Annotated in this window: 47 protein-coding genes (2 of these 47 only partly in view); 14 read left to right on the top strand and 33 right to left on the bottom strand. The window is 73.2% G+C overall.

The features are described 5' to 3' along the window. Positions 1–145, top strand: partial view of an alpha/beta fold hydrolase gene (locus ACZ52J_RS29870; RefSeq protein ID WP_465623162.1) — the end only. The gene continues 1,169 nt to the left of window position 1, outside the view; only the last 145 of its 1,314 coding nucleotides appear in the window; the start codon falls outside the window, past its left edge; it ends in the stop codon at positions 143–145. A 36-nt stretch (positions 146–181) separates the two neighbouring features. On the opposite strand, the gene ACZ52J_RS29875 is transcribed toward ACZ52J_RS29870, so the two are convergent. Next, entirely contained in the window at positions 182–1,699 is a 1,518-nt protein-coding gene (locus ACZ52J_RS29875; protein ID WP_465623164.1) for a DUF4192 domain-containing protein, read from the bottom strand. A 227-nt stretch (positions 1,700–1,926) separates the two neighbouring features. Between ACZ52J_RS29875 and ACZ52J_RS29880 the strand changes: the two genes are divergently transcribed. Together ACZ52J_RS29880 and ACZ52J_RS29885 are read left to right on the top strand one after the other, a co-directional pair. Then, the gene (locus ACZ52J_RS29880; protein ID WP_465623166.1) at positions 1,927–4,122 is read left to right on the top strand and encodes a RecQ family ATP-dependent DNA helicase; all 2,196 of its coding nucleotides are present in this window, start codon (positions 1,927–1,929) and stop codon (positions 4,120–4,122) included. Positions 4,123–4,500: 378 nt separating this feature from the next. Further along, entirely contained in the window at positions 4,501–5,205 is a 705-nt protein-coding gene (locus ACZ52J_RS29885; protein ID WP_396289679.1) for a hypothetical protein, read from the top strand. A 277-nt stretch (positions 5,206–5,482) separates the two neighbouring features. Here the strand turns inward: ACZ52J_RS29885 and ACZ52J_RS29890 are convergent, their stop codons facing one another. The 3 genes from ACZ52J_RS29890 to ACZ52J_RS29900 form a co-directional block, all read right to left on the bottom strand. Further along, positions 5,483–6,163, bottom strand: coding sequence for a hypothetical protein (locus ACZ52J_RS29890; RefSeq protein WP_465623168.1), 681 nt, complete (start codon positions 6,161–6,163; stop codon positions 5,483–5,485). A gap of 100 nt (positions 6,164–6,263) precedes the next feature. Next, entirely contained in the window at positions 6,264–6,962 is a 699-nt protein-coding gene (locus ACZ52J_RS29895) for a ribonuclease HII (RefSeq protein WP_465623170.1), read from the bottom strand. 130 nt (positions 6,963–7,092) lie between these two features. Beyond that, a complete protein-coding gene (locus ACZ52J_RS29900) occupies positions 7,093–7,908 on the bottom strand; it encodes a TetR/AcrR family transcriptional regulator (protein WP_465623171.1) in 816 nt (271 codons plus the stop codon). 171 nt (positions 7,909–8,079) lie between these two features. Between ACZ52J_RS29900 and ACZ52J_RS29905 the strand changes: the two genes are divergently transcribed. Continuing rightward, a complete protein-coding gene (locus tag ACZ52J_RS29905) occupies positions 8,080–9,630 on the top strand; it encodes an MFS transporter (protein WP_360505953.1) in 1,551 nt (516 codons plus the stop codon). A gap of 167 nt (positions 9,631–9,797) precedes the next feature. On the opposite strand, the gene ACZ52J_RS29910 is transcribed toward ACZ52J_RS29905, so the two are convergent. The 15 genes from ACZ52J_RS29910 to nrdR all read right to left on the bottom strand — a co-directional run bounded on the left by ACZ52J_RS29910 (position 9,798) and on the right by nrdR (position 27,474). Next, entirely contained in the window at positions 9,798–11,561 is a 1,764-nt protein-coding gene (locus ACZ52J_RS29910) for a DUF4153 domain-containing protein (RefSeq protein WP_465623173.1), read from the bottom strand. A 256-nt stretch (positions 11,562–11,817) separates the two neighbouring features. Beyond that, complete coding sequence (locus ACZ52J_RS29915) at positions 11,818–12,825, bottom strand: carbohydrate ABC transporter permease (protein WP_465623247.1); 1,008 nt, start codon at positions 12,823–12,825, stop codon at positions 11,818–11,820. 5 nt (positions 12,826–12,830) lie between these two features. Next, on the bottom strand, positions 12,831–13,892 hold the full coding sequence (locus ACZ52J_RS29920) for a carbohydrate ABC transporter permease (protein ID WP_360505947.1): 1,062 nt from the start codon (positions 13,890–13,892) through the stop codon (positions 12,831–12,833). A 195-nt stretch (positions 13,893–14,087) separates the two neighbouring features. Beyond that, positions 14,088–15,479 (bottom strand): ABC transporter substrate-binding protein, encoded by a 1,392-nt coding sequence (locus ACZ52J_RS29925; protein WP_465623175.1) that lies wholly within the window; start codon positions 15,477–15,479, stop codon positions 14,088–14,090. A gap of 268 nt (positions 15,480–15,747) precedes the next feature. Then, a complete protein-coding gene (locus ACZ52J_RS29930; protein WP_360505232.1) occupies positions 15,748–16,962 on the bottom strand; it encodes a cytochrome P450 family protein in 1,215 nt (404 codons plus the stop codon). A 129-nt stretch (positions 16,963–17,091) separates the two neighbouring features. Continuing rightward, positions 17,092–18,336, bottom strand: a complete 1,245-nt coding sequence (locus tag ACZ52J_RS29935) for a cytochrome P450 (RefSeq protein ID WP_465623177.1) — start codon at positions 18,334–18,336, stop codon at positions 17,092–17,094. After that, a complete protein-coding gene (locus ACZ52J_RS29940; RefSeq protein ID WP_465623179.1) occupies positions 18,333–19,091 on the bottom strand; it encodes a GTP-binding protein in 759 nt (252 codons plus the stop codon). Before ACZ52J_RS29940 ends, ACZ52J_RS29935 begins: the two co-directional genes overlap by 4 nt. Beyond that, the gene (locus ACZ52J_RS29945; protein WP_360505226.1) at positions 19,072–19,440 is read right to left on the bottom strand and encodes a DUF742 domain-containing protein; all 369 of its coding nucleotides are present in this window, start codon (positions 19,438–19,440) and stop codon (positions 19,072–19,074) included. Before ACZ52J_RS29945 ends, ACZ52J_RS29940 begins: the two co-directional genes overlap by 20 nt. Beyond that, positions 19,437–19,889, bottom strand: coding sequence for a roadblock/LC7 domain-containing protein (locus ACZ52J_RS29950; RefSeq protein ID WP_360505225.1), 453 nt, complete (start codon positions 19,887–19,889; stop codon positions 19,437–19,439). Before ACZ52J_RS29950 ends, ACZ52J_RS29945 begins: the two co-directional genes overlap by 4 nt. Continuing rightward, positions 19,889–21,658 (bottom strand): sensor histidine kinase, encoded by a 1,770-nt coding sequence (locus ACZ52J_RS29955; protein ID WP_465623181.1) that lies wholly within the window; start codon positions 21,656–21,658, stop codon positions 19,889–19,891. Before ACZ52J_RS29955 ends, ACZ52J_RS29950 begins: the two co-directional genes overlap by 1 nt. A gap of 374 nt (positions 21,659–22,032) precedes the next feature. Beyond that, positions 22,033–22,608 (bottom strand): Clp protease N-terminal domain-containing protein, encoded by a 576-nt coding sequence (locus tag ACZ52J_RS29960; protein WP_465623183.1) that lies wholly within the window; start codon positions 22,606–22,608, stop codon positions 22,033–22,035. Positions 22,609–22,611: 3 nt separating this feature from the next. After that, on the bottom strand, positions 22,612–22,860 hold the full coding sequence (locus ACZ52J_RS29965) for an RNA polymerase subunit sigma-70 (protein WP_465623185.1): 249 nt from the start codon (positions 22,858–22,860) through the stop codon (positions 22,612–22,614). 58 nt (positions 22,861–22,918) lie between these two features. Next, on the bottom strand, positions 22,919–23,686 hold the full coding sequence (locus ACZ52J_RS29970) for an SDR family oxidoreductase (protein WP_465623186.1): 768 nt from the start codon (positions 23,684–23,686) through the stop codon (positions 22,919–22,921). Between the two features lie 206 nt (positions 23,687–23,892). Beyond that, on the bottom strand, positions 23,893–26,763 hold the full coding sequence (locus ACZ52J_RS29975; protein ID WP_465623188.1) for a vitamin B12-dependent ribonucleotide reductase: 2,871 nt from the start codon (positions 26,761–26,763) through the stop codon (positions 23,893–23,895). 210 nt (positions 26,764–26,973) lie between these two features. Continuing rightward, positions 26,974–27,474, bottom strand: coding sequence for a transcriptional regulator NrdR (gene nrdR / locus ACZ52J_RS29980; RefSeq protein WP_360505213.1), 501 nt, complete (start codon positions 27,472–27,474; stop codon positions 26,974–26,976). A 439-nt stretch (positions 27,475–27,913) separates the two neighbouring features. Here nrdR and lexA point away from each other — a divergent pair, with 439 nt between their 5' ends. Continuing rightward, entirely contained in the window at positions 27,914–28,699 is a 786-nt protein-coding gene (gene lexA, locus ACZ52J_RS29985) for a transcriptional repressor LexA (protein ID WP_465623249.1), read from the top strand. A 161-nt stretch (positions 28,700–28,860) separates the two neighbouring features. Here the strand turns inward: lexA and ACZ52J_RS29990 are convergent, their stop codons facing one another. From ACZ52J_RS29990 to ACZ52J_RS30010, 5 genes are all read right to left on the bottom strand, one after another. Next, positions 28,861–30,975 (bottom strand): ATP-dependent DNA helicase, encoded by a 2,115-nt coding sequence (locus tag ACZ52J_RS29990; protein ID WP_465623191.1) that lies wholly within the window; start codon positions 30,973–30,975, stop codon positions 28,861–28,863. Between the two features lie 12 nt (positions 30,976–30,987). Then, positions 30,988–32,811, bottom strand: a complete 1,824-nt coding sequence (locus ACZ52J_RS29995) for an IucA/IucC family protein (protein WP_465623193.1) — start codon at positions 32,809–32,811, stop codon at positions 30,988–30,990. Next, positions 32,789–34,195, bottom strand: a complete 1,407-nt coding sequence (locus ACZ52J_RS30000; protein ID WP_465623194.1) for a lysine N(6)-hydroxylase/L-ornithine N(5)-oxygenase family protein — start codon at positions 34,193–34,195, stop codon at positions 32,789–32,791. The genes ACZ52J_RS29995 and ACZ52J_RS30000 overlap by 23 nt, the downstream gene beginning before the upstream one ends. 91 nt (positions 34,196–34,286) lie before the next feature. Further along, positions 34,287–34,976 carry a GNAT family N-acetyltransferase gene (locus ACZ52J_RS30005; protein ID WP_465623250.1) on the bottom strand — a complete coding sequence of 230 codons (690 nt, stop codon included), beginning with the start codon at positions 34,974–34,976 and terminating at the stop codon, positions 34,287–34,289. Next, entirely contained in the window at positions 34,868–36,856 is a 1,989-nt protein-coding gene (locus ACZ52J_RS30010) for an IucA/IucC family protein (RefSeq protein ID WP_465623196.1), read from the bottom strand. The genes ACZ52J_RS30005 and ACZ52J_RS30010 overlap by 109 nt, the downstream gene beginning before the upstream one ends. A 474-nt stretch (positions 36,857–37,330) precedes the next feature. On the opposite strand from ACZ52J_RS30010, the gene ACZ52J_RS30015 reads away from it, so the two are divergent. Next, positions 37,331–38,533, top strand: a complete 1,203-nt coding sequence (locus tag ACZ52J_RS30015) for a trypsin-like serine peptidase (protein WP_465623197.1) — start codon at positions 37,331–37,333, stop codon at positions 38,531–38,533. Between the two features lie 54 nt (positions 38,534–38,587). Next, on the top strand, positions 38,588–39,706 hold the full coding sequence (locus ACZ52J_RS30020) for a trypsin-like serine peptidase (RefSeq protein WP_465623199.1): 1,119 nt from the start codon (positions 38,588–38,590) through the stop codon (positions 39,704–39,706). 117 nt (positions 39,707–39,823) lie between these two features. On the opposite strand, the gene hflX is transcribed toward ACZ52J_RS30020, so the two are convergent. The 5 genes from hflX to miaA form a co-directional block, all read right to left on the bottom strand. After that, positions 39,824–41,326, bottom strand: coding sequence for a GTPase HflX (gene hflX / locus ACZ52J_RS30025; RefSeq protein ID WP_360505198.1), 1,503 nt, complete (start codon positions 41,324–41,326; stop codon positions 39,824–39,826). 268 nt (positions 41,327–41,594) lie between these two features. Continuing rightward, a complete protein-coding gene (locus ACZ52J_RS30030) occupies positions 41,595–43,775 on the bottom strand; it encodes a RelA/SpoT family protein (protein WP_465623201.1) in 2,181 nt (726 codons plus the stop codon). A 192-nt stretch (positions 43,776–43,967) separates the two neighbouring features. Beyond that, positions 43,968–44,879, bottom strand: a complete 912-nt coding sequence (dapF, locus tag ACZ52J_RS30035) for a diaminopimelate epimerase (RefSeq protein WP_465623202.1) — start codon at positions 44,877–44,879, stop codon at positions 43,968–43,970. Between the two features lie 76 nt (positions 44,880–44,955). Then, the gene (locus tag ACZ52J_RS30040; protein WP_360505194.1) at positions 44,956–45,468 is read right to left on the bottom strand and encodes a hypothetical protein; all 513 of its coding nucleotides are present in this window, start codon (positions 45,466–45,468) and stop codon (positions 44,956–44,958) included. A 228-nt stretch (positions 45,469–45,696) separates the two neighbouring features. Next, positions 45,697–46,641: a tRNA (adenosine(37)-N6)-dimethylallyltransferase MiaA gene (gene miaA, locus ACZ52J_RS30045; RefSeq protein WP_465623204.1), complete on the bottom strand. Its 945-nt coding sequence runs from the start codon at positions 46,639–46,641 to the stop codon at positions 45,697–45,699. A 210-nt stretch (positions 46,642–46,851) separates the two neighbouring features. On the opposite strand from miaA, the gene ACZ52J_RS30050 reads away from it, so the two are divergent. After that, positions 46,852–47,187: an antitoxin gene (locus ACZ52J_RS30050; protein ID WP_465623206.1), complete on the top strand. Its 336-nt coding sequence runs from the start codon at positions 46,852–46,854 to the stop codon at positions 47,185–47,187. Between the two features lie 16 nt (positions 47,188–47,203). Here the strand turns inward: ACZ52J_RS30050 and ACZ52J_RS30055 are convergent, their stop codons facing one another. Together ACZ52J_RS30055 and miaB are read right to left on the bottom strand one after the other, a co-directional pair. Then, entirely contained in the window at positions 47,204–47,902 is a 699-nt protein-coding gene (locus ACZ52J_RS30055) for a class III extradiol dioxygenase subunit B-like domain-containing protein (protein WP_465623207.1), read from the bottom strand. A gap of 87 nt (positions 47,903–47,989) precedes the next feature. Further along, a complete protein-coding gene (gene miaB / locus ACZ52J_RS30060; protein ID WP_465623209.1) occupies positions 47,990–49,489 on the bottom strand; it encodes a tRNA (N6-isopentenyl adenosine(37)-C2)-methylthiotransferase MiaB in 1,500 nt (499 codons plus the stop codon). 95 nt (positions 49,490–49,584) lie between these two features. Here miaB and ACZ52J_RS30065 point away from each other — a divergent pair, with 95 nt between their 5' ends. Continuing rightward, complete coding sequence (locus ACZ52J_RS30065; protein WP_465623211.1) at positions 49,585–50,604, top strand: TAXI family TRAP transporter solute-binding subunit; 1,020 nt, start codon at positions 49,585–49,587, stop codon at positions 50,602–50,604. A gap of 86 nt (positions 50,605–50,690) precedes the next feature. On the opposite strand, the gene ACZ52J_RS30070 is transcribed toward ACZ52J_RS30065, so the two are convergent. Continuing rightward, positions 50,691–52,127 (bottom strand): sensor histidine kinase, encoded by a 1,437-nt coding sequence (locus ACZ52J_RS30070; RefSeq protein WP_465623212.1) that lies wholly within the window; start codon positions 52,125–52,127, stop codon positions 50,691–50,693. Between the two features lie 6 nt (positions 52,128–52,133). Beyond that, entirely contained in the window at positions 52,134–52,892 is a 759-nt protein-coding gene (locus ACZ52J_RS30075; protein ID WP_360505180.1) for a response regulator transcription factor, read from the bottom strand. A gap of 436 nt (positions 52,893–53,328) precedes the next feature. Here ACZ52J_RS30075 and ACZ52J_RS30080 point away from each other — a divergent pair, with 436 nt between their 5' ends. The 5 genes from ACZ52J_RS30080 to ACZ52J_RS30100 all read left to right on the top strand — a co-directional run. Further along, complete coding sequence (locus ACZ52J_RS30080) at positions 53,329–54,057, top strand: amino acid ABC transporter ATP-binding protein (RefSeq protein WP_465623252.1); 729 nt, start codon at positions 53,329–53,331, stop codon at positions 54,055–54,057. A gap of 130 nt (positions 54,058–54,187) precedes the next feature. Next, positions 54,188–55,087 (top strand): glutamate ABC transporter substrate-binding protein, encoded by a 900-nt coding sequence (locus ACZ52J_RS30085; RefSeq protein ID WP_465623215.1) that lies wholly within the window; start codon positions 54,188–54,190, stop codon positions 55,085–55,087. Between the two features lie 47 nt (positions 55,088–55,134). After that, positions 55,135–55,785, top strand: a complete 651-nt coding sequence (locus tag ACZ52J_RS30090; protein WP_360505174.1) for an amino acid ABC transporter permease — start codon at positions 55,135–55,137, stop codon at positions 55,783–55,785. After that, positions 55,782–56,630: an amino acid ABC transporter permease gene (locus ACZ52J_RS30095; protein ID WP_360505172.1), complete on the top strand. Its 849-nt coding sequence runs from the start codon at positions 55,782–55,784 to the stop codon at positions 56,628–56,630. Before ACZ52J_RS30090 ends, ACZ52J_RS30095 begins: the two co-directional genes overlap by 4 nt. 122 nt (positions 56,631–56,752) lie before the next feature. Continuing rightward, positions 56,753–57,224, top strand: the 5' portion of a protein-coding gene (locus tag ACZ52J_RS30100) for an FAD-dependent monooxygenase (protein ID WP_465623217.1). Its footprint extends 1,280 nt past the window's final position; only the first 472 of its 1,752 coding nucleotides appear in the window; it begins with the start codon at positions 56,753–56,755; its stop codon lies beyond the right edge, outside the window.

A 57,224-nucleotide genomic window follows, 5' to 3' on the forward strand; every position in this document is an offset into this window, starting at 1 on the left:
GGACACCGCCGACTCGCTGGAGACCGCTCGCGCGGTGCGCGGCCTGCGGACCTGGATCACCAACGAGTGGGAGCACGACGGCCTGCGGGCGAGCGGCGGCAAGGTGCTGGACCGCCTGATCAAGATGGCGCACGGCGAGGCGTAGCGGCCGGCAGACCGGTACGGGGCGGGGGCGGGCGGCTCAGTGGGCACGGCGGCCTCCTCTCGCCGCCCGCCGGACCCCGCGGCACCGGTGCAGGCCGCTCCCGGCGCGGGTGCCGGCGGGCGCGCACTCCGCCGCACGGCCGAGCCGCAGGCGCCGGACGGGCCGCTCCCCGGCCGGCCGGGCGCACCCGGGCGCCGCAGCCCGTCCGGGCGCGGACAGCAGGCCCACCGGCCCGGGGGTGCTCCCGTCCGGCGCCGGTGCCGGTGCTGGTGCCGGTGCCGGTGCCGGTGCCGTGGACGCGCCCTTCCGGCGGCCGCCCCGGCGACGTCGGCGGGCGCGGGAGGCCGGGCCGGGCCGCTCACCGGGGGCCTCGCCCGCCGGAGCCTCGGGTGCCGAGGCCTCGGGTGCCGGTCCCGTGCCGTCGGCGGGCGGCGGCCGGTCGTCAGCCGGGGCCGACGCGGGCGCGTGCTGCTCGCGCCGCCGACGCTGGGCCTCGACGGCGGCCAGCAGTGCCCCGGGCGTCATGCCGTCGTTGAGCGACTCGTAGAGCAGTTCGGCCAGCAGGTAGTCCGGGGCGAGCCGCAGGACGTGCCCGAGTACGACCCGGGCCGTCGCCGTGTCCCCGGCGACCCAGGAAGCCCAGGCCAGCAGGGTCAGCGGAGCCACCGCGCAGCTCTCGTACGGCGGCACGGCGCGCCGGGCGAGGAAGCGCCAGAGCCGCTCGGCGGGGGCCAGCTCGGCGGGCCGGGCGTACTCGACGCCTCGGTCCCGGACGATCCGGTCGCGCAGGGCGAACAGCAGGCGGGCCGTCCGGTCCGGGTCGAGCTCCCGGGCCCCGGCCGCGAACTCGGCGACGGCCTGGTCGAGCAGCCCGATGCCCTGCTCACGGGAGAACGAGCCGACGGCCGCCTCGGCCCGGACGAGCGCCTCGCGGTGGACGTCGTCCTCCGGCGGGCCGATCGGGACCAGCCCGCCGATGATCGCCTTCCGGCTGCCGCGCGGCACCAGGCCGGCGACCGTCGCGGCGGCGGCCGCCGGGCCAGGACCGGGACCGCGCCGCACCGGGTTGCCCGCCTGATCGCAGCACTCGGTGCCGCGGCAGAGGAAGGACCACCAGCGGCCGTCCGAGACGCACAGCGACTCCTTGACCACGACGCCCCGACGCCCGAAGGCCGCCCGGAGGTCGTCCGCCAGCGGCCGCAGGCCGTCCACCACCGGCGGGGCGTGCGGCGCGCCGGGATCCTGGCAGAGGTAGAGGAGCACCTGGAGCGGCCGGGTGCCGTGCCGCTCTGAGAGGGCGACCAGCAGGGCGGCCGCCTCCTCCGCGGCGGCCGGCCACTGCGCGGGCGAGTCCGGCAGATCCGCCCGGATCACCCCGGCCTGGTGCAGGTCGGGGCCCTGGAGACCGACCGCGACGATGCTGTCGTCGGGGTAGAACCCCAGGAAGTAGGGCAGCAGCTCGGCCATGTCGGCCGGACCGCGCATGACGACCGGCCGGTGCTCGGAGGCCGGGCCGAGGGACAGAATGACGTGTTCGTTGTTCATCGCGTTCATGGCCGCAAGAGTGGACGCAATCCGCGGACGACGCCGAAACCGTCTTCTTTCTGTGGATAACTCCGCCTCCAAATTTCCCTTAACTCATTCGGAGCAAGCGACACTCCCTCCGCAGGGTGGATTTTGTCCGCCGTTCAGCGGATCAGCGGATGAAATACATCCCGCCTCCCCCTCCCGCCCACCCCGGCATTCGCCGCTTGTCGGCGGTACGGGGTTACATGGACGCCATGCAGCAGCCCGAGACCCACATCACCGCCACCGCCGACCGCGCCGAGGTCCGGGCGCGGGCCGAAGCCGTCCTGCGCGAGCTCGCCGGCCCCGGCGCCGCCCTGCGCGAGGACCAGTGGACGGCCATCGAGGCCCTCGTGGTCGACCACCGCCGCGCCCTGGTCGTCCAGCGCACCGGCTGGGGGAAGTCCGCGGTCTACTTCATCGCCACCGCCCTGCTCCGGGCCCGCGGTGCCGGGCCGACGGTGATCGTCTCGCCGCTGCTCGCCCTGATGCGCAACCAGGTCGAGTCGGCGGCCCGGGCCGGAATCCACGCCCGCACCATCAACTCGGCCAACACCGACGAGTGGGACGAGGTCCAGGCCGAGGTCGCCGCCGGGAAGGTCGATGTCCTGCTGGTCAGCCCCGAGCGGCTGAACAACCCGGACTTCCGCGACCAGGTGCTGCCCAAGCTCGCCGCCTCCACCGGCCTGCTGGTGGTCGACGAGGCCCACTGCATCTCGGACTGGGGGCACGACTTCCGCCCCGACTACCGCCGGCTGCGCACCATGCTCGCGGAGCTGCCGCCCGGTGTCCCGGTGCTGGCCACCACCGCCACCGCCAACGCCCGGGTCACCGCGGACGTCGCCGAGCAGCTCGGCACCGGCACCACCGACGAGCACGCCCTGGTGCTGCGCGGGCCGCTCGACCGGGAGAGCCTCACCCTGGGCGTGCTGGCCCTGCCCGACCCGGCGCACCGGCTCGCCTGGCTGGCCGACCACCTCGACCGGCTGCCCGGCTCGGGCATCGTCTACACCCTGACGGTGGCCGCGGCCGAGGAGGTCACGGCCTTCCTGCGCGAGCGCGGCTTCCCGGTGGCCTCCTACTCCGGCCGCACCGAGGACGCCGAGCGCCGCACCGCCGAGGCCGACCTGCTGGCCAACCGGGTCAAGGCGCTGGTCGCCACCTCCGCTCTCGGCATGGGCTTCGACAAGCCCGACCTCGGTTTCGTCGTGCACCTCGGCTCGCCCGGCTCGCCGATCGCCTACTACCAGCAGGTCGGCCGGGCCGGGCGCGGCGTGGACCGGGCCGAGGTGCTGCTGCTGCCCGGGCGCGAGGACGAGGCGATCTGGCGCTACTTCGCCTCGCTGGCCTTCCCGCCGGAGGAGCAGGTGCGGCGCACCATCGACGCGCTGGCCGAGGCCGGCCGCCCACTCTCCACGGCCGCCCTGGAGCCCCGGGTGGACCTGCGCCGGGCCCGGCTGGAGACCATGCTCAAGGTGCTCGACGTGGACGGCGCCGTCCGCCGGGTCAAGGGCGGTTGGACGGCCACCGGGCAGAGCTGGGCGTACGACACCGCCCGCTACGCCAAGGTCGCCGCCTCCCGGGAGGCGGAACAGCGGGCGATGCGCGAGTATGCGGCGGGCACCGGCTGCCGCATGGAGTTCCTGCGCCGGCAGCTGGACGACGAGCAGGCCGTGCCGTGCGGGCGGTGCGACAACTGCGCGGGGCCGCTGCACACCCCGGACGTCTCCGCCGAGACGCTGGCCGCCGCCCGGGCCGCGCTCGGCCGCCCGGGCGTGAGCTTCGAGCCGCGCCGACTCTGGCCGACCGGGATGGACGCGCTCGGGGTGTCGCTCAAGGGGCGGATCCCGGCGGGCGAGCAGGCCGAGACCGGCCGGGCGCTTGGCCGGCTGTCCGACATCGGCTGGGGCAACCGGCTGCGCAGCCTGCTCGCCGAGCAGGCGCCGGACGTGCCGGTGCCCGGCGAGGCGGTGGACGCGCTGGTGGCGGTCCTCGCCGACTGGGCCCGCGGTCCGGGCGGCTGGGCCGGGCCGGCGACGGCGGAGGGCGCACGGCTGGAGCGGCCGGTCGGCGTGGTGACCATGGCCTCCTCGACCCGCCCCCAGCTGGTCGGCAGCCTCGGCGCGCGGATCGCCGAGATCGGACGGCTGCCGCTGCTCGGCCGGATCGAGTACGCCGGCGGGCTGCCGCCGCACGGGGCCCGCAGCAACAGCGCCCAACGGCTGCACTCGCTGGCCGGGGCGCTGGTCCTGCCGCCGGAGGTGGAGCAGGCGGTGGCGGCGGCCGCCGGGCCGGTGCTGCTGGTGGACGACCTCGTCGACTCGGGCTGGACGGTCACCGTGGCCGCCCGGCTGCTGCGCCGGGCCGGGGCGGGCGCGGTGCTGCCGCTGGTACTGGCCGTGCAGGGGTGACGGGGCGGCAGAAGGCCGTCGAGGGAACAACGGCCTTCACTCGAATAGCCTAACGAAAAGGATCAAGCCAAGCGATTTCGATCACACCGGTCGACGGACGCGGGAAAGGAGTGGTCACCATGCCGACGACGGCTCACCTCGCACTTCGAGCGTCACGGATCAAGACGCTGCGGCATCCCGACCGCGCCCGGGCGACAGTGGAACATATCCGGCAGACCATGGGCTATCGGATGGCGTTCATCATTTCATCGTTGCCGCTCCACCCCCGATGCCCCGAGAATTGGGAGGTACCCGAAACTCGGTCCGCCGGACCCACGCTTCGGCGTACCCAGGCACCCGTCTGCCCACGGGTCAGGAAGGAGGATCGTGATCAACGGTATCGACCGAGGTCCACATCCCCTCTCCCGGAGTTCGGTGCCCAGACGGGTGCTGGACCTGGAGACCTGGGCCGCCTCGGGGATCCCGTTGCTGCGCGACCCCCGCGAGTTCGTCCTGGAGCTGCACCAGCGCCACCTGCCCCAGCCGGGCACGGTCGTGGTCGGCGTCCTGGACGCGCTCCACCACCTGGCCGCCTCGGCCTCCTTCATCCCCTGGCCGCGCGACACCGACGGCTGGCAGCACCGGAACGCCCTGCTGACGCACCTGCGCCGGATCCTCCCGCACGACCTGCGGCTGCCCGAGCCGACCCGCACCGCCGTGCTGCTGCGCTGCCGCGACGGCGCGCCCGGCTGGACGGAGCAGGACGGCGCCTGGATGTGGGCGCTGCGGGACGCGGCCGGGCTGCACGGGCTGCGCTGCGGCGCGTACCTCGGGCTCACCCCGGCGGGCTGGCAGGTCCTCGGGGACGGGCGGAGCGGACGAAATCCGCATGCGGGTTCGTGGACGGACGGGCCGGTGCACACCGTGACGGAGCTGCCGCCCCGCTCGGTGCTCGACGCCCCGCACGGCCAGCGCACCCGCCGGCCGGCGGTGGAAGAAGCCGAACACGGAGGCGACGCTCAGCGCTCCCCGCAGTCCGAGCCCCCGTGGATCCCGGCGCGGGCCGCGACGGCCGAGCCGACCCGCCGTACCGGAACCCGCTGACCCCGCCGAACCCGCCGAACCCGCCGAACCCGCCGAACCCGCCGGACGTACGGTCACCGAGCACGGATCGATCCGACGGGACCACCGGCGCCCGGGTCCGACGGGCACCGAGCGTGCAGGCCCCGCCGGGCACCGAGCGGGCAGGTCCGATGCCCCGGCATCGCCTGCCGCCGGAGGGGCTCCGGACGGGCTCCGGAGCCGCGCCCGCCCGCCCGTCCCGGGACGGATTTCGGGCCCGGCACCGTACGGCACCGGGCCCGGAACGGAAGGGCTGCGGTCAGACGTGGACGGGGTGCCCGGGCGCGGCTGCGGCAGCCCCGGCGGTCGTCGGGCCGGCCTCGCCGCAGACCACCAGCAGGGCACTCGCGCGGCCGAGCGCCTCGGTGTACGCCTCGGCGGCCAGGGCGGGCGTTCCGCCGTTGACCACCAGGACGACCACCTCGCGGTGGACCGGACGGGTCAGCGCGGCGTCCGCGTAGAACACGTCCCCGCCGTCGGCGAGCTGCGCCCAGTAGCGCTCCTCGCCGAAGGACAGCTCGTGCCGCTGCCAGGGGTGTGCCTCGCCGACCGTCAGCACCAGGATGTCACCCGGGTCGCGGCCGGAGTCCAGCAGCTGGTCGATCGCGTCGTCGGCGCGCTCCACGGCCTGGGCCGGGGTGGCGGCGATCCGCCGGACCTCCACCTGCGGCGCGGTGGCGGCCGGGCGGCGCGGCGCCGGACCGGGCTTGGGGATCAGCCCCGGCGGACCGGGCCGGGCGGCGCGCGGCGGGGCCGGGCGCGGAGGCGCCGAGCGGGGGCCGGGCACCGCAGCCGGGGCGGCGACGGTGGTGGGTGCGGTGGCGGGTGCGCCGCCGGTGGCAGGCGCGTGGAGGGCTTGTGCGTCCGACTCGCGGGGGAAGGGAACGCCGGGGCCCGGGAGGCTCTCGTGAATCTCCGGCTCCTCGGGGAAGACAGGCATACCCGGATATCTATCAAATGCCGGTCGAACGCGCACGGGCGCCCCACCCTTTGGGCACCGAACACCCACGGCCCCGCCCCGGGCAATTCCAGACGGACTGTCAGAAACCGAGCGTCAACTGTTCGTCGGCGGATCCCCGAGCCTCGCCCGTGCCTTCCCGAACGCGCTTGAGGTGACGCCACTTCGACAGTCCGTCCATGTACGCCCAGGAGAGCCGGTGGTGCTCGGTGGGGCCGAGTTCCTCCAGCGCGGCACGGTGCACCGGGGACGGGTAGCCGGCGTTGTCGGCGAAGCCGTAGTCCGGGCACCCCTCGCCCAGTTCGCCCATCAGGCCGTCGCGGTGGACCTTGGCGAGCACCGAGGCGGCGGCGACGCAGACGCAGGACTGGTCGCCCTTGATCACCGTGCGTACCCGCCAGGGGCCGCCGAGGTAGTCGTGCTTGCCGTCGAGGATCACCGCGTCGGGCTCGACCGGCAGCGCCTCCAGCGCGCGGACGGCGGCCAGTCGCAGCGCCGCCGTCATGCCGAGCTCGTCACACTCCTGCGGCGACGCCTGCCCGAGGGCGTACGCGGTGACCCAGTCGGCGAGGACCGGGGCGAGGGCACGGCGACGCAGTTCGGTGAGCAGCTTGGAGTCGGTCAGCCCGTCCGGCGCCTTGCGCAGGCCGGTGACGGCCGCGCCCACCGTGACCGGTCCGGCCCAGGCGCCGCGCCCGACCTCGTCCAGGCCGACGACGATCCTGGCGCCGGCCCGGCGGAGCGAGCGTTCGACGGAGTGCGTGGGCGGGACGATGGGCATGGCGGCTTCCGTTCAACTGGGGCAGCCTCCAGCCTAAGCCCGCCCTGCGGCCGCCGGATCCGCCGCCCTCGCTGCGGGAAGGCCCCCGGCAGCCACGCCCGCACATGACCCAGCACGCCCGGGCCCGCCCTCAGACGCGGATCATCGGCTGCAGCACCTCGTCCACCAGCCTGACGGCGAAGTCCGGCCCCAGGTCCCGGAATCCGCGGATCTTGGCCTGGTAGAGCAGCATCGCCGGGATGACGTCGGCCACGAGCGGGGTTGCCGCGCCGGGCCGCACGTCCCCGCGCTCGGCGCCGCGGCGAAGGATCTCCAGGATGGTCTGCGCGGTCGGCTCGATGACCCGGTCGTTGATGAAGCCCTTGAAGACCTCGGCCCGCTCCTGGTCGATCTCGGCCATCAGCGCATGGAGGGCGGCGCCCGCCCGGGAGGTCAACGCGGCCGTGAACGCCTCGATGAGCTGCAGGAGTTCGTCGCGGGCGGACCCGAGGTCGGGGGTGTCGTAAGGGCGTGGAAGAGTGGCGTCCAGGGCGTCGATGACGAGTTCGTCCTTGGACGCCCAGCGCCGGTAGAGCGCGGCCTTCCCGGTCCGCGCCGCGCCGGCGACCCCTTCCATCGTCAGCCGCGCGTATCCGCCGGAGGTGAGCTGGTCGAGCGCGGCCTCGAAGATCGCGTTCTCCAGCTCTTTCCCCCGCCGCCTCCCGGGCCGCGCCAGGGCCTGATGGGCGGCCCGCACCCGGCAGAGGGCCGGCTCCGCACCCCGGCCCGGAGCAACCGCACCCGCCTCGACGCCCGAGGCGCCCGAGGCACCCGAGACGCCGGAGACGCCGCCCGGGTCGCCGGGGCCGCCGCCCGGGGCACCGGAGCCGCCGCCCGAGGCGCCCGTGGACCGCCCCGGCGACCGACCGGACCGGTCCGCCACCAGTCGCCGCACCAACCGTTCCATCGCCACCATCCTTAAGGAACGCTTGCGTTCACAATCCAGCCCAGGATATCGTCCGGATTAGTGAACGATCCCGTTCCTTCCCGGTCTGCGCAAGGGCGCAGCGCCGCATCCGGACACCGGCGGCCCGCCGAGTCCAGAGCACCACGCACATAGCCAGCAGGGGGCACATTCGTGGCTGTCACCGACACGCTCAGCAAGACCTCACCACCGCCCGGCGCGAAGGGGCACGGCAAGGGCATCACCCTGGCCGTCATCGCGGCCACCCAGCTCATGGTGGTGCTCGACGCGACCATCGTGAACATCGCGCTGCCGCAGATCAAGGACGCCCTGAACTTCTCGACCACCGACCTGTCGTGGGTCATCAACGCCTACACCCTGACCTTCGGCGGGCTGCTGCTGCTGGGCGGTCGCGCGGGTGACATCCTCGGCCGCCGCCGGGTGTTCATCTTCGGCACCCTGCTGTTCGGCCTGGCCTCGCTGCTCGGCGGTTTCGCGCAGGACAGCGGCCTGCTGCTGGCCGCCCGCGCGCTCCAGGGCATCGGTGGCGCGATCTGTTCACCGACGGCCTTCGCTCTGATCGCCACCAACTTCGAGGAAGGGCCGGAACGCAACAAGGCGTTCGGCGTGTTCTCGGCGGTGGCCGGCTCGGGCGCCGCGATCGGCCTGCTGGCCGGCGGTCTGCTCACCGAGTACCTGAACTGGCGCTGGGTGTTCTTCGTCAACGTGCCGATCGCGATCCTGATCGCGATCGCCGCGCCGCGCTACATCGCCGAGTCCGAGCGCCACCCGGGCCGCTTCGACCTGCCCGGCGCGTTCACCTCGACGCTGGGCCTGGTCGGCCTGGTCTACGGGTTCATCCGGGCCGCCTCGGACGGCTGGTCGGACAGTGTCACGCTCGGCTCCTTCGCGGCCGGCGCGATCCTGCTGGCCGCCTTCCTCGTGGTCGAGCGCCGCACCGACCAGCCGATCACCCCGATGCACCTGTTCGCCAACCGCAACCGCACCGGCGGCCTGGTGATGATGCTCTGCCTGGCCGCGGCCATGTTCGGCATCTTCTTCTACGTGGTGCTGTTCGTGCAGGGCCCGCTCGGCTACAGCCCGCTGATGGCAGGCGTGTCCTTCCTCCCGATCAGCGTCTCGATCATCATCGCCGCGCAGATCGCGTCCAACTTCCAGGCCAAGTACGGCCCGAAGCCGTTCATGGCGGGCGGCGCGCTGCTGGTCACCATCGGCCTCAGCTGGCTGACCCAGATGGGCAAGGACAGCGGCTACCTGGACGGGGTGCTCGGCCCCACGGTGATATTCGGCTTCGGCATGGGCCTGATCTTCGTCCCGGTGATGCTGCTCGCCGTCGCGGGCGTGCCGGGCGAGGAGACCGGCGCCGCCTCCGGCCTGCTCAACTCGATGCAGCAGATCGGCGGTTCGCTCGGCCTGTCGATCCTGACCACGGTCTTCGCGCACTACGCCACGGCCGAGGCCGCCACGCAGCTGCCGAAGTTCATGCAGAGCGCGAGCCCGGATCAGCTGGCCTACCTGCAGCAGCACCACGAGTTCCCGCCGCGCACGGACGCCGCCAACACCGTCCTCGCCCATGGCATTTCGCACGGCTTCATCGTGGGCGCGGCGCTCGCGGCGGTCGCCCTGGTGGTCGCGGTCTTCGTGATCAAGGCCAAGGCCAGTGACCTGCCGAGCGGCGACTCCGCCCCCGTCGCGATGCACTGACCCGAGATGCACTGACCCGGGATGCACTGACCCCGGGATGCAATGACCTGGGGATGCACTGACGCCGCAAGGCGCAGACCCCGGGACGACGCCGGCACCACAGCGAGGGCCGGTCGGGAGCGGACTGCTCCCGACCGGCCCTCGCCGCTCTCCCGAACCGTCCCCGACTACCAGGCCGCCTCGTACGCCAACCCCGCCCGGTCGCAGGACCCGCGGCCGACCATCGGCGAGTCCACCGGCGGCCGCTGAGCCAGGATCTGCCGGGCCCGGGCGACCGACACGCTGGTCGCGTACCAGGGCTGCGCCTCCCGGCCCAGATCCTGCCCGATCAGCTCCAGCGCACAGCTCCGCTGCGGTTCGGGCAGCCGGTCCAGGGCGGGCACCGCGTCCGCCGACAGCTGGCGGACGTTGCGCAGGTCGATGGCCGCGGTGTGCGGGTCGGCCCGCAGCGCCCGCTCGTACCGGGCGACGTTCTGGTCCGCGACGATCGCGTCCGGGCCCATCAGGCCGTACACCGCGACGGTGAGCATCCCGCTGAGGACGACGACGCGCGGCAGCCAGCCGGTGCCGCGGGTCAGCCCGGCGGTGATCAGCAGTAGGAAGACGACGCCCAGCCAGACCTCGACCACGAGCACCCAGAGCCGCAGCTGGGTCAGCCCGGAGGCGTCCACGTAGAACCACATCCGGCCGAGTGCGGAGGCGACCACGGCCAGCGCGAGCACGCAGAGCAGCCCGAGCAGGATCCGTGCCACCCGGCGGTCGGCGGCGGTGGTGCGCGGCGCCCAGCGCTTGGCGACCGCCACCACGACCAGGGTCAGCACGGTGATCACGCTCAGCTGCCAGAAGCCTTGCCGGGCGTACTCGGAGCGGCTCATCCCGGTGTTGCTCAGTACGGCGTCCGCTCCGCCGAGCACCACCACGGCCTGGACCACCGCGAAGACGCCGAACATCAGGTTGAGCGCGACCAGCGGCAGCGCCCACTCAAGCCGTCGCCGTTCGCGGCCCGGCCGGATCACCGTCCGGTCCCAGCGGCGCGGGCCGGCCGCGATCCGTGCGAAGCCCAGCGCGGTGAGCGTCCCGAGCACGAACAGCACCCCACGCGCCGGGAGTCGGCCGAGGTCGAGGTCCGGGCTGAGGTTGCCCAGCAGGTCCGCCATGGCGGCGTCGGCGCTGGCGAACAGCAGGCCGAAGACGGTCAGCAGGACGGCGGCGACCCCGAGCGCCTTGAGCACTGGGACGACCCGGCCGCGGCCGGGCAGCGGGCGGCCCTCCATGCTGATCCAGGCCCACCCCACGGCGGGCAGCAGCTGCCAGAGCAGACCGGGCAGGGCGAGCAGGACGCCCGGCCACCGGCGCCCGCCGTGCAGGGCCAGCGAGGCCAGGCCGAACGCGCCCCCGACGGCCAGCAGGGTGGGCCAGTCGGCGACCCACCAGGCCGGGACGGAGAGCAGGGCGAGGGCGAGCAGGCTCCAGGCTGCCGTCCAGGGCCGGATCCGACGGCCTGCCGCCCGGGCGGCGAAGCCGGCCCCGACGGCGGTGGCGGCGCCGCAGATCAACAGGTTGACTCCCAGACCGTCGTACAGCAGCCAGGCCGTGAGCAGGCCGCTGAGCAGGGCGGCCAGGACGACCCGGGGCGTGGCCCCCGCCCGGCGCTCGGGGTCACTGCGGCGCAGCCAGCCCGCCCCCGTCGGCCCGGGCGCGCCGGGCGACCGGCGGGAACCACCCGCGCCGTACGGACCACCCGCGCCGTACCGACCATCCTCGTGGTGCGGACCACCCGCGCCGTAGGGACCAGCCGGGCGGTACGGGTCCCAGGAGCTGTCCGGTCCGGCCGGTTCCTGCGGACCCGAGGCTTCGTGCGGCCCGTCCGGGTTCTGCGGCCCCGGCGCGGGTGGCGGATCGGCCGAGGCGGGCGTGGACAGACCGGACATGGGTCCCCCTCAGTGGTCGGTGGGCATGCGGAAGCCGCCCTCGGGACAGTCCGCCGGCGGGTGCGCTCAGCGCCGCCGTCGCTGCCGACTGTAGACCATTCTGAACGAGTTCAAAAGTTGGTTCTGAACGTGTTCAGAACCTGCTCGCCACCGGTTGCTCCCTCGACACTCCCTCGCCGCCCATCGAGAGCCCATGGAGAGCCCGTCGATGCCCCGTCGATGCCCCGTCGATGCCCCATCGGTGACACCCCGTGGGCTACCCCTTCACCGACCCGGCCAGCAGCCCCCGGACGAAGTACCGCTGCAAGCTGAAGAACACGATCAGCGGCACGATGATCGACAGGAACGCCCCGGCCGTCAGCAGCTCCCAGCGCCCGCCGAGGGAGCCCGACAGCTGGGCCAGCCGCACCGTCATCGGCGCCACCTCCGGCGTGCCGCCCGCGAAGGTCAGTGCGACCAGCAGGTCGTTCCAGACCCACAGGAACTGGAAGATCGCGAACGAGGCCAGCGCCGGGGCGCTCAGCGGCAGCACGATCGAGCGGAAGATCTTGAAGTGCGACGCGCCGTCCACCACCGCCGCCTCCATCAGGTCGCGCGGCAGCTGGGCGATGAAGTTGTGCAGCAGGAACACCGCGAGCGGCATCGCGAACATGGTGTGCGCCAGCCAGACCGGCGCGTAACTGCCCTTCAGGTCCACCGCCGGGATCAGCGTCAGTGAGCCCAGGTGCGCGCCGCTCGAGAACAGCCGCAACAGCGGGATCAGCGCCATCTGGAGCGGCACCACCTGGAGCGCGAACACGGTGAAGAACACCGCATCGCTCCCCCGGAACCGCACCCAGGCCAGCGCGTAGGCCGCCATCGCCGCGAGCACCAGCGGGAAGACGGTCGCCGGGACGCTGATCGCCAGCGAGTTCACCATGAACGGCACCAGGCCCGTGGAGGCGCCGGAACCGCCCTCGAACAGCACCGAGTGGTAGTTGCCGAGGCCGAAGTCCGGGTGGAGGAGGGCGGTCCACCAGCCGCTGGAGGTCACGTCCTGCTTGGGCCGCAGCGAGGTCACCAGCAGGCCCAGCGTCGGGATCGTCCAGAGCACCGTCATCGCGATCACGAACACCGAGGCCAGCGGGCTGCCGAAGGCCTTGCGGACCGGATTACCGGGACCGCCCGCCACCTTCGGGGACCCACCGGCCACCTTGGGGGACCCGCCCGCCACCTTCGGGGCCCCGTTCGGGACGGAGGTCTTCCGCAGCGAGATCTTCCGCATCGGGGTCACCGCACCTCACGTTCCTTCCGCAGCTGGACGATGTTGTAAGCCACCAACGGCAGCACCGCGAGGAAGAGGATCACCGCGAGGGCACTGCCCCGCCCCGCGTTGAACTGCACGAAGGACTGCGAGTACATCTCGTTGGCGAGCACCTGGGTGCCGAAGTTGCCGCCGGTCATGGTGCGGACGATGTCGAAGGCCTTCAGGGTGATGATCATGACGGTGGTCAGCACCACCATCACCGTGGTGCGGATCATCGGCACGGTGACGTACCAGAACAGGCGTACCCCGCTCGCGCCGTCCAGCCGGGCCGCCTCCACCACCTCGTCCGGGATCGCCTTGATCGCCGCCGACAGCACCACCATCGCGAAGCCGGTCTGCACCCAGACCAGCACCGCCATCAGCAGGAAGGTGTTCAGCGGCTGCGAGAGCATCCAGTTCGGCGGGTCGTCCCAGCCCACCGCGACGGCGAGTCGGCTGAGCAGACCGATCTGCGCCTGCCCGGGCCCACGCGACTCGTAGACGAACTTGAAGATGATCGAGGCGCCGACCAGCGAGATCGCCATCGGCATGAAGATCAGCGACTTGTACACCGACTGGCCGCGCATCCGGTCCACCAGCAGCGCCAGCACCAGCCCCAGCCCGGTCGCCGCCAGCGGTGCGACCACCAGCCACAGCAGGGTGTTGAGCAGGACCGTCTGCACCGAGTCGGTGGTGAGGGCCCATCCGAAGTTCTCGCCGCCGACGAAGCGGGTGCCGTCGTCGTTCTGCAGGCTCAGGTAGACCGTGCGGATCAGCGGCACCACCAGGCCGACCGCCAGCAGCAGCACCGCCGGGCCGAGGAACACCGCGACGGCCAGCGGACGGGCCAGTCGGCCGCGGGCCCGGCCGGCGGCCAGGAAGACCACCAGCAGGATGCCGAGGAATCCCGCGACGGCGCCGAAGGTGTTGCCGAACTTGACCGCCGCGTCGCCCCAGGAGCCGACCGCCAGTCTCTCGGTGGCCAGCTTGGTGGCCAACTCGGTGGCCACCGCGGCGGCGGGTGACGGGGATCCGGATACGGACATGGCTGCGCGTCCCTTCGGGTGCGGTGGGAAGGGGAGTGCGGTGCGGTGGGAAGGGGAGTGCCGGTGGAAAGGGGGGTGCCGGCGGGAGGAGGGTCAGGCGGGAGGAGGGGCGGGCGGTGCGGGTGGGTGGCCCCGCACCGCCCTCGACAGGTGGTCCTGGTGTGCCCGAACTTGCGTGGGGCCGGGGCGGCCCGGCTACTGCGGCCAGGCGGCGTCGATGTCGGCGGCGGTCTTCTGGATCGACTGTCCCTCGGCGAACCAGGCGGTCAGCGACTTCCACTCCTGCCCGGCGCCGACCGCGGCCGGCATCAGGTCGGAGCCGTCGAAGCGGAAGGTGGCCGCCGGGTCGGTCAGCGCCTCGGCCGACAGCTTGTCGATCGGGTCGGTGTACAGGCTCTTGTCCACGCCCTGGTTGGCCGAGACCCAGCCGGTCGCGGTCTTCACCCGGCTGCTCGCCCAGTCCGAGCTGGACAGGTAGTTCTGCACCGCCTGCACCTCGGGCCGGCTCGCGAAGGCGGCCAGGAACTCGCCGCCGCCCTCGACCGGGTTGGCGACGGACGGGTTGACCGCGGGCAGGTGGAAGGCGAAGACGTCCCCGTCCGGGCCCACCTTGGTGCCCTTGGGCCACTGCGCCTCGTAGAACGAGGCCTGCTGCAGCATCATGCACTTGCCGCTCAGGACCGGCGTGCCCGCGTCCTGGAAGGTGGTGGTGGCGATCGACTTCACGTCGCCGAAGCCCGCGTTGGTCCAGGCCGGGTTCTGCATCCAGTCGGCGACCGTCTTCATCGCCGTGGTGATCTTCTCGTCGGAGAACTTCACCTGGTGGCCGACCCACTGGTCGTAAACCTCGCCGCCGTAGCTGCCCAGCACCACCTCCTCCAGCCAGTCGGTGGCCGGCCAGCCGGTGGCCGTGCCGGAGGCGATGCCGCCGCACCACGGCTTGGGGCCGCCCGCCTTGGCGATCTTGTCACTGAGCGCCATCAGGTCCGCCCAGGTCTTCGGCGCCTCGTAGCCGGCCGCCGTGAAGGCCTTCGGCGAGTACCAGACCAGCGACTTCATGTTGGCGCTCATCGGGGCCGCGTAGAAGGTGCCGTTGACCGAGCCGTAGGTCTTCCAGATCGGGCTCCACTTGTCCTGGTTGGCGATGGTCTGGGCGGGCGGCTTCACCACCTTGCCGCTCTTGACCATCTGCGCCAGCAGGCCCGGCTGCGGGACGATCGCGAAGTCCGGGGCGTTGCCGCCGGCCACCCGGACGGGGAGTTGCGACTCGAAGTCGTTCGACCCCTCGTAGCTGATCTTGATCCCGGTGCACTTGCTGAACTCGGACCAGGACTTCTCCAGGTTGTCCGACTCCGGGCTCAGGATGGAGGCGAACATCGTCACGGTCGTGCCCGAATGCCCGGCGTACTGCTGGTACTTGGCGCAGTCGCCGGACAGCGACTGGGTCGCGCCGCCTCCGCCGTCACCCGAACCGCCGGAGCTGTTGGAGCAGGCCGCGGTCAGCGCCAGTGCCGCCGCCAGGACGGGTACGGCTGCCAGACGGCGGCGGTGACGCGGTTGCGGCGCGGTCGGGTCGGTGGTGGTCAATGCGGTCTCCTCGCCAGGGCGTGCTGCCGACGGTGGCTGAACGACATTGCGCTGTACCGGAGATGGGTTTGAGGGGATCACGGGCGGACGGCGGCCGGACTGATCGAAGACGTTAACGCAGCAGCCGCCCTCCGCCAAGGTCCACGTTCGACCTTCACAAGCCGGTGTCCCGACTGTGACCCACAACCAGGCGTTTCCCGGACCGCCCCCACCAGAAGTCGAAGACCCCGCCCGGAAACCCGGACGGGGCCCATGTCGTGACGCTACGTCAGAACAGCCGGATCGGCAGCTCCAGCAGACTGTTCACCACCAGTGACGGGCTCGGTCGCAGCTCGGCGTCCGACACCGCGAGCGACAGCTTCGGGAACCGCGCGAACAGCGCCGGCAGCGCGACCCCCGCCTCCAGCCGGGCCAACGGCGAGCCCGGGCACACGTGCGGGCCGTGACCGAAGGACAGGTGCCGGCTCGGGTCCCGGGTGATGTCGAACAGCTCCGCCGTCACCCCGTGCTGCAACGGGTCCCGGCCGATCGCGTTGTACGAGACCAGCACCGGCTCGCCCGCCGGGATCACCGCGTCGCCCACCGGGATGTCCGCGGCGGTGAAGCGGAACAGGAAGTTGCTGGTCGGCGGCGTCCAGCGGAGCGACTCCTCCACCGCCGCGTCCCAGGACACCTGCCCCGAACGCACCAGCTCCAGCTGGTCCGGGTGCGCCAGCAGCGCCCGCACCGCGTTGCCGATCAGGTTCACCGTGGTCTCGTGGCCGGCCGCGATGATCACCCGCAGGGTGGCCGCCGCCTCCGCGTCGGTCAGCGCCCCGCCCTCGGTGTCGGCCGCCAGCAGCACGCTCGCCAGGTCCTCACCCGGGGCCGAACGACGCTGCGCCACCAGGTCGTTGACGAAGGCGTTCAGCCCGGCGATGGTCGCCTGGATGCCCGCCGGGTCCGGCTTGATGCCGAAGAACCGCTCGTACAGGTCGCGCAGCACGCCGTGGTCCGACTCCGGCACGCCCAGCAGCGAGCAGATCACCGTCATCGGCAGCGGGAAGGCGAAGGCCGCCTTCAGGTCGACCTCCGGCTCACCCGCCGCCAGGCCGTCCAGCAGCGCGCGGGTGATCTCCTCGACGCGCGGTCGCATCAGCTCCACCCGGCGCGGGGTGAAGGCCTGCGCGACCAGCGCGCGCAGCCGGCGGTGCTCGGCGCCGTCCGTGGTCACCATGCTCGGACCGGGCACCGCCAGGCCGATCAGCGGCCAGGTCCTCGACACCTCACCGCGCTGGTAGGCCCCCCAGTGCGCGGCGTCCTTCACCAGCCGGGCGTCCGTCAGCAGCTCGCGCGCCGCCGCGTGCCGGGTCACCGCCCAGGCGGCCACGCCGCCCGGCAGCTCGACCGGCACCACCGGGCCGGCGGCGCGCAGCAGCGCGCCCTCGGCCGCGCTGTCACGGGCCAGCGGGTCGAGGACGATCGGGGCCTGGGCAGCGGTCATCGGCAACTCTCCTTCGGAGGACGGGCATCGACGGTATCGGTGCGTGTCGACGGGTTTCGCCGGTTCTCGACGGCGACGGGGCTAGACGGGCAACGGGTCAGGCCGGGCACGGGTCAGGCCGGGCACGGTTCAGGCCGGGTGGCCCAGGGTGAACGAGACCGGCAGCGCCACCAGCCCGCGCACCCACGCCGACGGCCGCCACACCAGCGCGTGCTCGGCCACCGCCAGCCGCAGGTCCGGCAGCCGGTCCAGCAGCACCTCGATCGCGGTGGTCGCGATCACCTCCGCCGCTTCCTGGGCCGGGAACGGGCAGCCGTGCTCGCCGTACGAGTAGCTCATGTGCGCCCGGTTGCCCTCGGCCGGACGGCCGTCGGCCTGCCGCACCGACGGGTCCGCGTTCGCCCCGGCGAAGCCCAGCAGCACCATGTCGCCCGCGCCGATCCGCTGGCCGCCCAGCTGGGTGTCCCGGACCGCCCAGCGCCCGGCGAAGATCTGCGTCGGGGTGTCCTCCCAGAGCGCCTCGTTCAGCGCCTGGCTGATGCTGCGCCGACCGCCCGCCAGCGAGGCGGCGAACCGCTCGTCGGTGAGCATCAGCCGCAGCGCGTTGGAGATCCAGTACGAGGACGGCTGGTGGCCGGCGATCAGCAGCACCCGCAGGTCGCGCATCACCTCGTCGTGGCTCAGCCCGGCCTCGTGCGCCAGCATCCGCGAGGCCACGTCGGCGCCCGGGAACTCGGCCTTCTCCTCGACCAGGGCGAGCATCAGCTCCAGCAGCCGCTGGGCACCGGCCGGCGCGTCCGGGCCGCCGTCCAGCATCGCCAGCAGCGCCGCGATCAGCTGCGGCGCCTGCTCCTCGTCCAGGCCGAACACCCGGCACAGCACCAGCAGCGGCATCCGGTGCGCGTACTCGGCGACCAGGTCCGCCTCGCCGCGGCCGGCGAACTCGTCGATCAGCCGGTCGGCGACCTCCTCGGAGTGCTTGCGCAGCTCGTACGGGTCGATCCCGGCCAGCGCGTCGGTGACCGCGCTCGAACGCCGCACGTGCTCCTCGCCCTCGGCGTACAGGATCGAGGGGACGGGCGCCATCATCGGCTTCAGCGGCCAGTCGGCGGGCAGCGTCTCCCAGGCGTGCCAGCGGCTGGAGTCCCGGCCGAACACCTGCGGCTGACCGGTCACCAGCTGCAGCTCGCGGTAGCCGATGACCAGCCAGGCGGGCACGCCGCCGGCCAGCTCGACCGGGGCGACCGGACCGTGCGCGGCGCGCAGCTCGCGGTAGAGCTGGGCCGGGTCGGTCTGGAAGCGCGGCCCGTACAGCGGCGTGGCGCCGGCGTGCGCCGGGCAGCCCGGGGGCGGGGTGGCGGCGGGCTCGGTCACGGGGTGCTCTCCTCGTACATCGCGGTGGGGGCCGCTGCCGGGGCGGCAGCCTCTTCGGAGCCGGGGGCCGGGGCGGCCGCAGCCACAGTCACAGCCGCGGCGTCCCTGGCCGGGTCAACCCCGTCGGCTCCATCGGCTCCGTCGGCTCCGGCCAGGTCGGCCCCGGCCAGGGCCGCCAGGTGGTGGACCAGTTCGATCAGCACCCGCTTGCCGGACTCGCGGTCGCGCGCGTCGCAGTCCACCAGCGGCACCTCGGCCGGCAGGTCCAGCGCCTCGCGGACCTGCTCCAGGGTGTGGGTCGGCTCGCCGAAGTTGTTGCGGGCCACGATGAACGGGGTGCCGTGGTGCTCCAGCCGGTCGATCGCGTGCCAGGACTCCTCCAGCCGCCGGGTGTCCACCAGGACGACCGCGCCCAGCGCGCCGCTGAACAGCCGGTCCCAGAGGAACCAGAAGCGCTCCTGCCCTGGCGCGCCGAACAGGTACAGCACCTGCCGCGCGGAGAGGGTGATCCGGCCGAAGTCGAAGGCGACCGTGGTGGAGCGCTTGCCCCAGGCGCCGGCCGGGTCGATGCCCTCCCCCGCCCGGGTCATCACCTCCTCGGTGTTCAGCGGGCGGATCTCGCTGACCGAGCCGACCAGCGTGGTCTTGCCCACGCCGAAGCCGCCGACCACGACGATCTTCAGCGCGTTGTCGGCGGTCGCCCGCAGCGGGGTGCGCTCGGCGGCGGGCCGGACGTCAGAGCCGTTGGAGGCCATGCAGCACCTGCTTCAGCGTGTCGAGGTCGGGCAGCCGGGCCTTGTTCGGCGCGAACCGGGGGTGGCGGGCGGTGATCCCCCCGGACTCCAGCAGGTCGCCGAGCAGGATCTTCACCACCGAAACGGGCAGCGCCAGCTCCGCCGCCACCTCCACGACGGCGGTCGGGGCCTCGCACATCCGCAGGATCCGGACGTGCTCCGACTGCATCCCGGGCGTCGGCTGCCGCTCGGCGACGATCAGGGTGACCAGGTCGAAGGCGTTCTCCGGGGCGCGGCTGCGGCCCTTGGTGATGGTGTAGAGGCGGTCCGGGTCGTCGTCACGGCCCGGCAGCACCGGCCCGTCGGTCATATCCCCGCGCCCTCCGGTGTGGCGGCGCTCCCGCCCGTCGCCCCGTCCTCCGCGCTGCGGGCCGGTGCGCTGAGGTGGACGCCGATCTGCTCGATCAGGCCGTGCATGTTGTGGCCGACCACGCCGACGTCCGCGTCGTCGTCCGTGACCACTGCGAGGTGCGCTCCCTCACCGGCGGCCACGATGCACAGGATGCCGCCGTGGAACTCGGTCATCGACTGCCGGACGCCGCCGCTGCCGTCACCGAACTCGATCGAGGCGCCGTGCGCCAGGCTCTGCAGACCGGACGCGATCGCGGCCAGTTGGTCGGCCTGGTCGGTGCTCAGCCCGGCGGTGTGGCAGAGCTTGAGGCCGTCGGCGGAGAGAACCAGGGCGTGCCGGGTGCCGGGGGTTGCCGCCAGCAGGTTTTCCAACAGCCAGTCGAGGTCGCGGTCGGGGGCGCTGCTCATCAGGTGTCCTTCTCGGTGACGGGGGAAGCGTCGGGCGGGGTGTCGGTACCGGTGACGGTGCCGGTGTCCGTGGTCGGCGTCGCGGTGGAGCGCTGCTCGCCCTCCATCGGACGGGCGGCGGCCCGGCGGAACGCGCCGAACCGGGCGGCCGCGCTCACCGCGTCGGCGCGGACGGGCTTCGCGGTCCGGTCGGACGCCGGGGCGGTGGTCAGCGTCTGCCCGCGCCGGCGCTGCGGCAGGCCGCTGTCGGTCATCCGGGCGGGCGCGGGCGGCAGGGGGGCGGCGGTGAGCGGGGCGGGTGCGGCCGGGGCGGTGAGCGCGGTCGGCGCGGCGGGCGCCGGCGGCAGGGGCGTGGGGGCCGGACGTGCGGGCGCCGGGCGTGCCGGAGTGAGCGCGGGGCGCGCGGACTCCACGGTCGGCGCCTGCGTCGGGACGGCGGCCGGGGCTGGCGCCGGGGCCGGGTGCGACACCAGCTGCTGCGGGATCAGCATCACCACGCCCGTACCGCCGCGCGCGGACGGCCGGAAGGAGACCTGCAGCCCGTGCTTGCGCGCCAGCACGCCGACCACCGCGAGCCCCAGCCGGGTACCGGCGGAGAGCGTGGTGAGGTCCAGCGGCTCGGCGGAGACGGCCCGTTCGGCCCGGCGCAGCCAGCCGTCGCCCAGGCCGAGGCCGCTGTCCTCGACGGTGACCACCAGTCCGGCGGGCACCTCCTCGACGTAGACGTGCACCTCGGCCGGCGGGGCGGAGAAGTTGGTGGCGTTGTCCAGCAGCTCGGCCAGCGCGTGCATGACACCCTCGGCGGCGTACCCGGCCACCGCGGCGGTGCTGGCGTTGTGCAGCCGTACCCGCTGGTAGGCACCGATCCGGCCGAGCGCGCCGCGCAGCACCGACTCCACCGCGATCGGCTTGGGCCAGCGGCGGCCCGAGCGGGCACCGGTCAGCACCGCGATGCTGTCGGCCATCCGACCCGCCTGGGCGGTCGAGTGATCCAGGCTCAGCAGGTCGCCGAGGACCTCCTCGTCGTGCCGGTGCTGCATCTCGCGCAGCTCGGCGTGCATGCTCGTGGCCAGCGCCTGGACCCGCCCGGCGGCGGTCGCGCAGACCGCGAGCGCGGCGGCCCGCAGCCGCTCGCCCCGGCCGATCTCCTCACCGACGGCGCGCAGCAGCGCGTACTGCGGGTGCTTGCGGTGGGCGGCCAGCGCGCTGTCCACGGCCGCGCCCCCGCGCAGCTTCTTCACCACCTCGGGCACGACGCCCTCGGCGATCAGGTCCAGCTCGGCGCGCTCGGACTCGGCCCGCGCCCGCTCCGCCTCCAGGCCGGCCCGCTCGGCGTCGAGCTCGGCGCGCACCCGGTCCAGCTCGGCGTGCGCGGCGGCGACGTCCCCCTCGGCGCGGGCCTGCCCGGCACGGGCGGCGTCCCGCTCGGCCTCGGCGGCGGTGGCCCGCCCCTTGGCCGCCGTCTCGGCCTGCCGGGCGGAGCCGGCCACGACCAGCGCCGTCATCGTCTCCCGGTGCTGCTCCGCCACGTCCTCGGCGAGCCTGCGGGAGCGCTCGGCGCCGGTCGCCGCGAGGCCGACGGCGATCAGCCAGAGGACGGCGACGGCGCCCACGGCGAGGGCGGTGAGCGGCTGGTGCGCGCTCAGGGCCCGGGTGACGCCGACCGGTGCGGCGACCAGCGCCAGCAGGACGGCGGCCGCGGTCAGGGCGACGGTGCGCGGCGCGGGTCGTCGGCGCGGCCGGCCGTCGGGGCTGGTGGCTTCTCTCATCGGGGCGGTCCTCGGCAACGTCGGCGGGCGGCGGCACGGCGGCGAATCGGCGACGGTCGCGACCGCCGACAGCTGGGTGGGGCGCATACCAGACCGCCCGGCGACGTCATCAAACGTCTCCGGGCGGCTGATCGGTTCACGCTTTCGGCCGATCATATCGATTCAGACATTGCCCTCAAGTGGCCAGTTGACGGGCAGTCTCCTTCATCCACGTCCCTTACACCGATTGGCGACGCAACCCCCGCACGACCGAGCGGCCAGGTTCACACCCTGGACTTCACGGCCGGGGTCCGCAGCCGGGGGGCCACCTCCGGGGGTTCGCAGCCGGAGGTTCACAGCCCGGGGTTCACAGCCCGGGGTTCACAGCCCGGGGTTCAACCCGACGTCCGCTCGATCGCCTCCCGGACGGCCTTCGGGTCCAGTCCGTGGTCGACGATCACCCGCACCGCCGGCCCCTCCCCCTCGCGGAGCACGCCCAGCAGCAGGTGCCCGACCCCGATCTCTCCCGACTTCAGCCGCAGCGCCTCCCGCAGCGAAAGCTCCAGGGCCTTCTTCGCCCGGGGGCTGAACGGCAGCCTCCCCGGCCCGGGCGCGGAGGCCGCGGCGGACCGGAACCAGCCGCGGCGCTTCCCCTCCTCCTCGGACGGGGCATCCAGCGCCCCCTCGCCGAACACCGACTCGACGGCCTCCCGGACGGCGTCCAGGTCGACCCCGATGGAGGCCAGCACCGCGGCGTCGTCCTTCTCGACGGACAGCCGCCGCACGGCTCGCAGCACGGTGTCGTGGTCCAGCCCGGACTCGACCAGCACGGCCGCCGACGGCTCCTCCGGCTGCGCCAGGATCGCCAGGAGCAGGTGCTCGGTGCCGATGTGGCCGTGCCGCAGCGCGCGTGCCTCCAGCTGGGCCCCGACCACCGCCTGTCGCGCCGGCTGGGTGAATCGCTCGAACATCCCTCAGCCTCCGTCCTCGTCCTTGCCGGCTCCCGTACCGGTTCCGCGCCGGGCGTACTTCTTGTGCACGGCCTGCCGGGTCACCCCGAGACAGACCGCGATGTCCTGCCAGGACCAGCCCTGCGACCGGGCGTTGCCCACCTGCAGGGTCTCCAGGCGGTCCGCCAGATCGCGCAGGGCGCGGACCGCCCGGAGCCCCACGGCCGGGTCACGGCTGCTCGCCGCGGCCGCGAGTTCTCCGCTCTCGCTCATGCTGTCAACTTTGGTTGACACCCGCGCCGATGTCAACCCCGGTTGACAGTCGCCGGCCTCACCGGCTGCCGAACCGCTGCTCCAGCGCCTCCTCGAAGGTCCCCACGCCCACCGCGCGCTCCGGCGTCAGGTTCCCGCCCTCGCGCAACCCCCGGCCCACCGCCCCCGGCATCCGCAGCGGCAGCAGCACCCGCCGCTTGCCCGCCGCCCGCAGGTACGCCTCGGCCAGGTCCCGGTACGACCGCACCCGCGGCCCGCCCACCTCCGGCGCGAACCCGGCGGGCTCCTCCCCCACCAGCCCGACGACCGCCGCCGCCACCTCCCGGACGTCCACCGGCTGGACCCGCGCCCCGCTCACCACCGGGAACACCGGCAGCTTCACCGAGGCGTCGAAGAACCTCAGCACCAGGTCGTGGAACTGCGTCGCCCGCAGCACCGTCCACCCCAGCCCCGACTCCCGCACCAGCCGCTCACAGGCCAGCTTCGTCCTGTAGTACGCGAGCGGCACCCGGTCGATCCCCACGATCGACACGTACACCAGGTGCCGCACCCCCGCCTCGCGCGCCCGCGCCACCAGCGTCCGGACCGCCGCCACGTCCGTCTTCTTCTGCGTGGTCGCGCAGTCCACCACCACCTCGACCCCGGCCATCGCCTCCGCGATCCCGACCCCGCTCACCAGGTCCCCGACCACCCACTCGACCCCGTCACCCCCGCCCCGCGCCCGCCGGCTCAACCCCCGCACCGCCACCCCGCGCGCCGCCAGCAGCCGCACCACCTCCCGCCCCAACGTCCCCGTCGCCCCGGTCACCAGCACCGTCCCGTTCACCACACCACTCCTTCCGCCGGAACGCCTTCACCCCTACGGACCGGCCACGGCCCCGATCCGTGACATCGGCGGTTCGGGAAACGAAAAAGGCGGGGCGAGGACATGAAGTCCTCGCCCCGCCTCAGCGGTGGCTCACCCACGCGGGGTCAGCACCGACGACCGGAGCCGGCGGTCAGAGCCGGCGGCCGCCGACGGTCATCCGATGATCAGCTGCAGCCGCTGGTGGAGCCGCAGCCCTCGCAGAGGTAGCAGCTGCCGGCGCGGCGCATCTTGGTGCCGCAGGAGAAGCAGAGCGGGGCGTCGGCGTTGAGGCCGAGCTGGATCTCCATCAGCTCCGTGGAGTTGTGGGCCTGCTTCGGGGCCGCCTTGGGCGCCTCGACGGCCGGGGCCGGCTTGGCGACCACCGGGGCCGACTGGGCGAGCGACTCGGTGTCGAGCTCCTCGGCCTCCAGCGGCTCGTAGGAGCCCGTCTCCAGGTGGCGCTGGCGCTCCTCGACGGAGTGGATGCCGAGCGCCGAGCGGGTCTCGAACGGCAGGAAGTCCAGCGCCAGGCGGCGGAAGATGTAGTCGACGATCGACTGCGCCATCCGCACGTCCGGGTCGTCGGTCAGACCGGCCGGCTCGAAGCGCATGTTGGTGAACTTGGAGACATAGGTCTCCAGCGGCACGCCGTACTGCAGGCCGACCGAGACGGCGATGGAGAAGGCGTCCATCATGCCCGCGAGGGTCGAGCCCTGCTTGGACATCTTCAGGAAGACCTCGCCGAGGCCGTCGTCCGGGTAGGAGTTGGCGGTCATGTAACCCTCGGCGCCACCGACCGTGAAGGAGGTGGTGATGCCGGGACGGCCCTTGGGCAGGCGCTTGCGGACCGGGCGGTACTCGACGATCTTCTCGACCGCGGCGGCCGGGGTCTCCTCGGCCTTGGCCTCGGATTCCTTCTTCTTGGCCGAGAGCGGCTGGCCGACCTTCGAGTTTTCGCGGTAGATGGCGAGCGCCTTGACGCCCATCTTCCACGCCTCGAAGTAGATCTCCTCGACGTCCTCGACGGTCGCGGCGGCCGGCATGTTGACCGTCTTGGAGATGGCGCCGGAGATCCACGGCTGGATCGCCGCCATCATCCGCACGTGCCCCATCGGCGAGATGGAGCGCTCGCCCATCGCGCAGTCGAACACCTCGTAGTGCTCGGACCGCAGGCCCGGCGCGTCCACCACGTTGCCGTGCTCGGCGATGTGGGCGACGATCGCCTCGATCTGCTCGTCCTGGTAGCCGAGGCGGGTGAGGGCGCGCGGGACGGTGCCGTTGACGATCTGCATCGAGCCGCCGCCGACGAGCTTCTTGAACTTGACCAGGGCCAGGTCGGGTTCGACGCCGGTGGTGTCGCAGTCCATCATCAGGCCGATGGTGCCGGTCGGGGCCAGCACGGAGGCCTGGGCGTTGCGGAAGCCGTTCTGCGCGCCGAGGCGCACGACGTCCTGCCAGGTCTTGTTGGCCGCCAGCCAGACCGGGGCGTCCAGCTCGTCCAGCGAGACGGCGTCGAGCGAGGCGTCCGCGTGCTGCTTCATGACCTGCTGGTGGGCGGTCGCGTTACGGGCGTAGCCGTCGTACGGGCCGACGACACCGGCGAGTTCGGCGCCGCGGCGGTAGGCGGTGCCGGTCATCAGCGAGGTGATGGCGCCGGCCAGGGCGCGGCCGCCCTCGCTGTCGTAGGCGTGGCCGGTGGCCATCAGCAGGGCGCCGAGGTTGGCGTAGCCGATGCCGAGCTGGCGGTAGGCGCGGGTGGTCTCGCCGATCTTCTCGGTCGGGAAGTCGGCGAAGCAGATGGAGATGTCCATCGCGGTGATGACCAGCTCGACGACCTTGGCGAAGCGCTCGGCGTCGAACGTGTCGTCGTCGCGCAGGAACTTCATCAGGTTGAGCGAGGCGAGGTTGCAGCTGGAGTTGTCCAGGTGCATGTACTCGGAGCAGGGGTTGGACGCGTTGATGCGGCCGGACTCCGGGCAGGTGTGCCAGTGGTTGATGGTGGAGTCGTACTGGATGCCGGGGTCGGCGCAGGCCCAGGCGGCCTCGGCCATCTTGCGGAACAGCTTCTTCGCGTCGACGGTCTCGATGACCTCGCCAGTCATCCGGGCGCGCAGGCCGAATTCGGTGCCGTTCTCGACGGCGGTCATGAATTCGTCGGAGACGCGGACCGAGTTGTTGGCGTTCTGGTACTGGACGGAGGCGATGTCGTCCCCGCCGAGGTCCATGTCGAAGCCCGCGTCGCGCAGGGCGCGGATCTTCTCCTCTTCCTTCACCTTGGTCTCGATGAAGGCTTCGACGTCCGGGTGGTCGACGTCCAGCACGACCATCTTGGCCGCGCGGCGGGTGGCGCCGCCGGACTTGATGGTGCCGGCGGAGGCGTCGGCGCCGCGCATGAAGGAGACCGGGCCGGAGGCGTTGCCGCCGGAGGAGAGCAGCTCCTTGGAGGAGCGGATCCGGGAGAGGTTGAGGCCGGCGCCGGAGCCGCCCTTGAAGATCATGCCCTCTTCCTTGTACCAGTCGAGGATCGACTCCATGGAGTCGTCGACGGACAGGATGAAGCAGGCGCTGACCTGCTGGGGCTGCTTGGTGCCGACGTTGAACCAGACCGGCGAGTTGAAGCTGAACACCTGGTGGAGGAGGGCGTGGGTCAGCTCGTGCTCGAAGATCTCGGCGTCGTCCGTGGTGGCGAAGTAGCCGTGCTTCTCGCCGGCGGCGCGGTAGGTGAGCACCACGCGGTCGATGATCTGCTTGAGGCTCCACTCCCGCTGGGGGGTGCCGACGGCGCCGCGGAAGTACTTGGACGTGACGATGTTGACGGCGTTGACCGACCAGAAGTCGGGGAACTCGACGCCGCGCTGCTCGAAGTTGATCGATCCGTCACGCCAGTTGGTCATGACGACGTCACGCCGCTCCCAGCGGACCGCGTCGTACGGGTGCACGCCAGGAGTGGTGTGGATGCGCTCCATCCGCAGACCGCCCTTGGGGGCCTTGCCGCCCTTGGCCGCGGCCTTCTCGGACTTCGACCCGCGTGCGGAACCGCTCGTGGTGTCTGTCACTTCTCGCTCCTCCTCCTGGGCAAACGCCCGTAGTGCCCTGAAAAGTCCGGGCACCGCTGGTTCGTTCTTCCGGTGTGCGGACAGGCGGAGACCCTGCCTGTATTCGCACGGTTTGTAGTGTTCTGCGCCCCGTTTCCGGGCACGCCGGGGCCCCGTGGGGCCGATGTGGTGCGGCTGGGCCCCGACTGGGGGCCGGTGCGCCGGCGCCTCCTAGGGCGCGGCGGCGGAGACGGACACACGGGTGTCGTCCGTCTCCGGGGTGCGGGGCCGTTCTGCGCGGAGTTCCGCGATGGCGGCCTCGAAGTCTTCCAGTCCGTCGTACGCCTGGTACACGCTGGCGAATCGCAGGAAGGCGACCACGTCGAGTTCCTTGAGCGGGCCGAGTATGGCCAGGCCCACGTCGTGGGTGGTCAGCTCGGCGTTGCCGCTGGCGCGTACGCACTCCTCGACCCGCTGGCCGAGCTGGGCGAGGGCGTCCTCGGTGACCGGTCGGCCCTGGCAGGCCTTGCGGACGCCGGTGATGACCTTCTGCCGGGAGAACGGCTCGGTGACGCCGCTGCGCTTGATGACCATCAGCGCGGCCGTCTCCACCGTGGTGAAGCGGCGGCTGCAGTCCGGGCACTGCCGACGCCTGCGGATGGAGCTGCCGTCTTCGGTGGTCCGGCTGTCGACAACGCGGCTGTCGGAGTGCCGGCAGAAGGGGCAGTGCACCTGTGGATCCCTCCATGGCGAAACGGGCGGACCTGTTGAGTCTATGCGATACGACCCCGGCCTCGGCAAGCTGATCATGCGCCGTAACCACTAGTACTGGGCACGGAGAGGACTGTAACCACTAGATGTAGGTCTCCAGGGGAAGCGACACCCCTGGCGTGTCGGCGCCGATTAGACTGCCGGAGTCGAGTTTCGCTCGAACATTTACTCGATGTACAACAAAGCCTTGATCGAGTCAGCCAAGTCCCGAATAATTCACTCGAACGTGTGTTTGGCGCAACCTTTCGATAGGAGGTGCGTTGGGCTGGAAAAGGGGAGAGGACAGCCGACGAGAGGGGCCGCCGTGAACACGATCGAAAGCAACACCATCCCGGTGCAGGAACACTCCCAGTTCAAGGTGGGGCAGCGCACCACGAATCAGCAGAGCGTGGACATCAGCATGGACCGCAGCGAAGACCACCGCCTGTCCGGCACGGCCCTTTCCGGCCCCAACCGCGTGCCCGACCAGCCGATCGAACACTCATCCGCCATGGACGACGCCCACGCCTCGCCCGCCCGCGCGATGCCGGGCCGCCCCCCCGGGATCCGCACCGACGAGGCCGGCCTCACCGAGCGCCAGCGCCGGGTGATCGAGGTCATCCGGGATTCCGTCCAGCGCCGGGGGTACCCGCCGTCCATGCGTGAGATCGGCCAGGCCGTCGGCCTGTCCAGCACCTCCTCGGTGGCCCACCAGCTGATGGCCCTGGAGCGCAAGGGCTTCCTGCGCCGGGACCCGCACCGTCCGCGCGCCTACGAGGTCCGCGGCGTCGAGGTGGCCCGCCCGAACACCGCCGAGACGGCCGGCCGCCCGTCCACCTCCTACGTGCCGCTGGTGGGCCGGATCGCCGCCGGCGGGCCGATCCTGGCCGAGCAGACGGTCGAGGACGTCTTCCCGCTGCCCCGCCAACTGGTCGGCGAGGGCGAGCTGTTCGCGCTCACCGTGCGCGGCGACTCGATGATCGAGGCGGCCATCTGCGACGGCGACTGGGTCACCGTGCGCCGCCAGCCGGTCGCCGAGAACGGCGACATCGTGGCCGCGATGATCGACGGCGAGGCCACCGTCAAGCGGCTCAAGCGCGAGGACGGCCGGATCTGGCTGATGCCGCACAACCCGGCGTACGAGCCGATCAACGGCGACAACGCGACCATCCTGGGCAAGGTCGTCGCGGTCCTGCGCCGCCTCTGAGCATCCGGCGGCCCGCCGCACGCGCGACGGGCCCACGACACCGGGAAGGGGCTCCACCGCACGTGCGGGGAGCCCCTCCGGCGTCTTCGAAGGCCTCTTCGAAGGCCTCTTCGCGCCCGTCTTCGGCCCGCGACCTGAGCCCGCGACCTGAGCCCGCGGCCTCAGCCCCGCTTCGTCACCGGCCGCACCGGTGCCGCCGAGGCGTCGATCGCCGCCAGCGAGCGGCGCACCTGGTTGCGGTCCGTGGTGTACCAGAACTCGGGCATCGAGGAGCGGAAGAAGCTCCCGTACCGCTTGGTCTCCACCCGCGGGTCGAGCACTGCCACCACGCCCCGGTCGTCCGCCGCGCGGACCAGCCGGCCGGCGCCCTGCGCCATCAGCAGCGCCGCGTGCGTGGCCGCGACCGCCATGAAGCCGTTGCCGCCGCGCTGTTCGACGTCCTTCTGCCGGGCGCTCATCAGCGGGTCGTCCGGTCGCGGGAACGGGATCCGGTCCATCACGACCAGCTGGCAGGCCGAGCCGGGCACGTCCACGCCCTGCCAGAGCGAGAGCGTGCCGAACAGGCAGGTGGAGGCGTCCGAGGCGAACTCGCGGATCAACTCGCCCAGGGTGTCCTCCCCTTGGAGCAGGATCCGCTGGTCGAGCCGCTCCCGCATCGCCTCGGCGGCCGTCTGGGCGCCGCGCATCGAGGAGAACAGGCCCAGCGTCCGCCCGCCGGCCGCGCCGATCAGCTCGGCCAACTCGTCGAGCATGTCGGGCCGTTCGGGATCGCGCCCGGGATCGGCCAGGTGCTTGGCGACGTACAGGATGCCCTGCTTGGGGTACTTGAACGGCGAGCCGACGTCGATCCCGCGCCAGTGCGGCACCGCGTCCTCGCCGAAGCCGGGGCCGGGCTCCGGGTTGTCCCCGGCTGTCCGGACGTCCGGCAGCCGCGTCTCGGAGGGCAGGCCGACGGAGGCGGCGACGCCGTTGAAGTCCCCGCCGAGCTTGAGGGTGGCCGAGGTGAGGACGACCGAGCGCTCCTTGTACAGGCCCTCGCGCAGCAGCCCGGAGACGCTCAGCGGGGCGACCCGCAGCGAGGCGGTGCCCAGCCCGTAGCGGTCGCTGCGCTCGATCCAGACCACGTCGTACTCGGAGTCCTCCAGCAGCCGCTCGGCGGTCTCGTGCACCGTCTCGGCGGAGGCCATCGCCTGCTTGCGGACGGCGTCCTCGTCGCTGAGCGCCTTGTCCCTGGTCTCCCCCAGCGAGCTGATCACCTGGCGGGCGGCGTCCCGGATCGCGGTGACCGCGTACGCCAGGTACTCGGGCAGTTCCTCGACCCGGCCGGGCTGGGCGGTCTCCATCAGGCCGTGGTAGTTCTCGGCGGCGGCCTGCAGGGCGTCGACGGCCTTCTCGTTGGCAAGCCGGGCGGCCCGCTTCACGGCCCGGTTGACCGCGCCGACGGTCAGCTCGGCGGTGGCCGCGCCGGTGACCCGGTTGACCAGCTCGTGCGCCTCGTCCACGATCAGCAGCCCGTGCTCGGGCAGCACCGGCGCGCCCTCGATCGCGTCGATCGCGAGCATCGCGTGGTTGGTGACGACGACGTCCGCCAGCTTGGCCCGCTCCCGCGCCTTCTCGGCGAAGCACTCCTGCCCGTACGCGCAGCGGGTGGCGCCCAGGCACTCCTTGGAGGTGACCGCCAGCTGGGCCCAGGCCTTGTCGGAGACGCCGGGGCTCATGTCGTCGCGGTCCCCGGTGTCGGTCTCCTCGGCCCAGTCGCGCAGCCGCAGCACGTCCTGGCCGAGCTTGCCGGTGGGCCCGCCGAGCGCGTCCACCGGGTCGAAGAGGCCCTCGCCCTCCTCGCTCGGGGTGCCCTCGTTGGCCCGGTGCAGGCACAGGTAGTTGGAGCGGCCCTTGAGCATCGCGAACAGCGGGCGGCGGCGCAGCACCGGATGCAGCGCCTCGACGGTGCGCGGCAAGTCCCGCTCCACCAGCTGGCGTTGCAGGGCGAGGGTGGCGGTGGCGACCACCACGCGGTCCCCGTGGGCGAGCGCGGGCACCAGGTAGGCGAGGGATTTCCCGGTGCCGGTGCCGGCCTGGACGAGCAGGTGCTCGCTGTGGTCGACGGCGTCGGCGACGGCCTCGGCCATCCGGACCTGGCCGGGGCGCTCGACGCCGCCGACGGCCGCCACGGCGGCGTGCAGCAGGTCGGGGATCCGCGAGCGCGGGACGGTGACGGGCTCGCCGGCGTCTTCGCCGAGGTCCGCCGCGAGCTGGGATTCGGAGTCGTTCGTCATGACCCTCCCAGCCTACGGGGCGGGGGTGACAATCCGGTCCCGTCTCGCGGGCAGCCGGACGTCCACCTCCACCAGTGCGTTCGGCACGGTCCCGAACCGGGCGGCGTGCGGGCGGTGCGGGCGGTCCTGGTAGCCGTCGAGGATCAGCCGGTTGCGGTTGAGGCAGAGCCGCTCGATCCGGGGCAGGAACAGGTCGAACAGCTCGAAGCGCTCGCGCAGCTCGGGGAAGCGGTCCTGGTGGCGGCGGATCTCGGCGCGCAGCAGGGCCCAGAACTCGGTCTCGGGCAGTCCGGTCTGCGCCTCCAGCAGCGGGGCGAGGTAGCGGAAGACGCCGATGAACAGTCCGGAGTGGAGGAACTGGCAGAGCCCCTGCGGGCGCTCCCGCAGCAGTACGTCGGCGACCTCGGCGGGCAGGTCGCGCAGCTCGGGCAGGTCCTGCGAGCTGAGGTTGACGTCGTCCACGAAGTCCTTGACCGCGAGCCGGGTCGGGGTGTCCCGTTCGTCGAAGACCACGATGGCGTTCTCGCCGTGCGGGGAGAAGACCAGCCCGTACCGGTAGAGGAAGTGCAGCAGCGGCGGCAGCATCGCGGCGAACAGCCGGCCGGTCCACTCGGCCGGGGTGAGGCCGGAGCGGGCGATCAGTTCGGCGGCGAGCGCCCGCCCGTCGGAGCCGGTCTGCAGCAGGGCGGCGAGGGTGCGGGCCCGCTCGCCGCCGTCCAGGCAGGGGCCGAGCGGTTCGCGCCAGATCGCGCCGAGCAGTTCCTTGTACTGGTACGGCGCCTCGGGCATCTCCCGGTACAGCGGGTGGTCGACGGTGACGGAGGCGATCTCGCCGAGCAGGATCACCCGGCACTCGTCGCGCAGGAACGGGTCGGCGTCGCGCAGGCCGTGCAGCCAGGCGGTGACGGCGGGCGCGGCCAGGGTGCGTTCGGTGGGCAGGCCGCGCCAGACCAGGGTGTTGAGGATGGACAGCGGCAGTTTGACGGTGCAGCGCTCGGGGCGGGCGGTGTTGAAGAAGGAGCGGATGGACTGCTGGGGCAGCCGTGGGGCGCCGTCCGAGGGCAGCGGGACGATCTCACCGGAGGCGATCCAGGGCGCGAACAGCGGCAGGATCGTCTCGTCCCACTGCCAGGGGTGGACGGGCAGCAGCAGGTAGTCGTCGGCGTCCGGGCCGAGCGCGGCGCGCAGCGCGTCCACGTCGTCCAGCTCGCGGGCGTACAGCTGCTCGGGCCGCTCCAGGCCGGGCACGCCCCGGTACTCGGCGAGCCGGCGGTGGACGGCGATCCAGGGCAGCGGGCGCGGGCTGCGGGCCTCCGGGCTCCAGCGGGCGGCGTCGGCGGCGGAGAAGCCGATCCGGCCCTTGTTGGGGACGATCCAGGGGTGGCCGCCCTGCCGGCCCTCCAGTGCGGGGTGGTCGAGCTCGGCGAGTTCGGCGGCGGTGAGCGCGGTGGCGAGCTGGCGGGCGTCGGCGGTCAGGGTGGCGGAGAGCTCGCGGATCAGGTGGGCGGTGGTCTCGCCGCGCATCCCGAGGGTCTGCCGGGCGTACGGGAGGAAGCGCAGCGGGTCCAGGCCGTCGGGGCGGGAGCAGCGGACGGATTCCGGGTCGACCTGCCAGCCGTCGTAGGCGCCGCGCCGGGCGGTGAACCGGTACTCGGCCTCGGGCAGTTTCAGCAGGTACTCGCCGTCGAGGGCCCCGGGGACGGGTTTGAGCAGTTCCTCGTAGGCGAACTCGCCGAGCATCTTGGCCAGCAGGGCGCAGCCGGCCCGCTGCCAGTGCCCGGCGGTGAGGTGCGGGGGCAGGTAGAGCGGCGGTTCAGCGGCCGACGGTTGCGGCACGGGTCAGCTCCTGGGGGCGAGGGAGGACGGGGGTCAGGTCGAAGGGGGCGGGGACGGGCGGTGCCGGGACGGGCGGTGCGAAGCCGGTCCACGCGGTGCGGTCGGGCAGCCGGTGGACGGTCCGCCCGGTGACGGCGTTGAGGATCACGGCGGCCCGGTGGGCGCCGAGCCCGAGGTCGGGGGTGCCGACGCCGTGGGTGTGCAGTTCGGCGTTCTGGACGTAGAGGCCGCCGGTGAGCCCGGGCCGGGTGGCGACGCGGTGGTCGAGGTCGACCCGGTAGCGTCCGGCCTCGTCCCAGTCGATCAGGTCGGCGAGCGGTTCGAGGGCGGCCGGGCGGGCGGCCCGGTAGCCGGTGGCGAGGACCAGGGCGTCGGTGCGCAGGACGTGCTCGGCGCCGGAGTCGGTGTGCCGGCAGTGCAGTTCGAGGCCGCCGCAGGGGCCGGGGCGGGCGTCGGTGACGGCGGTGCCGGGGGTGATCTCGACCGGGGCGGTGTCGATCGGGCGGCCGATGGTGCGCTCGTAGAGGTGGTCGTGGATCTCGGCGAGGGTCTCGGCGCTGGCGGCCTTGTGGAGCTGCCACTGGGCGGTGACCAGGGCGTCCCGGACGGGGCCGGGCAGGCCGTGGAAGTAGCGGGTGTAGTCGGGGGTGAAGTGCTCCAGGCCGAGCTTGGAGTACTCCATGGGCGCGAGCGCCCGGGTGCGGGTGAGCCAGCGCAGCCGGACGCCGTCGCCCTCGTGGCGGCGGAGCAGGTCGAGGAAGACCTCGGCGCCGGACTGTCCGCTGCCGACCACGGTGATGTCCCGGGCGTCGGCCAGGTCGGCGCGGCGGTCCAGGTAGTCGGCGGAGTGGAAGGCCCGCGGATGGCCGGCGAGGCCGGCGAAGGCTTCGGGCAGCACCGGGCGGGTGCCGACGCCGAGGGCGAGGCTGCGGGCCCGTACGGAGGACCGTCGCCCGGTCGCGGTGTCGGTCAACTCGACCCGGTAGAACGGGGCGTCCCAGTGCAGGGCGGTGACTTCGGTGCCGAAGCGGCAGTTGGCCAGCCGCTCGGCGGCCCAGCGGCAGTAGTGGTCGTACTCGCGGCGCGGCAGCTGGAAGCGCTCGGCAAAGTAGAACGGGAACAGCCGGTCCTGTGCGCGCAGGTAGTTGAGGAAGGACCACGGGTTGGTCGGGTCCACCAGCGAGACCAGGTCGGCGAGGAACGGCACCTGCATCCGGGCTCCGTCCACCAGCATCCCGTGGTGCCAGCGGAACTCCGGGCGCTGGTCGCAGAAGAGCGTGCGCAGTCCGGGGACGGGCTCGGCGAGCGCGGCGAGCGAGAGGTTGAACGGACCGATGCCGACGCCGAGCAGGTCGTACGGCGGCGGCGATGCTGGGGTGTCCACGGGGTGTCCTAGGCGGGGTCGGGGCCAGGCAGGTCGGGGCTGGGCAGGTCGGGGCCAGGCAGGTCGGGGCTGGGCGGCGGCGCTGGGCAGGTCAGGGGCCGGACGGGGGCTGGGCGGGCCGGGGCGCCCGGACGCGCACCATCAGGGCGGCACGCTTGTCGGGCAGGTCGAGTTCGGCGGCCGCGCGGAACCCGGCCCGTTCGAAGGCCCGGACCGAGCGCCGGTTGCGGACGTCCGGTTCGGCGACGACCCGTTCGCAGGACGGGCGGCGGCGCAGGATCCGTTCGGCGAGGGCGGCCAGCAGGACGGCGCCCAGCCCCCGGCCGCGACTGGCGGCGGGGCCGAGCAGCAGGTGGACGCCGGTGTCGTGCGGCCGGGCCGGGTAGTGCGCGGCCAGCGGGTCGAGGTCGGCGCGGTAGACCTCCCAGTAGCTCATCGGCTCGCCGTCGAGCAGGCCGAGGCAGGGGACGCTGCGGCCGTCGCCGTCCAGCTGGGCCCGGACGTGCCGGCCGGTGGTCTCCGGCGGCCCGGCGAGCTCCCAGAAGGCGGCGACCTCGGGGTCGTTCATCCACCCGGTGAGCAGTTCCAGGTCGGCGGGCAGCCGGACCGGGCTGAGCCGGAACTCGCCGGCCGGGGTGGGGATCGCGCCCCATCCGGGCAGGTCGTCCAACATCAGCCACCCGCCACCGGGTTGGGGATGTCCACGTAGACGGACTGGCTGGCGACCGGGCCGACCAGCTCGTCCATGCCGTTGATCCGGGTGAGCAGGTTGGCCTTGCAGGGCAGGGTGGGCGCGTCCAGCAGCAGCCCGGGCAGGGCCGAGCCGGTGGCGGCGACCTGCGGCCCGGCCAGGAACCGGCGCAGCGCGGCCAGCAGCACCGTTTCGTCGGCGAGCTGCTGAGAGCCGAGGGCGCCGATCAGGCCGAGGACGTGGTTGATGCCGAGGTAGTAGGCGAAGTGGTGGTCGATCACCGGGTCCGGCAGGAAGGTGTCGCTGTCGGAGCCGAGGCCGGGCAGCCGGGCGGTGAGCCGCTCGGCGGCGCTCTCCCGGTAGTAGTAGCCCTGGTTGTCGCGGTAGCGGCCGCCGCTGGGCCAGCCGTCGCCGTCCAGCAGGACGAGGCTGTTCTGCTGGTGCGCCTCCAGGGCGATGCCGCCCCGGCCGTCCAGCCACAGGATGGGCAGGACGACGGCGTCCAGGTAGCGCAGGAACCATTCGGCGGCCACGGTCGGCAGCGGGCGGCCGCAGCGCGCGGCGAGCGTCCGCAGGGTGTCGCCCAGCCGGGAGGGCACGGTGTCGCCGGTGCCGAGCGGCTGTTCGGCGACCAGTCCGGCGACGCACAGCGCGCGCTCGGCGGGCGCGAAGGGCTGGGCGCGCAGCACGGTGTCCAGGCCGCCCGGGTCGCCGAGCGCAGGGTGGTCGACGCCGATCCAGGCCGGGTCGCGGACGATGTCGAAGCCGGGGTGGGCGGCCCGCCACTCGGCGGCCAGCCCGCTCTCCAGCAGCCGGTGCATCTCCAGGCCGCGGTGCAGTTCCTTGCGCAGGTTCTCCCGGCGGGAGTTGGTGATCCGCAGGCCCAGCGAGAGCTTGAGCATCCACGGGGTTCCGGGCCGGTAGACGGTGCGGACCGAGGAGGTGGGGTACCAGGGCTCGCCGGCCGGGCCGAGGTCGTGCAGCAGCCCGTCCGCGAGCAGGGCGGCGACGGCCGGGCGGTGGGTGAGTTCGCGGGCCTGCCAGGGGTGCAGCGGGAGGGCGGCGGTGCCGGGCGGCAGCGCGAGGCGGCCGTCGAGCAGGCCGGCGGTGAGCTGTTCTGCGCTCTCGGTGACGGCGGATCCCGCGGCGAGCAGTTCGCGGTCCACGGCGTACCAGTGGAGTCGGAAGGAGCCGTGCAGTTCGGGCGAGTAGGCGGCGCTCTGCGCCGGGCCGAGGCCGTCGCGGCTCTTCGGGGTGGGGTGCAGCGGGTGGCCGAGCAGCAGGGACTGCTCGGCGGCGAGGAAGTGCGAGCGCTCCGGTCCGCCGGGCGCGGCGGCGGTGCGGCGGTGGGCGAGGATCTCGGCGGTGCGGACGACCGAGTCGGCGACCCGGCCGGCGAGGTCGGCGACCTGTCCGGGGTCGGGCCGCTCGGCGGCCGCGGCGGCGAGCAGCGCGGCGGCGGTGACGGCGTCCACCGGAGCGTCGGCGCCCTCCCCCGCGACGCTGCCCTCGCCGACCGCGAGGGTGGCCGGGCCGAAGCGGTGCCAGCCGCCGGGCGACCAGTAGCGGACCGGGGCGGTGAGCCGGGCGGCCCCGCCGAGGACGGCGATCCGCAGTCGGCCGTCCGGCCCGGGCCGGGCCCCGGTCTCCCGCGTCCAGCAGCGCAACAGGGCTTCCACGGCGGCCTGTTCGGCGGCGACGACGGGATCGGGGTGCAGCAGCGGGTCGGGTTCGGGCCGGCCCTGCGCGCTCGCCTCGGGGCGCTCGGGGTCCGGCACCGACTCCCTGCCCCGGCCTGACGGTTGGGGGGTGCCCCTGCTCTCCGGTGTTCTCCCCCCACCGTCGGCCGGGGGTGTCCCCACCGCCCGCTGGTCGCTCGTCGCTTTCGGCGTCGGCGCGCCCTTCGGCTCCCGAGAGGGCTCCGTCGGCTGCGGCGGTTCGGGCGGGGCTCCGGTGAGGGCGGTGCTCAAGGCTGCTCCTTGGGGCGCGTGGGGGTGCGGACGCGCACTGTGGTGGGAGGGGGTCGGCGGGCGCTCGCACCGTTCGCGTCAGGTAAGGGTTACCTATCCCTGAGGGGTGATCACAAGGACGGCTCACTCGTCCGGGTGAAGATCGGGGATTGTCCACCACCGGGGCGAAAAGGCCTGCTGCGCCAGCGAGCCGACCGGGCCGCATCACGGATCGGTGACCTCCGGCCGGCGCCGCAACCCGGGGGGTGGGCACGGCCGTCCTCGTCTGCGGTGGAAGACTCCAGGGCGGCGGGCCGCCGCACCACGGTCCGGCCGCGCACGGTCGGCCCGGCACCGACCGGCCCCACGCCGACCGCCCGACCCAGCACCGACCGACCGAGCACCGACCGACCCGGCACACACCGAGCCGCCGCACACCGACCCGGCACCGACCGAGCCGGCACCGACCGACCGAGCACAGGGGGAAGCGCACAGATGCCTACGATCCACCGGTCAGCCCTGGCCGCCGCCGCGGTCGCGGGAACCCTGCTCGCCGTGAGCGCCTGCGGGCCGGACGGCCCGGCGGGCGACGGGGGAGGCAGCGCCGCGCCGCCGCCCTCCTCGGCCGCGGCGAACGGCGGCACCGGCGGAGGCGGTGTGATCGGCGGGATCACCCTCCCGTCCGGTCTGCCGACCAGCCTGCTGGAGGGCCTGCCGAGGACCTGGGACGACCTGAAGAAGTGGAAGTTCGAGGACTGGGACACCTGGGCGTCCAAGCACGTCTTCAACAACCCGGTGGTGAAGGACTTCTGGGACCCGGACAAGATGGGCGACTCCAAGCCCGCCGAGCCGGCCCCGCCCGCCGCCAAGCCCTCCCCGGCCACCCCGAAGCCCGCCACCGACGACGGCGTGACCGACCCCGAGCCGCCGACGGTCAACGCCGTCGCGATGCCCCGCCCGTACACCAAGCAGCCCTCCGGCAAGGTGTTCTTCTCCGCCAAGGGCGGCCGCGGCAACTGCTCGGCGACGGTGATCGCCGACCCGCAGCACCCCGGCAGGAGCAACCTGGTCTGGACGGCCGGCCACTGCGTGCACGAGGGCAAGGGCGGGAGCTTCTACAAGGACCTGGTGTTCGTGCCCGCCTACAACAACTCGGGTGCCTCCAGCGGCGGCAAGCGCGCCCCGCTGTCCGAACTGGCCCCGCTCGGCACCTGGTGGGCCGACCAGGTCACCACCTCGCCGCAGTGGATGGTCGAGGGCGGCGGCACCGGCGACGCCGCCAACCAGTACGACTTCGCCGTCATGCGCGTGCACAACCAGAACGACACCGGCAAGTCCCTGGAGGAGACGGTCGGTTCGGCCGTGCCGGTGTGGTTCGACGCCCCGCGCGACAAGGTCAGCGTGTCGGCCGTCGGCTACCCGCTGCTCAAGCCGTTCGACGGCCAGGAGCTGTACAGGTGCGACGGCGGCAAGCCGACCCGGCTCTCCTTCGACGCCAAGCGCCCCACGATGCTCACCATCGGCTGCAACATGACCCAGGGCTCCAGCGGCGGCGGCTGGTTCGCCACCATGCCCGACGGGAGGACCGCCCTGGTCAGCAACACCTCGATCGGCACCGAGGGCCACACCTCGCTCAGCGGCCCGTACCTGGAGACGGTCGCCAAGCAGGCCCTGGACTGGATCTCCAGGAAGCAGTAGCCGCCACCGGGGGGCGGTACGGAAACACCAGCACAGCACGGGGGACGATGCAGCATGCCGAGAACCACCAGCCGCGGGCGCCGGGCCAGGACGGCCGGCGCCGCGCTGCTCGCCGTGACCGCCCTGGCGGCGGCCGCCTGCGGTCCGGACGGTCCCGCCAGGCCGGCCGCCCCGCCCCCCGCCCTTCCCACGTCCGCGCCCACCAGTCTGGGCGACCTGACGGGCTGGAAGCTGGAGGACTGGACGAAGTACGTCGCCGACAGCCGGTTCGCCAACGAGACGGCCCCGGGCTTCTGGTCGGCCGCCCGGATGGACGCCGCCAAGCCCCGGCCCACCCCGGAGTACTCACTGACCGCCCCCGCCGCCCCCGGCGTCGAACGGGACGCCCCGCCCGCCGCCGTCCCCGCCAAGCCGCAGCCGCACCCGTACGGCCAGGCCACCGCCGTGGTCGGCCGACTCTTCATGACGACGCCTCAGGGCGACGCCACCTGCTCCGCCACCGTGGTCTCCGACCCCGCCAACCCCGGCCGCAGCAACCTCGTCTACACCGCCGCGCACTGCCTGCACGACGGCAGGGGCGGCGGCTGGCTGAGGAACCTGGTCTTCGTGCCCGGCTTCAACCGGGACGGCCAGGCGAGCCACGGCAAGCCGTACTCCGACGCGCAGGCCGCCCCGTACGGCCGGTGGACGGCGGTGCGCGCGATGGTGTCGCCGACCTGGCTCCAGGAGAGCGGCGTCGGCGCCCACAACCAGTTCGACTACGGGATCCTCCGGGTGCGCGCCGAGAGCGACTCCGGCACGTCCCTGGAGGAGACGGTCGGCGGCTCGGTCCCGATCTGGTTCAACGCCCCGGCCGACCAGATCACCGCGGCCGCCGCCTACGGCTACCCGGCCGAGCGGCCCTTCGACGGCATGGAGCTGGACCACTGCGACTCCCCGGTCCCGCCCGCCCGGATCTCCTTCGACCCGGCCCGCCCGCCGATGTACGTGATCGGCTGCACCATGACCGCCGGCTCGAGCGGCGGCGGCTGGTTCATCACCAGGGACGGCAAGCCCAACCTGATCAGCGTCGGCGCGATCGGCAACCGCAACCCCGCCGGGTACCAGGCCGGACCCTCGCTGCAGGACCAGGCGAAGCAGGCCTTCGACTACTTCGCCAAGAACGTCAGATGACCCCCGGCGGAGGCCGGCCGACCCCCGTGGAGCGTGACCCGGCGGAACGCGGAAGGGCCCCCGGGACCGTCGCCGGTCCCGGGGGCCCTTCCCCGCGCTTTCGCCTGCGCTTCGGCCTCAGCCCCGCAGGGCCACCGTGAAGTACTCCAGCTCGGCGGCCAGCTCGGCCGGCACCTTGGCGTGCAGCAGCGTGCCCTCGCCGGTGTGCTCGGTGGAAAGCAGCTCGCCCTCCGCGTGCACCCGGGAGACCAGCGCGCCCTGGGTGTAGGGCACCAGGACCCGCACCTCGACGGCCGGTCGCGGCAGCTCGTCGTCGATGAGCTTGAGCAGCTCCTCGATGCCCGCGCCACTGCGGGCCGACACCACGATGGCGTGCGGCTCGCGGCGCAGCAGGCGCTGCAGCACGTGCGGGTCGGCGGCGTCCGCCTTGTTGATCACCACGATCTCCGGCACGGCCTGCGCGTCGACCGAGACGATGACCTCGCGGACGGCGGCCAGCTGGGTCTCCGGCTCGGGGTGCGAGCCGTCCACCACGTGCAGGATGAGGTCCGCGTCGGCGACCTCCTCCATGGTCGAGCGGAAGGCCTCGACCAGGTGGTGCGGCAGGTGCCGGACGAAGCCGACGGTGTCGGCCAGGGTGTAGACCCGCCCGCTCGGGGTCTGGGCCCGGCGCACGGTCGGGTCCAGGGTGGCGAACAGCGAGTTCTCCACCAGGACGCCCGCGCCGGTGAGCCGGTTGAGCAGGGAGGACTTGCCGGCGTTGGTGTACCCGGCGATGGCCACCGACGGCACCTGGTGGCGCCGGCGCTCCTGGCGCTTGGTGTCGCGGCCCTTCTTCATGTCGGCGATCTCCTTGCGGAGCTTCGCCATCTTCTCGCGGATCCGGCGCCGGTCGGTCTCGATCTTGGTCTCACCGGGACCGCGGGTGGCCATGCCGCCGCCGGACGAGCCGGAGCCGCCACCACCCATCTGCCGGGACAGCGACTGACCCCAGCCTCGCAGCCGCGGCAGCATGTACTGCATCTGCGCGAGCGCGACCTGCGCCTTGCCCTCCCGGGACTTGGCGTGCTGGGCGAAGATGTCCAGGATCAGGGCCGTCCGGTCGACGACCTTGACCTTGACCACGTCCTCCAGGTGGATCAGCTGGCCGGGGGTGAGCTCACCGTCGCAGACCACGGTGTCGGCGCCGGTGGAGGAGACGATGTCGCGCAGCTCCTGCGCCTTGCCGGAGCCGATGTAGGTGGCCGCGTCGGGCTTGTCGCGGCGCTGGATGACGCCGTCCAGCACCTCGGAACCGGCGGTCTCGGCGAGCGCGGCGAGCTCCGCCATGGAGTTCTCCGCCTCCTCCAGCGTGCCGTCGGTCCAGACGCCGACGAGCACCACGCGCTCCAGGCGGAGCTGGCGGTACTCGACCTCGGTGACGTCTTCGAGTTCGGTGGAGAGGCCGGCGACCCGGCGCAGGGCGGCGCGCTCGCTGCGGTCGTACTGGTCGCCGTCGTAGTGGTGGTCGAGGTCCTCGTCGATGGCCGCGAGGTCCTCGTCCATGAGGGCTTCCGCCCGCAGACCGTCAAGGCGGCGCGGAGCGTCGGCGTGGTCGCGGGTGTCGAACGTGGAGGTCATTCTGTCCTTTGGCTGCTGGTACGGGTGGCCTTCGGGGACCGCCGCGCGGTCCCTTAAGGAGTGTGCCCAGCTGCCGCCCCGGCTACCGTCCGGGCGGGGTGAGCTACCCCTCGGGTCCTCGGCTGCCACCGGGGCTCCTGTGCCCTGTGAACGCCGCGGACCGGCCGTGAATTCCCCATGATGGTCGCACGCCCGGCGCGGGCCGGTCATCCCATTTCCGGTGCGGCGGCGCCGGAAGCGACCGGTCCCGCCCGGTGGCACGGAACGCCTAACCGACCTCCGGGGCGTGCGGGCGGCTGACGTCGTACACCCCGGAGACCCGCAGCATCGCCCGCATCAGCCCGGGCAGCGCGCCCGGCTCGGGCAGTTCGACGGTGTAGGTGTGCCGGACCCGCGACTCCTGGGGCGGCTCGACCTCGGCCGAGACGATGCCGACGCCCGCGGCGGAGATCGCCGCGGTGAGGTCGGCCAGCAGCCGGGGCCGGTTCAGCGCCTCGGCCCGCAGGGTGGCCCGGTGACCGGCCGCCGGGGCGCCCTGCGGCTGCCAGTGGACCTCCAGCGGGGCCCGCCCGTCCGCCCGCATCCGCTCTCCCGCCGGGCAGCCGGTGCGGTGGACGGCCACGGCGCCGCCGCGGATCGGGTAGCCGGCCACCTCGTCCGGCGGGACGGGCGTGCAGCAGCGCGCCAGCCGTACGGCCGCCCCGGGCCGGCCGGTCACCGCGACCGGGGCGGCCCGTTTCTCGGCGGTGCGTCGGCCGGGCGGGGCGGGCTGGGCTCCGGCCGGGCCGGTACGGACCGCCGGCAGCCGGGCGGGCGGGTCGGCCAGCCAGCGCTCGATGGCCAGCCGGGCGGCGGGGGTGTGGGCGTGCGCCAGCCATTCCGGGGAGGGGCCGGAGGGCTGCCCGCCGCCGGCCGGGAGGGTCTCGGTGAGCACCGCGATCAGGTCGCCGTCCTCGAGCACGGTGGAGAGCGCGCTGAGCCGCCCGTTGACCCGGACGCCGATACATCGGTGGCCGGTGTCCTCGCCGAGCAGGTAGGCCGCGTCCACACAGGTGGCTCCGGCCCTCAGCTGAAGCGTTTCGCCGCTCTCCGTCACGACGGTGATCTCGCGGTCGCCGGCCAGGTCGGCGGTGAGCGCGGACCAGAAGGCGTCCGGGTCGGGCGTGTCCTGCTGCCACTCCAGCAGTCGGCTGAGCCAGCCCGGCCGGGCCGGGTCGGTGCGGTCCAGCTCGTCGGTGTCCTGGGCGGCGGCGGCCGGGGACGGGTCGCCGAGCGCGACCACCCCGGTCTCGGCGACCTCGTGCATCCGGCGGGTGCGGACCAGCACCTCGACCACCGCGCCGCCGCTCAGTGCCACGGCGGTGTGCAGCGACTGGTAGAGGTTGAACTTGGGCGCGGCGACGAAGTCCTTGAACTCCCCGGGCAGTGGCGTCCAGCAGGTGTGCAGTTCGCCGAGCACGGCGTAGCAGTCCGCGTTCTCCTCGACGACCACCAGCAGTCGCCCGAAGTCGGCCGGCCGCGGCGCCTGCGGCAGGCCGTCCGGCCCGGGCGCGCCGGACCGCTTGAGCAGCACCCGGTGCAGCGAGACGCAGTGCCGGGGCCGCACGGTCACCTCGGCGGCCACCCCGGCCTCGGCCAGGTGCCGGGCCAGCTGCCGGGCGAAGGGTTCCAGCACGGTGTCCGGCTCGGCCTCGTGGTCGGCCGTCAGGGCGCGGGTGCGGGCGTGCTCCTCGGGGTGCAGGGTGGCGAAGACGATGTCCTCGAGCTCCGCCTTGAGCACCTGGATGCCGAGCCGCTCGGCCAGCGGGATCAGCACGTCCCGGGTGACCTTGGCGATCCGCACCTGACTGGCCGGCTTCATGTGCCGGATGGTGCGCATGTTGTGCAGCCGGTCGGCCAGCTTGATCACCATCACCCGGACGTCGTCCCCGGTGGCGACCAGCATCTTGCGGAAGGTCTCGGCCTCGGCGGCGGCGCCGAAGTCGACCTTCTCCAGTTTCGTCACCCCGTCGACCAGGTAGGCGACTTCGGGTCCGAATCCGGCACCCACCTGGTCCAGCGTCAACTCGGTGTCCTCGACCGTGTCGTGGAGCAGCGAGGCGACCAAGGTGGTCGTCCCGGCGCCGAGTTGGGCCAGGATCATGGTGACGGCCAGCGGGTGGGTGATGTACGGCTCACCGCTCTTGCGCTTCTGGCCGCGATGGCTGGCCTCGGCGAGCCGGTACGCCCGGGCGAGCAGGCCGAGGTCGGCCTGCGGGTGGTGCTGCCGGTGGACCCGGACGAGCGGTTCCAGGGCGTCCGGCACGGGCGGCCGGCCGGTGGCCAGTAACGCGGCCCGGCCGGCTCGGCCGAGGGCGGCCCGGCCGAGCTCTCCGAGGGGCCTCCTGGCCCCGGCCTGCCGTACGGTCGTCGGCTGCCCCGTCAGGGACTGCCCGGCTTCGATGGTCATCGGCACCTCCGGCAACGTCGCCGGGCGCGGCCCCGCTGGGGACGGTGATCTTGCTGCCCCTCCCAGGGGTGATCGACCCGGTGGTCCATGCTACCGAGCAGAGCACGTTCCGCGACGCCGTGATTCCCGTCCGCGACCGGTATCACCCGATCGGGGGGATTCGTCACCGCACGAATTGGGCAAACCGGGCCGTCAGCTCCGGCGGGCGGACTCCCACCAGCGCGCGTCCAGCCGCCCCTCGGCCACGATCACCGCCGGCCCGGTCATCTCCACCCGGCCGTCCGGGTGCTCGGTGATGACCAGCCGGCCGCCCAGCACGTCCACGGTGTACGCGACGGCCTCGCCGGTGACCGCCGGGTCGGCGCCGTCCCGGCGGATGGCGGCCACCGCGACGGCGCAGGCGCCGGTGCCGCAGGAGCGGGTCTCGCCCGAGCCGCGCTCGTGCACCCGCATCGCGACGTGCCGCGGCCCGCGGTCCACCACGAACTCGACGTTGACGCCCTCGGGGTAGGCACCCTCGGGGCTGGTGAGCGGCGCGGCGAACAGCTCGCCGGCATGGTCCAGGCTCTCCACGAAGGCCACCGCGTGCGGGTTGCCCATGTTGACGTTCAGCGCCGGCCAGCGCCGCTCGCCGACCGTGACCTCGATGCCGTCCGGCCCGGGCAGCCGGGCGCGGCCCATGTCGATGGTGACGTCGCCGGGCGTGCCGTCCTCGGCGTCCTCGGCGACCGTCGCGGTGAGCACCCCGGAGCGGGTGGCGACGGCCAGCTCGCCGGGCTTGGCCAGACCCGCCTCGACCAGGAAGCGGGCGAAGACCCGCAGGCCGTTGCCGCACATCTCGGCGATGCTGCCGTCGGAGTTGCGGTAGTCCATGAACCACTCGGCCCGGTCGGCCATCCCCGCCGATGCCGGGTCGGCGGCCGAGCGCACCACGCGCAGCAGCCCGTCCCCGCCGATGCCGGCCCGCCGGTCGCACAGCGCGGCGACGGCCTCGGGGCCGATCTCCAGCGCGCCGTCCGGGTCCGGGACGATGACGAAGTCGTTCTGGGTGCCGTGCCCCTTGAAGAAGGGGATGCCGCCCTGCTGAGGAGAGGATGCGCTCACCCCTCCGATGGTACTGATACTCGCCGGCTCGCCTCCGGGGCGGGGAGAGCGGGGGGCGGAGGCCGTGAGCCCGGCCTCAGCGCAGGTAGGCGACCCGCCAGACCGCGAGCGCGCAGGCGGCCAGCGCGATCACGGTGTACAGCACGATCGCCTTCCAGCCGGCCCGCTGCCCGGAGCCCCGGCGCGGCAGTCCCGGCCACTTGTAGCCCGCGTGCCGGGCGGCCATCGCGCCCCAGCCGACCGAGGCGGCGGTGAGCAGCAGCCCGAGCATCCCGACCATGGTGGCGCGCGCCCCGGCCGAGCCGAAGGCGAGCGGGAAGGCGAACATCAGCGAGCCGAGGGTGCCCAGCAGGGCGATCGGCAGCGTCTGCCACCAGCGCAGCCGGCGCCGCGGGCGGATCTCCCGCTCGTGCACCGCACCGCCGGGCGGGGTACGGGTGTCCAGGGCGGGCAGCGCGACCGCGTACGAGGTGGGCGTCTCCAGTCCGGTCAGCACGGGGAGGTCACCCATCGTCGACTCGTCGAACTCCTCGGCCGGCGCGGTGACGCTTCCGCTCTGGCCGGGTTCGGGGCCGGTACCCGTCGACACGCGGCCTCCCCTGACAGTTCGACACGAGCGGACTCGCGGTCGGGCACGGTCGGCCCGTTCGGCCGACTCCTATGGCTTCGATGATGGCATGTCCAGGGAGGCGTTCCGGGGCCTGACCGGGGTCGACGGGTGATCCGTGGCCATCACGTGATCGGGCCGTGACCGCCGGTTCGTCCTGCACGGTCGCCTGCGCGCGCAGGTGCACCGCCGAATTGGCCGGAACCCGTCCTACGCGGCCGGAACCCCCTGACGGTCGATCAGTTCGAGGGAGTGTTCCAGCAGCTCGACGGGGTCGGTGCCGGCCGGTCGGGAGAGCCAGTTGATCCGGTCGTCCCGGCGGAACCAGGACTCCTGGCGGCGGGCGAATCGTTTGGTCGCCCGGACGGTCTCGGCCCGCGCCTCGTCCTCGGTGCACTCGCCGGCGAAGTGGTCGAGCACCTGCTGGTAGCCGAGCGCCCGGGAGGCGGTCTTCCCCTCCCGCAGCCCGACCTTCTCCAGCGCCCGCACCTCGTCCGGCAGTCCGGCCGCCCACATCCGGTCGACCCGCAGCGCGATCCGTTCGTCCAGCTCGGGGCGCGGCACGGCGACGCCGATCTGCACCGCCTCGTACACGGCGGTGTTGCTCGGCAGGTTGGCGGTGAACGGCTGCCCGGTGATCTCGATGACCTCCAGCGCCCGGACGATCCGCCGCCCGTTGCCGGTGAGGATCGCCTCGGCGGCGGCCGGGTCCAGCTCGGCCAGCCGGCGGTGCAGCGCGTCCGGGCCGGCCGCCTCCAGCTCGGCCTCCAGCCGGGCCCGGACCGCCGGGTCGGTGCCGGGGAACTCCATCTCGTCGATCGCGGCCCGGACGTACAGCCCGGAGCCGCCGACCAGGACGGGGGTGCGCCCGGCGGCGAGCAGCCGGTCGATCTCGGCGCGGGCCAGCCGCTGGTACTCGGCCACGCTGGCGGCCTCGGTGACGTCCCAGACGTCCATCAGGTGGTGCGGTACTCCCCCGCGCTCGGCCATGGTGAGCTTGGCGGTGCCGATGTCCATGCCCCGGTACAGCTGCATCGAGTCGGTGTTGATCACCTCGCCGTCGAGGCTGCGGGCGATGGCGACGGCCAGATCGGACTTGCCGGCGGCGGTCGCGCCGACGATCGAGATGACGCGCGGGGTACGGAGGCTGCTCACCGTTCCAGTTTCGCACTGCTCCGTTTTCGCGAGACCGCCTCACCCGCGCACCGGGCTGCCGCTCGCCCGCCGCTGCGCGACGATATGACTGTCCCCGAGTCCGTTTCCGACCGTTTCCCCAGTTGGCGCCCGGTTTGCGAACGCTTCCCCGGGTACGGACGTTGTGCAGGGGACGGGGATGGACGGACGACAGGGAAGGGTGAGACCGCCATGGGTCTGATGGACAACCTCAAGGGCAAGGCCGAGGAGCTCAAGGAGAAGGCCAGCGAACTGGCCGGCAAGCACAGCGACCAGATCGATCACATCGTGGACAAGGCCGGCGGCGCGATCGACAAGGCGACCAAGGGCAAGTACAGCGACAAGATCGAGCACGGCGCCGACAAGGCCAAGGACGCGGTCGGCGACTTCGCCCACAAGCCGAAGCCGGGCGACGAGGGCCGGCCCCCGCCGTCGCCGCAGTCCCCGCAGTCCCCGCCGTCGCCGCCGTCGCCGCAGCCCCCGCAGTCCCCGCCGTCGCCGCCGTCGCCGCAGCCCCCGCAGTCCTGACCCGCCGGGTCCTGTCCTAGGACCAGGACGCCACGAAGTACCCGACCCCGTACGGCGCGTCCTGGTAGTCCAGTCGCCCGGTGAGGCCGGCGCCCTCAGCGGCGCCGGCCAGCACCTGCCAGGGCGCCCGGCCCTCGGCCTTGAGTTCCGCGGCCACGCCGGTGTCCAGCGCGGCCAGGGCCGGCAGGTCGGCCGAGCCCAGGGCGGCGGCCAGCGCCGCGTCGAAGCCCTCGGCCCGCTCGTCCAGGTAGCCGGGCGCCTTCACCGACCGGCAGGCGCTGCCGTCGCCGAGCACCAGCAGGGCGACCCGGTCGGCGAGCCCGGCCAGGCCCTGGCCGAGGCCGAGCATCCGGTCGGCCGGGGCGTCGGCGGGCACCGCGCACGCGTGCGTGGGCAGGGTCACCCCGGCGCGCTCCAGTAGCCAGGCGCCGACGGTCAGCGAGGGCGCCAGCTCCGGCCCCTCGACCCGGTCGCCGGGCAGCTTGGCGATCAGCGGCACCCCGTAGCGGTGGAAGGAGCCGGCCCCGCCCTCGGTCCACACCTCGGCCTTCGGCCCGGTGCCGACCACCACGACCAGCTGCGGACCGGCCGCGACCAGCGCCGCCAGCGCCTCGTCGCAGGCGACGCGCAGCGCGTCCAGCTCGGCGGCCGCCCCGGCGGCGACCTCCGGGACGAGCAGCGGCGGACAGGGGCACACGGCGGCGGCAACCAGCATGTGGATCACTTTAGAGCCTGTCGCCCGGAAGCCGGACGGCCCGGCGGGAGCCGAAGCTCCCACCGGGCCGTCCGGAATGCGCGCGGGTCAGTCGCCGCAGCAGGCCCCGCCCGCCGGCGCGGCCAGGGGCAGCGCGGCCGGGGCGCCGATGGACGGCAGGCCGAGCATCACGCCGGCCGGCGCGGCGGGCTTGGCCTGGCGCTTCTCCCAGGCGTCGCCGGCCCGGGTGCGGCGCACCGCGAGCGCCGGGCCCTCGGCGAGCAGGTGGTGCGGGGCGGCGTAGGTGATCTCGACGGTCACCATGTCACCCGGGCGCACCGGCTCCTCGGGCTTGGAGAAGTGCACGAGCCGGTTGTCGGGGGCGCGGCCGGAGAGCCGCCGGGTCCGGTCGTCCTTCTTGCCCTCGCCCTCGGCGACCAGGATCTCCAGGACACGGCCGACCTGCTTCTTGTTCTCCTCCCAGGAGATCTCCTCCTGGAGGGCGATCAGCCGGTCGTAGCGGGCCTGCACGACCTCCTTCGGCACCTGGTCCGCCATCTCGGCGGCCGGGGTCCCGGGGCGCTTGGAGTACTGGAAGGTGAAGGCGTTGGTGAAGCGGGCCTCGCGGACGGTGTGCATCGTCTCCTCGAAGTCCTCCTCGGTCTCGCCGGGGAAGCCCACGATGATGTCGGTGGAGATCGCCGCGTCGGGCATCGCCGCGCGGACCTTCTCGATGATCCCGAGGAAGCGCTCCTGCCGGTAGGAGCGGCGCATCGCCTTGAGCACGCGGTCCGAGCCGGACTGCAGCGGCATGTGCAGCTGGTGCATCACGGTCGGGGTCTCGGCCATCGCGGCGATCACGTCGTCGGTGAAGTCGCGCGGGTGCGGCGAGGTGAAGCGGATCCGCTCCAGGCCCTCGATCTGGCCGGCGGCGCGCAGCAGCTTGGAGAAGGCCTCGCGGTCGCCCAGGTCGGAGCCGTAGGCGTTGACGTTCTGGCCGAGCAGGGTCACCTCGATGACGCCCTCGTCCACCAGCGCCTCGATCTCGGCGAGGACGTCGCCGGGGCGGCGGTCCTCCTCCTTGCCGCGCAGCGCGGGGACGATGCAGAAGGTGCAGGTGTTGTTGCAGCCGACCGAGATCGAGACCCAGGCGGCGTACGCGGAGTCGCGGCGGGTCGGCAGGGTGGAGGGGAAGGTCTCCAGCGACTCCAGGATCTCGACCTGGGCCTTCCGCTCGATCGCGGCCCGCTCCAGGAGCGCCGGGAGGTGCCCGATGTTGTGGGTGCCGAACACCACGTCGACCCAGGGGGCGCGCTGGACGATGGTGTCGCGGTCCTTCTGGGCCAGGCAGCCGCCGACGGCGATCTGCATGCCCTTGTGGCGGCTCTTGACCGGCGCCAGCTGGCCGAGGTTGCCGTACAGCTTGTTGTCGGCGTTCTCGCGCACCGCGCAGGTGTTGAACACCACCAGGTCCGGGTCGCCCTCGGCCCCGGCCTTGACGTAGCCCGCCTCCTCCAGCAGCCCGGACAGCCGCTCGGAGTCGTGGACGTTCATCTGACAGCCGTGCGTGACGACCTTGTAGCTCTTCAATCCGCTCTCACCGCTCACCAGACCAGGGTACGGGCAGCCGCGAAGCGCTTTTCCCGACGCTTCCCCGTTCCGTTCCACTCCCGTTCCGCCGGAGCGCCTGGCAGTATCCCTGCATGACCCCCACCACCCCGTCCCGTCTCGGCGCCGCCGTCCGCACCGCGGCCCGCAGCCCACTGTGGCGGACGGTGCTGGTGCTGGTGCTGCTCGTCGCCGGCTTCGGCGGCTGGTGGCTGTCGGCGGGCCGCTCGCCCGGGTACCCGCGCGGGGAGGTCCGCTTCGCCACTGGCGTGCAGCGCGGCGTCTACGACCGGTACGGGCAGCTGCTGCAGGAGCACGTCTCCCGGACGATGCCGGGGGTGCGGCTGGCCCTGGACAACACCGAGGGCTCGATAGACAACCTCACCCGGGTGATCACCGGCCGGGACACCTTCGCGATCGCCACCGCCGACGCGGTCGCCGACTACCAGGGCCCCGGCAAGGACCGGCTGCGGGCGATCGCCCGGCTCTACGACGACTACCTGCAGCTGATCGTCCCGGCCTCCTCCCCGGTGCGCCGCACCGCCGACCTCAAGGGCCTGCGGGTCGGCGTCGGCCTGCCGCAGTCCGGGGTGAACCTGGTGACCAAGCGGCTGCTGGCCGCGGCCGGGCTGGACCCGGAGCGCGACATCGTGCCGGTGCCGGCCGGGGTCGGCGAGGCCGCCGACGACCTGCGCGCGGGCCGGTTGGATGCCTTCTTCTGGTCCGGCGGCCTGCCCACCAGCGCGCTCACCGACCTTTCCGACCACGTCCCGATCCGGGTCGTGCCGCTGGGCGACCTGTCCGAGGCCCTGCACAAGGCCGAGGGCGGCGGCACCGACGCCTACCGGGCGGCCACCATGCCCAAGAACACCTACCCGAACGCCGAGCCCAAGGACGCGGTCGCCACGGTGGCCGTGCCCAACCTGCTGATCACCCGGGACGACGTGGACGCGGACCTGGTCGAGGGCATGACCCGCGCGGTGATCGACAGCCGCGACCGGATCGGCGCCCAGGTGCACGCCGCCCAACTGGTCGACCTGCGCACCGCCGTCTACACCGACCCGCTCCCGCTGCACACGGGCGCGGCGCGCTACTACCGCTCCGTGAAGCCCTGACCCACCGCTCGGTGAAGCCCTGAGCCATCGCTCCGTGAAACCCTGCGCCCCAGCCCGGACAGCACCGGGCCGCCGTCGGGGCCCGGCTACTTCTTCTCCGGATTCTCCGGCCGCGGCACCGCCAGCGTCACCGCGAGCCCGGTCGGCTTGACCGGTGCGAAGCCCAGCGAGCCGCCGCCGGCCGCCAGCAGGGTGCGGGCGATGGACAGGCCCAGCCCGGAGCCGTCCACGTTCTGGTGCCGCGGGCTGCGCCAGAACCGGTCCCCGGCCCGGGACAGCTCGTCCGCGGCGAGGCCGGGCCCGGCATCGGTGACGGTGACCGCGACCTCGTCCCGGCGGACCGCGACCCGCAGCCGCACCTCGCTGCCGGCCGGGCCGAACTTCAGCGCGTTGTCCACCACGGCGTCCAGGGCCGAACCGAAGCCGATCGGGTCCGCCATGCCGACCGCCAGCGCCGGGCCGTCCCAGCGCAGCCCGATCCCGCGCTGCTCGGCGACCGGCCGCCAGGCGTCCACCCGGGCCAGGGTGAGCTGGGCGAGGTCGGTGCGCTCCGGCTCCGGGCGGGCGTGCTCGGCGGTGGCCAGCCCCAGCAGGTCGTCCAGCACCCGGGCCAGCCGGGTGCCCTCCTCCCGTACGCCGCTGAGCTCCTCCTCGTGGCCCTCGGGCAGTTCCAGGCCGAGCACCTCGACCCGCAGGAGCAGTGCCGAGAGCGGGTTGCGCAGCTGGTGCGAGGCGTCCGCGACGAAGGCCTTCTGCTGGTCCATCGCGAGCACCACGTGGTCGGCCATCTCGTTGAACGAGCGCGCCAGCCGCTGCAGTTCGGGCGGTCCGCCGCCGGGGGCGACCCGGGCGGCCATCCGGCCGGTGGCGATGTCGTGGGTGGCCCGGTCCAGGGTGCGCACCGGGCGCAGCACCCACTCGGTGAGCCGGACGGCCAGCAGCACGGCGACGATCATCGCGGCGGCCTCGCCCGCGACCAGCACCAGCCACTTGTGCAGCACCCGGGTGCGCAGCCCCCCGGTGGGGGACTCGCTCAGCACCACCGCGACCACGTCGCCGTCGCGCACCACCGGGGCGGCCACGGTGATCGTCCGGTCCGGCGTCCACGGCCAGACCTGCGGTGGGTTGTGGCTGCGCCGCCCGTCCAGCGCCTCCTGGAAGGCCTGGGCGCCCCAGCCGGCCGAGGGCACCCGCCAGGTCTCGGGGGCGGCGGCGATCGGCAGGCCGTCGCGCTGGAAGATGCCCAGGCGCACGCCGTACAGGTCGTAGTAGCGGCGGACCTCGGCGTCGATCGAGTGCTGCCGGCTGAGGTCCCCGGGGGCGGGTTCCGGGTCGCCCTTGCGCGCGGAGTCGGCGGCGCCGGAGGTGGGCAGGTCCTGGGCGAAGCGGGCGGCGTCGTCGAGCCGGTCGACGACGACCGTGGTCTGCTCGGCCGCCGCGACCGCCGCCGCGAGCGGCAGCCCCAGGGCGGCCAGGACGCAGAGCATGAGGGCGATCAGGATGCCGAGCAGGCGGGTGCGCACGTGCGGTCAGTGCTCCGCGGGGGTGTTCGGGGCCGGGTCCGCCGCGGCGGGCGCCGGGGACTCGGGGATCAGGCGGTAGCCGACGCCGCGGACGGCCTCGACCAGCCCGGGCAGTGCGAGCTTGTTGCGCAGCGAGCCGATGTGCACCTCCAGGGTGCGCCCGTTGCCCTCCCAGCCGCTGCGCCAGACCTCGCTGAATATCTGCTCGCGCCGGTAGACCACGCCCGGGCTCTGCGCGAGCAGGGCGAGCAGGTCGAACTCCTTGCGGGTGAGCGGCACGTCGCGGCCGTCCACGCTGACCCGGCGGCGTTCCCGGTCGATCAGGATGCCGCGGGACTCCAGCGGGCCGCGCTGCTGCGGCACGGTGTCGGGCGCGGGCACCGACACCGAGGAGGGGGCTGCGCCGCGGCGGGCCACCGCGTGGATGCGGGCGAGCAGCTCGCCCATGTCGTACGGCTTGGTGACGTAGTCGTCGGCGCCGAGGTTGAGGCCGTGGATCCGGGAGCGGACGTCGGCGCGGGCGGTGACCATGATCACCGGCACGCCGCTGCCGGCCCTGATCCGGCTGCACACCTCGAAGCCGTCGCGGTCGGGCAGCCCGAGGTCGAGCAGCACCACCCGGTACGGCTCGTTGCCGTCCGGCACCAGGGCGTCCAGCGCCTCGTGCCCGCTGCGGGCGTGCCGGACCTGGAAGCCGTGCCGGCCCAGCACCGCGACCAGCGCGGCGGCCACGCGTTCGTCGTCCTCGACGAGCAGCAGTCGCATCCTGTTTCTCCTCCTTCCCCCACGTGATCACCGGTGATCGCCGGACCGATCGGTCAGGTCCCGGTCCTGCGCAGTATGGGCCAGCGGGCGGCCCGGCGCCAGGTTCGACCGCACACCGGGCTCGTGGGGGACGGGCAGCGCCGGTGCGGATTCCCGCTGTGACATGCCCCGTCGGCGCCCTCGCGAACAGCTCGTACCCACCGTGTGTCCTTTTCGTGATCCTCAAGTTCCGCTCAGATCGGCTGACGGCGCGTGGTCACGCCTCCTATGGTCGGCCCACCGGGGGCTGCGGCTCCGCCGGTCGCGGCTCCCGGATTTGCACCACCATTGCCCCCCAAGGGAGTTGAGACTTCTCGGGTTGGCACTATTCGATACAGAGGGAGCAGGCGCGATGACCGAGAGCCCGGTCCAGGACTCCACCCCCGCAGCCGCCCCGCTGGTCGCGCTGAGCGGCGTCAACAAGCACTACGGCGCGCTGCACGTCCTGCAGGACATCGACCTCACGATCGCCCAGGGCGAGGTGGTCGTGCTGATCGGCCCGTCCGGTTCGGGCAAGTCCACGCTCTGCCGGACGATCAACCGGCTGGAGGCCATCGACTCCGGCACGATCACCATCGACGGCCGGCCGCTGCCCGCCGAGGGCAAGGAGCTGGCCCGGCTGCGCGCCGAGGTCGGCATGGTGTTCCAGAGCTTCAACCTGTTCGCGCACAAGACCGTGCTGGAGAACGTGGTCATCGGCCAGGTCAAGGTGCGCAAGGTGCCCCGCCCGGAGGCCGAGAAGACCGCCCGGGAGCTGCTGGAGCGCGTCGGCGTCGGCGCGCAGGCCGACAAGTTCCCGGCCCAGCTCTCCGGCGGCCAGCAGCAGCGCGTGGCGATCGCCCGGGCGCTGGCCATGAAGCCCAAGGTGATGCTCTTCGACGAGCCCACGTCGGCGCTCGACCCGGAGATGGTCAACGAGGTGCTGGAGGTCATGCGCCAGCTGGCCGCGGACGGCATGACGATGGTCGTGGTCACCCACGAGATGGGCTTCGCCCGCTCCGCCGCCAACCGCGTGCTGTTCATGGCCGACGGCAAGATCGTCGAGCAGAACACCCCGGACGCCTTCTTCACCGCCCCGCGCTCCGACCGCGCCAAGGACTTCCTCTCGAAGATCCTGCACCACTGACGCTTCACCGACGCTTCGAGCCCACGCGGGGCAGCCTCCGGCAACGGAGCCGATCGGCCCTGCCCGTGCACGACTTCCAGACGCCAGAGCCCGGTTGACACCGCGGCCCAGCCCCAGGAGACCAACCCTCATGAGGACTTCCCGCACCCTCGCCGTCGCGCTCGTTGCCGTCGCGCTCACCGCCACCGCCGCCTGCGGCAAGGACGGCACCCCCGGCGCCGCCGCCACCGCGAGCGACGCCCCGAAGCTGCCGACCTACACGGTCAAGACCGACGCCAAGATCGACTCCCCGATCATCGCCGAGGCCAAGAAGCGCGGCCAGCTGATCATCGGCGCCAAGGCCGACCAGCCGAACCTCGGCTGGGAGGACGTCTCCAGCGGCGACCGCAGCGGCTTCGACATCGAGGTCGCCAAGATGATCGCCGCCGACCTCGGCTTCACCCCGCAGCAGATCAAGTGGCAGACCCTGGTCTCCTCGCAGCGCGAGCCGGCCATCGCCAAGGGCCAGATCGACTTCTACGTCGGCACGTACAGCATCAACGACGAGCGCAAGAAGACCGTCTCCTTCGCCGGCCCGTACTACATCGCCGGCCAGGACCTGCTGGTGAAGCAGGACAACACCTCGATCACCGGTCCGGAGAGCGTGGGCGGCAAGAACGTCTGCACCGCCACCGGCTCGACCTCGATCAAGAACATCCAGCAGTACAACCCGAAGATCACCCAGTTCGACACCTACTCGGCCTGCGTCGAGAAGCTCCTCTCCGGCGAGGTCGACGCCGTCACCACCGACGACGCCATCCTCAAGGGCTACGCCTCCAAGTACACCGGCAAGCTCAAGGTCGTCGGCAAGCCCTTCACCAAGGAGAACTACGGCGTCGGCCTCAACAAGGACGACAAGACGCTGCGGGACGCGATCAGCGACGCCCTGAAGGCCCACGAGGACAACGGCGACTGGAAGAAGGCCTACGACGCGACCCTGGGCGCCTCCGGCTCCCCGGCGCCCGACGTCCCGGCCCTCGAGCGCTACTGACCCGCCCACCGCACATCCCTGACCGTTATTGAGAGGAGGGCCGCCGGATGGGGTTCCTGTTCGACGACGACAACTTCGCGTTGTTCCGCGACGGCTTCCTGCAGACGATCGAGCTGAGCGCCCTCAGCGCCCTGCTCGCCCTGCTGCTGGGCACCCTGCTGGCGGCCTTCCGGGTCTCCCCGGTGCCGGTCCTGCGCGCCTTCGGCACCACCTGGGTGACGCTCTTCCGCAACACCCCGCTGACCCTGCTGTTCTTCGCCGTCACCTTCGGCCTGCCGCCGCTCGGCGTGCACTTCAGCCACCTGGCGTTCGCGGTGCTGGCGCTCGGCGGGTACACCGCCTCGTTCGTCTGCGAGGTGATCCGCTCCGGCATCAACACCGTGCCGCTCGGCCAGGCGGAGGCCGCCCGCAGCCTCGGCATGACCTTCGGCCAGACCCTCACCCTGGTCATCCTGCCGCAGGCCGCCCGCACCGTCCTGGGCCCGATGAGCAGCGTGTTCATCGCGCTGCCGAGGAACTCGGCGATCGCCGGCGCGTTCAGCGTCAGCGAGCTGTACAGCGTCCAGCAGACCTTCTCCGAGCGCGGCTACTCGATCTTCTCGATCTTCTTCTGGGTGGCCTGCGCCTACCTGCTGATCAGCGCGACGATCGCCACGCTCTTCCGCTTCCTGGAAACCCGACTGGCGGTGGCCCGATGAGCATCTTCCAGCGCCCGGTGACGGCGAGCGTCCTCTACGACACCCCCGGGCCCAAGGCCCGCGCCCGCTACCGGCTGTTCGGCGTCCTCTCCCTGATCGGCGTCGCCGCCCTCCTCTGGTACGTCGTCACCACGCTCGCCGACAACGGCCAGTTCGACGCGGACCTGTGGGACGCGTTCCAGTACAACACCGTCCAGCAGCGCATCCTGGACGGCCTGCTCTCCACCCTGAAGGCCTTCGGCCTGGCGGCGGCGTTCTCGCTCATCCTCGGTGCCCTGCTGGCGGCCGGTCAGCTCTCCGACCGCAAGCCGGTCCGCTGGCTCTGTGCCGGCATCGTCCAGTTCTTCCGGGCGATGCCGCTGCTGATCCTGATCGTCGCGCTCTACTACGCCTTCTTCGCCCAGCAGCCGATGTGGGCCCTGGTGCTCGGTCTCACCCTCTACAACGGGGCGGTCCAGGCCGAGATCATCCGCAGTGGCGTCAACGCCGTCCCGCGCGGCCAGGCCGAGGCGGCGTACGGGCTCGGCATGCGCAAGACCCAGGTGATGATGTCCATCCTGGTGCCGCAGGCCGTCCGCTCGATGCTGCCCTCGATGATCGGCCAGCTGGTCGTCACCCTCAAGGACACCTCGCTCGGCTTCATCATCACCTACAACGAGCTGCTGTTCGTCGGTAAGGCGATCGCCAGCCAGCCGCTGAACGCCGCCGGGTTCCCCTACATCCCCGTGGTGCTCGTGATCGGCCCGATCTACATCGCCCTGTGCCTGCTGCTGACCGCGCTCGCGCGCTGGATCGAAGCACGCGGCCGTCGCGGCGCGAACCGGCGCACTTCAGCTGCTGCTTGACGGACACGCAGGTGAACTGTTGCATTGCTCTTCGTGACACCTCCCGGGAGCATCCACGCGGCATATGCGGCAGCGGTAACTGACGCCGGCCGATCGGCCGGTTCGTGCCCGGAGGTCCGCTCATGGACCCGGTGATCGTGGTCGGGGCCGGACCGGTCGGTCTGGCCCTGGCCCTCGCCCTGGCCCGGCACGAGGTGCCGACCATCGTCCTGGACGAGGGTTCCGGGCTCTGCCCCGAAGGCCCGCGCAGCCTCGTCATCGGCGCCGACACCGCCGCCTTCCTGACCCGGATCGGCTACCCGCGGGCGGTCTCCGACTCCGCCCTGTGGGACTCCTTCGGCATCTGGCGGCGCCGCCAGGAGGTGCTGCGGATCGACCTCACCGACTCGCCCACCTTCCACCTCCCCCAGCACCGCCTCCAGCGCGGCCTGCGCGACGCCCTGACCGGCACCCCGCTGATCAAGCTGGTCCCGCTCCACCGGGTCGTCGAACTCGAACAGGACCGGGACGGCGTCAGCATCCGCACCGTGGGCACCCAGAGCGGTGCCACCACCTGGTGGCGCGGCAGCCACCTGGTCGGCTGCGACGGCGCGA

This window comes from Kitasatospora sp. NPDC034035 (assembly GCF_055575755.1).

Excerpts from the sequence above, each read along its gene's own strand:
- ACZ52J_RS29910 (WP_465623173.1), bottom strand. The coding sequence starts at position 11,561 with ATGTCCGGTCTGTCCACGCCCGCCTCGGCCGATCCGCCACCCGCGCCG.
- ACZ52J_RS30055 (WP_465623207.1), bottom strand. The coding sequence starts at position 47,902 with ATGCTGGTTGCCGCCGCCGTGTGCCCCTGTCCGCCGCTGCTCGTCCCG.
- ACZ52J_RS29880 (WP_465623166.1), top strand. The coding sequence starts at position 1,927 with ATGCAGCAGCCCGAGACCCACATCACCGCCACCGCCGACCGCGCCGAG.
- ACZ52J_RS30075 (WP_360505180.1), bottom strand. The coding sequence starts at position 52,892 with ATGCGACTGCTGCTCGTCGAGGACGACGAACGCGTGGCCGCCGCGCTG.
- ACZ52J_RS30050 (WP_465623206.1), top strand. The coding sequence starts at position 46,852 with ATGGGTCTGATGGACAACCTCAAGGGCAAGGCCGAGGAGCTCAAGGAG.
- ACZ52J_RS29895 (WP_465623170.1), bottom strand. The coding sequence starts at position 6,962 with ATGCCCATCGTCCCGCCCACGCACTCCGTCGAACGCTCGCTCCGCCGG.
- ACZ52J_RS29965 (WP_465623185.1), bottom strand. The coding sequence starts at position 22,860 with ATGAGCGAGAGCGGAGAACTCGCGGCCGCGGCGAGCAGCCGTGACCCG.
- lexA (WP_465623249.1), top strand. The coding sequence starts at position 27,914 with ATGGACCGCAGCGAAGACCACCGCCTGTCCGGCACGGCCCTTTCCGGC.
- ACZ52J_RS30065 (WP_465623211.1), top strand. The coding sequence starts at position 49,585 with ATGACCCCCACCACCCCGTCCCGTCTCGGCGCCGCCGTCCGCACCGCG.
- ACZ52J_RS29990 (WP_465623191.1), bottom strand. The coding sequence starts at position 30,975 with ATGACGAACGACTCCGAATCCCAGCTCGCGGCGGACCTCGGCGAAGAC.
- ACZ52J_RS30020 (WP_465623199.1), top strand. The coding sequence starts at position 38,588 with ATGCCGAGAACCACCAGCCGCGGGCGCCGGGCCAGGACGGCCGGCGCC.
- ACZ52J_RS29900 (WP_465623171.1), bottom strand. The coding sequence starts at position 7,908 with ATGGAACGGTTGGTGCGGCGACTGGTGGCGGACCGGTCCGGTCGGTCG.
- ACZ52J_RS29955 (WP_465623181.1), bottom strand. The coding sequence starts at position 21,658 with ATGAGAGAAGCCACCAGCCCCGACGGCCGGCCGCGCCGACGACCCGCG.
- ACZ52J_RS30030 (WP_465623201.1), bottom strand. The coding sequence starts at position 43,775 with ATGACCATCGAAGCCGGGCAGTCCCTGACGGGGCAGCCGACGACCGTA.
- ACZ52J_RS29890 (WP_465623168.1), bottom strand. The coding sequence starts at position 6,163 with ATGCCTGTCTTCCCCGAGGAGCCGGAGATTCACGAGAGCCTCCCGGGC.
- ACZ52J_RS29930 (WP_360505232.1), bottom strand. The coding sequence starts at position 16,962 with ATGACCGCTGCCCAGGCCCCGATCGTCCTCGACCCGCTGGCCCGTGAC.
- ACZ52J_RS29915 (WP_465623247.1), bottom strand. The coding sequence starts at position 12,825 with ATGCGGAAGATCTCGCTGCGGAAGACCTCCGTCCCGAACGGGGCCCCG.
- ACZ52J_RS29960 (WP_465623183.1), bottom strand. The coding sequence starts at position 22,608 with ATGTTCGAGCGATTCACCCAGCCGGCGCGACAGGCGGTGGTCGGGGCC.
- ACZ52J_RS30015 (WP_465623197.1), top strand. The coding sequence starts at position 37,331 with ATGCCTACGATCCACCGGTCAGCCCTGGCCGCCGCCGCGGTCGCGGGA.
- ACZ52J_RS29945 (WP_360505226.1), bottom strand. The coding sequence starts at position 19,440 with ATGACCGACGGGCCGGTGCTGCCGGGCCGTGACGACGACCCGGACCGC.
- ACZ52J_RS29940 (WP_465623179.1), bottom strand. The coding sequence starts at position 19,091 with ATGGCCTCCAACGGCTCTGACGTCCGGCCCGCCGCCGAGCGCACCCCG.
- ACZ52J_RS30085 (WP_465623215.1), top strand. The coding sequence starts at position 54,188 with ATGAGGACTTCCCGCACCCTCGCCGTCGCGCTCGTTGCCGTCGCGCTC.
- ACZ52J_RS29920 (WP_360505947.1), bottom strand. The coding sequence starts at position 13,892 with ATGTCCGTATCCGGATCCCCGTCACCCGCCGCCGCGGTGGCCACCGAG.
- hflX (WP_360505198.1), bottom strand. The coding sequence starts at position 41,326 with ATGACCTCCACGTTCGACACCCGCGACCACGCCGACGCTCCGCGCCGC.
- ACZ52J_RS30090 (WP_360505174.1), top strand. The coding sequence starts at position 55,135 with ATGGGGTTCCTGTTCGACGACGACAACTTCGCGTTGTTCCGCGACGGC.
- ACZ52J_RS29875 (WP_465623164.1), bottom strand. The coding sequence starts at position 1,699 with ATGAACGCGATGAACAACGAACACGTCATTCTGTCCCTCGGCCCGGCC.
- ACZ52J_RS30095 (WP_360505172.1), top strand. The coding sequence starts at position 55,782 with ATGAGCATCTTCCAGCGCCCGGTGACGGCGAGCGTCCTCTACGACACC.
- ACZ52J_RS29950 (WP_360505225.1), bottom strand. The coding sequence starts at position 19,889 with ATGAGCAGCGCCCCCGACCGCGACCTCGACTGGCTGTTGGAAAACCTG.